The following is a 57,671-nucleotide window of genomic DNA, read 5'->3' on the forward strand; positions in this document are numbered from 1 at the left end:
TTGGCACCCAGAGCGAGGACGGCAGCCGCTTCGTCGAGCGCATCCTCACGGCCGTGATGAGCCTCAGGAAGCAGGAGCGCAACGTGCTCGACGCTCTCACTGCGTCCCTTGAAGCCCATCTCCACGGCACTCCCGCACCATCGCTGCTGCCCGGGACCTGATTCACGCTCGCGGTCGCCAGACCCCGTGAACGCTTACGTCAAGAGTTCGTGCGTATCGAGCACGTTGACCGCCGTCGCTGATTCGGTGTGCCCTGGGCTCTGCCTACTCGTGCTCCTTTGGACTCAAGCAACCCGACGCGCCTTGAAGTGCTTCAGGCAGCTCTGCTTGTTCCGGCAACACGACCTTTTGAATGTTCCACGAGGAACGCAGAGCAGACATGCCCTGCTCGGCCTTGCGCCAATTGGAGAGGGCACAGTCCCGCTCGCGCTCCGAAAAGGAGAACATCTGCGGGTTGGCGGTGAGCTGACTCTGGAATAGCCGCAACCAGCATTCAACCCAGAACGAACCGTAGATGGTGGCATTCTGCTCCCCCCGTGGCGTTTGATGGCCGAGGGGCGCGCCGCCAGAGTAGGCGTCCAAGACATGGCCTAACTCGTGCGCAGCGATGAAGATGTAGCGGGTGAGTGCATCCATTTCCGGAAGCGCGAATTGATACAGCTTCCGAGGCGCGCATGATCCCCTGAAGAAGATGACCTCCGCCTGACCGCTGTCCTCTTCCACGGGGCGGACCACAGCATTGACTTGAAATGCCCCGGCGTATCGTTCGACGTCCACATACTCCCAGGTGCGAACAGCATTGAAGACCTTCCAGAGAGAGCCCCTCAGTTCTCCCTCTTCGAGGAAAGACTCCCAGGGCTTGTTGCTGTCGTCATAGAACGAGGGGCGAGCTGGCTTGCGCCGCACTTCTTCAAGACTCAGTTTCGTTCCCCAGATACCTGCCTTCTCCACCGCTTCGTGGAATAGCGGGGTCTTGAAGATATCTTTGCAGAGAGCGAGATTATCCTCGACTTGAAATACCAATCCTAGCGGCACGGCGATCTCAAGCTGACCCGCGGCATCTCGCTTGAAGCAGAAATCGTCCTTATCGTTGCTCCCGATACCCTCGCAGGATTCGACCTTCGGTAGAGGCAGGCTGGCCGGCATACTGTCCGCCGACGCGGTGCAACCTGCGAGAAGCAGGACGCCCAGCATTCTCCAACGGGATACGCGGCTCATGAGCATGTGCCCTTCCTGCATCTAACGGTCGAGAGTAGAACTTAAACCTTCCCTCCTCCAGCCGGAGTCGATGCACCAGCTCCGCTGCGCGACTCAAGGAACTCTCGTCTGAAGACGAGCAATCCGAACCAGCCGAGACTCAAGATGAGCGTCAGGTATTGAAGCCGCTCTGACCAGACCCGGCTCGGCGAGTAGGGGTCATGGATATCCGCCTCGAGCTGGTTACGGACGGCAACCATCCACAAATGACCAAAGAAGATGGAAACCACTGCAGAAACCAACACAGCTGCCGCACAGGCGAACTCTGCATTGGTCCATTCCCCGCGGCGCTCTTTCAGGTAGTAGGCCACGACGCCGATGATGGCCAGGGCAGAAGCGGAAAAAAGCTTGGAGACCTCCAGCTCTATTGCGATGGCCTGCTTGAGCACGTCATTGAGCTGTCCTCCAAGACGTCGCCCCTCCGCAGTGTCCGCCAGAAAGAAGAGTTCAAAGAGAATGAACACCCCAGCCAGGAGCAGGGGCGTACCGCTCAGCACCCACATGCGCAGGGAGGCCTTCCTCATCGGGTAGTCCTCGGTTCTGGCAGCTTCACCAGCATACACTTGAGTTCGGGTGGGTCAGATGGCTCGCCTGCGAGCACTAGCGCATGACGACTGCCGTTGACGAGGACATGGCGCTCACTATCGCCCGAGGCACACTTGAAATTGATTTGAAGCACGCAGTCCAAATAGCCATCCCTTTTGAAGATAGCGCTGCGCTGGTCGTCGCACTCGAAGTGCAAGGTTGCCGGAAAAGGAACCTTGCCCCGGACGGTCTTACCCGAGCCGGGATTGGCAATAACCAACTCGGACTCCTGGGGTTCAGAGGTGAAGGTGAACATCGCCTTCTTTTCAGGCACACCCATTCCCCCTGCTTCCCGGCAGCGCTTCTCTGACTTGCGGAGGGTAAACGTGAAAGCCTCAACGCTGGCGCTACTGTCATCCCTCCTCGAACTCAACTCCGCGCTAATCGCCTTGGCGCCCGCTGACGCACTGCTCCAGCATCCAAACATAGTGACTGTGCCAGGCTTGAAGCCGTCGTCTTGCCGCGTAAGCGTGGTGAGCGCGCTGAGTCCATGGATTGAAGTTATCGACAAGGTCGGTCGTTCGTCAGTAGGCGCCTCGAACAAGGCGGGAAGGACGCCGACGACCTTTCTCGATGCACTAACCTCAAAGACTTGTCCCTTCGCCAAGCCATCTGGGTCCTCAACGACCACGCGCCAATATGGGGCTGGCGCCGCTTCAACGAGGGTTCCCATGAGCAGGCATGCCCCAACAAGGAAAAGCCTCAATCCGGAGTCCTTATTCATTCGTAGATGGGTGGCGCGATAGCATTCGCTGTCCGTTTCCATCTGCCTCCTTTCAACGTACGCGCGGTTTCTCTGCATACGGCTTAACGAGGATTTTGCCGTACAACATACACGGCTTCGGATAACAAATCGTCCCATGTAAACGGCGCACCCCTTTCTACCCAGAACCACTTCGATGTATGGGCCGCTCCCAGGCTGTCCGCCAAGGACCGCTCTGCCCTCCGGGAGGCCCGGCGTCAGGCGCTGGCCGTGCTGCGCTCGGAGGTGGCCGTGCCGCTGGACGCACGCCTCACTGCGGAGGTGGGCCTGCCTTCACCGGAGGTGGGCCTGGCGCTGCTGGACTCGCTGGAGCAGGAACTCTGGGCCTGATGTCCCACGCGTCCGGGGGCGCGTGTCCAAGGGGGGCGGGCTTGGGGCCCGCGCTCAACTTCGAGGGGATCATGAACGTCAACCGTCTGCGGGTTCTCTTCTCCCATGCCCTGCGGGCCTCCCTGGCCACGCCGCTGCTGATCACGGGATGCGATGGGAGGCCCACCGTCACCGTGGAGCCAACCCCGAAGCCAGAGCCCGTCGACCTGAGCCAGCACTCGGACGTCGCCTGCGTGAACAGCTTCCCCGCGCTCACGGGCCTGACGGTGGACCCTCCTCCGGACGTGCTCCAGATGCGCACCATCAAGCGCCGGTATCCGCCCTCATCGCCTCCGGAAGCCGACCTCCAGACGTCGGAGGGCGTGCCCTGCGCGACGGCCACGAACCCCCAGGCGTGCCTGGACCAGCTCGATGCGCTGGCGGTCACTCGCGGCTTCCCGAGGATTTGTGGCTACAGCATCGAGTGCTACGAGAGCCTCCTCGTCACGACCCGCGGCGACGAGGTGACGACGTACACGACCGCGGACTCCGTCCGGGCCCTGCTGGGCCGCATCGACACCCCGGAAGAGGCCGCGCTCCTGGTCTATGCCTCGGGTTATGCGCTGTGCGGTTACCCGGCCTACGAGCGCGGGAAGATCCGGGCCCTTCCGGACGGGACCTTCAGCGTCGTCAGCATCCAGGACTACGACTGTGAAACGAACGTGTACGAGACCCGGCACGACCTGAAGGTCACGCCGTCCGGTGTGGTGACGGAGGAAGGCACCTTTCCCCTCAAGGAGGGCACGCCCGACTGCGTCGTCGGCCGGAGGCCCGTGGGGCTCCAGGATGCACGGGCGGGTGGCTGCGAGGACGCACGGGGCGGCTACTTCGCGAACGCCGCCCGGCTGGAGGCCGCCGCCATCCACGCGTTCCTGCGCCTGCGCGACGAGTTGGCCCTGCACGGCGCGAGCAGTGAGTTGCAGGACGCGGCGCTCGCCAGCGCGGCAGACGAGGTGCGGCACACTGAAGTCACCCTGCGGCTGGCCCACCGCTTCGGCGCCACGCCTGTGCCTCCCGCGGTCACGGCCCTGCCGCTGCGCCCGCTGGACGAAGTGCTCCTCGACAACGCCGTGGAGGGCTGCGTGCGGGAGACCTATGGCGCGCTGGTGGCGCACCACCAGGCGCTGCACGCGCGCGACCCGGAGATCCGCGAGGCCATGGTGCGCATCGCGGAGGACGAGACGCGCCACGCGGGCCTGTCCTGGGACATCGACGCCTGGGCCATGCCCCGCCTGTCCGCCGAGGAGCAGACCCGGCTTCGTGAGGCGCGGCGGCAGGCCGTCACGGTGCTGCGCGCGGAGGTGGCCATCCCGCTCGACGCGCGCCTCACCGCCGATGCGGGCCTACCCTCCGTGGCGGAAGGTCTCGCGATGCTCGACTCGCTGGAGCAGGAACTCTGGGCCTGAGTCGCTACAGCACTTCCTCGCGAAGGTCGGGGAACACCTTCCCCACCTTGCCGAGCAGGTAGTCCCCATACGTGCCCCGGAAGGCGTGCACGCTCTGCCAGTCCCAGCGCTCCGCGTGGTCGTCCGCGCCCGCGTCCTTCAACGCAGGCGAGTCGATGGCGTGGATCTCCGCCGTCCAGTCCGGGTCGAAGAAGAACGGCAGCGACAGCCGGTCGCGGCCCGCGCGATTGAGCACCCGGTGCGGCGTGGAGCGGTACACGCCGCGCGTCATCCGGTCGAGCATGTCGCCGATGTTGCACACGAACGCGTTCTCCACCGGCGGCGCGTCCGCCCAGCGCGTGTGCCCGTCCTGCCGTGTCTTCACCTGGAGGCCGCCCGCGTCGTCCTGCTTGAGGATGGTGAGCACACCGTAGTCGGTGTGCTCGCCCACGCCCCACACTGGCAGCCCTTGCGCGTCCACCTCCGGGCCCGGCGGATAGTTGAAGATGCGGAACAGCACCGTCGGATCCGCCATGTACCGCCGGGCGAAGAAGTCCGCCTCCAGTTCCAGGCTGAGCGCGATGCCGGACATCAGCGCGTGCCCCAGCGACGTCAGCGCCGACATGTATTCGAGCACCGCGCCGCCCAGCCCCTCCGGCTCCCGGGGGAACAGGTTCGGTCCGTGCAGCGGGGTGCCTGCGCGCACGCGAGGATCCTCCGGCGGAAGCTCCGTGCCGAAGTACAGCCCCTCCTTGCGGTCCGGCCGGCCCGACGTGAGTTCCCCGCCCACCGGGAAGAAGCCTCGCCACGCCCTCCCACCGAGCGCCATGCGCACCCGCTGTTTCTCCTCCTCCGACCGCGCGAAGAAATCCCGCGCCAGCGCTTCCAGCCGGGACTGGAGCCCCAAGTCCACACCGTGGCCCACGACATAGAAGAAGCCGGTGTGGCGGCATGCCGCGCCCATGCGGGAAGCGACCTCCCTGCGGGCCTGGGGACTCGACGAAGCGTCGACGAGGGCTCGGACGTCGATGAGGGGCACGGTGTCCATGGCGTAACTCTAAGGAGATGACCAGGAGTTCGTCGCCAAATCCTGCGCGGAAGCACGGCTCGGGCGGATGCGTCCAAGGTCCATCGACACAGGCACTCTCTCTACGGGAGGGCGTACAACGCTTCAAGGTCGCCCAAGGGTGCGAAGGGCTCTCACCGCTCACGAAGCAGGGCGGCCCAGGGCATGGGCTATGAAGCGCCAGAGGCGCGCAGCCCACCGGCCCAGGAGCCCTTGGGTCTCGTGAAGAGGCTCGTCCTCCACAGGCACCGCCACTTGGATTTGTCCGAGAGAATCGGTGGGTAGAGTTCCTGGCTGGAGGCCCCCCTCCGGAGACGAAACGCCCCAATCCGTCCGACAGTCGGACAGGATTCCCAAGGCAGCGTCCGTCCCATCCCCTCCGGTGCACTCCCCACCGGGTTCGCACATAGCGGGCCCAGGGTCAGTTGGAAGTAGCAGCGCCCCGCTGTCGGCCTCCATGGAAAGGGCCTCACCATGAGGACAGGGTGTACCGCCGAGCAACTCGGTGTCGCCGGTGGCGGGCGCGAGGCCACCGGGACCATGCACCCCAACGCAGGGGTGTACCTCCATCGCCTCGTCCTGGTGAGGAACCGACGTGGGGTCTCGGAGGTCATGCTCCTCAACAAAGGGGCGTGCCTCCATCGTATCGTCCTGGTGCGGAACTGACGTGGAGTCTCCGCGACCACGTTCCTCGACGAAGGGACGTTCCTCCATCGCATCGTCCCGGTGAGGAACCGACGTGGGGCCACCGCGGCCACGTTCCTCAACGAAGGGACGTTCCTCCATCGCATCGTCCTGGTGAAGGACGGACGTGGGGTCTCCGAGGACACGTTCCTCAACAAAGGAACGTGTCTCCAGAGCCTCGTCCTGGCGATGGACTCTCGTGGGATTGCCGAGGCCACGCTCTTCAACGCAGGGGCGTGCCTCCATGACCTCGTCCTGCTCGGTGGCTGACGTGGAGTCGCCGAGGAGGCCCTCCCGGGAGCCCTGGGCTTCGGGGCACTCCTCCTGCTCCTGGGGGACGGGGGCGAAGTCGTCCAGCACGCGCTCATCGCACGCCTTCAGCAGCGCCGGCAGCTCGTGCTGGAGTCGCCGCACGTCGCGAGTGTCCAGGGCCCCCATCGCGCAGGTGGTCCACTGGCGCAGCGGCTCGCCGCCCATGAGGGACAGCAGCCGGGATGCATTGCCTCGCAAGGCCCACTGCAGCGACTGGATGAGGAGCAGGTGCCCTGGGCGCTCCGCAATCCGGGCCGCCAGCCTCAGCAGCTCGAATTCCAACTGCGCGCAGCGGACCCCCGGGTGCCAGCGCGCCGCGTCCCATAGCCTGAAGCAGGCATCCTCCAACGGGCGCAGGTCCGCCCCGGAGGCCCTCGCGCAGCAGTCGGCCAGCAACTCCACCAGCACCTGCCGTTTGAGGCTGAAGAAGCCTTCCAGCAGCCGCCGGCACTCCGGGCCGCCCTCGTCATGCAGCGCCAGGCCCAGGTTCTCCAGCGTCAGCGACTCATCCAGCGCCACCGCTCGTGCCCTGCGCGCGGAGCGCTGCACCACCAGCCCTCGCGCCGCCAGCCGCCGCAGTGCCTCGCGCACCGTGCCCCGACTCACCCCGTAGATGCGCGCCAGCATCCTTTCCGAGCCCAACTGCCCGCTTCTCGGCAGCTTCCCCAGCGAAATATCGCGCTCGATCTGCTCCTCCACGTACGCCACGAGTCCCACCCGCACCATCCCCGTCCCCCTCCTGCCCAAGCCTCCGCCACCAAACCACAGGGGTCTGACATGGACGCGAAAGCGGGCGCGGCCCTGGGCCGGATGCGACGCGAACTGGTCCGACTGTCGGACCAGTTGGGCGACGGCGCTCCCGACAGGGCGCCTCTGTCCGTGGACTCGCCTTGGCATCCGATCCGGCACCCATGCGCGGTCCACCGTCGCGCTCCGCGCTACACCCGCTCTCGCGGAGGCCATCGGGTCGCAGGACTTTTTCACGAACTTCTGTCGACCCGCCTGGCGCGCCGGTGTCGGGAAGGCGGCAGGGACAGGCACTCACGCCTGTCCGCGCCGGGGCCACTTCCCGCTACCCTCCTGGCCCATGACCTCCGCTCGCGTCCCTGGCTCCCCGTTGCGGGTGGGCCTCCTCGGCTATGGCCTGTCCGGCTCGCGCTTCCATGGACCCCTCATCGCCGCGGAGCCCGCGTTCACCCTGGTTGCCGTGGCATCGAGCCGCGCGGAGGCCGTTGCGCGCGACTGGCCGGGCGTCCGCGTGGGCACCGTGGAGTCCCTGCTGGCGGATCCGGACCTGGATGTACTTGTCGTGTGCACGCCCAATGACTCGCACGCATCGCTCGCGGCACAGGCGCTGCGCGCGGGCAAGCACGTGGTGGTGGAGAAGCCCTTCGCGCTGGACGCGGATGAAGCCATGCGGCTGGACGCGCTCGCGAAGGAGCGCGGGTTGTGCCTCACCGTGTTCCACAACCGCCGCTGGGACGGCGACTTCCTCACCGTGCGCCAACTGCTGGAACAGGGGCGGCTGGGGACGCTCTACAGCGTGGAGAGCCACTTCGACCGCTTCCGGCCCCAGGTGAAGGCGCGCTGGAAGGAGCAGGACGTGCCCGGCGGCGGCACGCTGTGGGACCTGGGTTCGCACCTCGTCGACCAGGCCGTGCAGCTCTTCGGTCTGCCGGAGTCGGTGGCCGCGGACCTGGGCCGGCAGCGGCCGGGCGCGCAGGGCACGGACTGGTTCCACCTGGTGCTGCGCTACGGCACGCTGCGCGTGGTGCTGCACTCCGGCTCCGTGGTGCACGCGCCGTGGCCCCGCTTCGTGTTGCAGGGCGACCGGGATGCGTACCTGAAGCACGAGCTGGATCCGCAGGAAGGACAGCTTGAAGCGGGCCTGCGTCCCGGCCACCCGGACTTCGGCCGCGAGCCCTCGGAGCGCCACGGCCGGTTGCTGGCCTCGGGAGAAACCGTCGCCACCGTGCCCGGCGACTACGGCCAGTTCTACCGGCAGCTCGGCGCCGCCATCCTCCACGGCGCGCCCGTGCCCGTCACGGCCCAGAGCGCGATCGAAACCGTGCGCGTCATCCAGGCCGCGCTCCAGAGCGACCTGGAGGGCCGCCGCATCCCCCTGCTCCCGCGCGACTGACGTCAGAGCGTCTTTTCCAGCACCAGGAACGTGGGCGCCGTGTAGCCCGCGTGCGTGCCGTGTGAATGGAAGCCGTAGCCCTGGCGCGCGTACCACGCATGGTGCGACGTGAGCGCGAGCCGCACCGACAGCCTCACTCGCGTCTGGCCCAGTTCGCGCGCACGGGACTCCACCGCCTCCATGAGGCGCAACGACACGCCCTGGCCCCGGTGTGACGGCAGCACCGCGAGCCGGTCCAGATACAGGTGGTCCGCCTTCGGGTGGAAGAACACACAGCCGAAGAGGACTCCCTCCACCTCCGCGATGAAGGCGCCGCCGTCTGATAGCTCGCGCCGCACCACGGACTCCGTCTTGTCGTGCGCGCTGGAGGGCGGATCCAGACGGCCCCGGTATTCCTCGAACGCGTCGCGCAACACCTGGGTGATCCGCGCGGCGTCGGCGGGCACGGCTTCGCGAATCAGGAGGGACTCAGGCATTCCCGAAGTCTAGTGGAAACGTCAGGCGCGGGCGTTTCACCACCACGGTGAAACACCGCTGAGACATGCCACCAGACACCGTGCGTGGAGCGGAATTCCCGCGCGGTTCACAACAGCGCACGACCGCACTCCCGAGCGGGCTGACAGCCAGGCCCCCGCGAGCAAATCGCTGCGGCCGTGTCGGAGGGGCTGTCTACTATCCCGCGCGCTCGCGAGCCCGGGACCCCGTCACATCGTCTTCCCGAGCGTTCGCGAGGTCCCCTCCCAAGGAGTCGCAGGTTCATGGCTTCCACCCCTGAGCAGAAGCGCGCGCGGCTGGCGGAACTGCTGCGCGAGAAGCGCCGCCCCACTTCGCGTGTTCCTGCGTCGTTCGGTCAGGAGCGCATGTGGTTCCAGGAGCGGCTGACTCCAGGGCAGGCCGGTTTGAACCTGCTCTATTCGGTACGGCTGGAGGGGCGGCTCGACGTGCCCTCGTTGGCGAGCAGCCTGGATGAAGTGGTGCGCCGCCACGCGGTGCTGCGCACCACCTTCGTGGAACAGGATGGACGGCCGTGGCAGCGCATCGCGCCCGAGCTGCACATGCCCCTGCCCGTGGTGCCAGTAGCGAATGCCGAGGAGGCCTGGAGCCGGCTGCATGAGGAAGCCCGCGCGCCGTTCGACCTGGAGCAGGGACCGCTGCTGCGCGCCGTGCTGTTCGCTGTCTCTCCCACCGAACATCTGTTGCTGCTCGCGCTGCACCACACCGTGTCCGACGGCTGGTCCATGGGCCTGCTGGTGCACGAGCTGGGTGTCCTCTACGCGGCCCTGGCTTCAGGGGAAGCGCCCGTGCTGCCCTCGCTGGCTTTGCAGTACGCGGACTTCTCCGTGTGGCAGCGTGAGGCGTTGCGGGGTGAGGCGCTGGAGGCGGCGCTCGACGTGTGGCGCTCGCGGCTGGATGCGCGGGCCGTCCTGTCGCTGCCCACGGACCGGCCCCGCACCGGGCAGGCGGACAGCCGGGGCGCGACCATGTCCGCGATGCTGCCGGGCCCGCTGGTCCAGCGGCTCACGGCCCTGGCGGGACAGGAGGGCACCACGCTCTTCACCGTGCTGCTCGCGGGCTTCAAGCTGCTGCTCCTGCGCTACTCCGGACAGGCTGACCTCACGGTCGGCACGCCCGTCGCCGGACGCTCGCGCGCGGAGCTGGAGCCGCTGGTCGGGTTGTTCGTCAACACGCTCGCACTGCGGACATCGCTCGCGGGGGATCCTTCGTTCCGCGCACTCATCGGCCGCGTGCAGGCGACGTCGGTGGAGGCCTTCGCGCACCAGGACGTGCCCTTCGAGAAGCTGGTGGAGGTCCTCCAGCCTCCGCGCCACCTGGACGTTCCGCCGTTCTTCCAGGTGATGTTCGTCCTGCAGAACACGCCGCTTCCGGCCGTGCGTCTGCCGGGGCTGACGCTGGACGCGCAGTTCGTGGACAGCGGGTTCGCGCAGTTCGACCTCACCCTCTTCGCCTTCGAACAGGCGGACGGACTGCGCCTCACCGCCGAGTACCGCACTGCCCTCTTCGACGAGGCCTCGATGGTGCGGCTGATGGGGCACCTGCGGGTCCTGCTGGAGGACGCCGTCTCCCGCCCTGGGGCGCGCCTGTCGGAGCTGTGCCTGCTGGATGCGGCGGAGCGGCAGCGCGTGCTCCATGCGTGGAACGGGCCTCGGGAGGTGTTTCCTCGCGGGGTGCTGCTGCATCAGTGGGTGGAAGCGCAGGTGGCCCGCACGCCGGAGGCCGTGGCCGTCACATTTGGAGAGACGGCGCTCACGTATGCGCAGCTGGAGGCGCGGGCCAATCAGCTCGCGTGGCACCTGCGTTCGATGGGCGTGGGGCCGGAGATCCGCGTCGGGTTGATGCTGGAGCGGTCGCTGGAGCTGGTGGTGGCGCTGCTCGCGACGTTGAAGGCGGGCGGGGCCTACGTTCCCCTGGATCCGTCCCTGCCCGAGCAACGGCTCGCGTGGATGTTCGAGGATGCGCGGCCCGCCGTGGTGCTCATCCAGGAACGGCTGGCGGCGCGGCTGCCGGCCGGAGTCGGCGTGCCCGTGCTCCGCTTGGATTCCCAGTGGGCGGAAGTGGCGCGGCAGCCATCCGTGACGCCGCCCCCCGTGGGCTCCGAGGACGCACTGGCCTACGTCATCTTCACCTCTGGCAGCACGGGACGGCCGAAGGGGGCGATGAACGCGCACGCGGGCATCGTCAACCGGCTCCTGTGGATGCAGGGGGCGCTGCCGCTGTCTCCAGACGATGCGGTGTTGCAGAAGACGCCGTTCAGCTTCGACGTATCCGTGTGGGAGTTCTTCCTGCCGCTGATGACGGGCGCTCGGCTGGTGGTGGCGCGGCCTGGAGGACACCAGGAGCCGGACTACCTGGCGGACCTCATCGCGCGGGAGCGCATCACCGTCACGCACTTCGTGCCGTCCATGCTCCAGGCGTTCCTGGAAGCGTCCGGCCTGGAGCGGTGCGCGTCGTTGCGCCAGGTGGTGTGCAGCGGTGAAGCGCTGCCGCTGGAGCTGGCTGAACGGTGCCTGACGCGGCTGCCGGGCGCCCGGCTGCACAACCTCTACGGACCCACCGAAGCCGCGGTGGATGTCACCGCGTACGAGTGCGTGCGCGCAGCGCTCGGGCGAGCCGTGCCCATCGGGTTTCCGGTGGCGAATACGTGGATCCGGCTGTTGGACGCGTCACTGCGGCCGGTGCCCCAGGGCGTGCCCGGGGAGCTGTTCATCGGCGGCGTGCAGGTGGGACGCGGCTATCTGGGCCGGACGGACCTGACCTCGGAGCGCTTCATTCCGGATGCGTACAGCGACACGCCCGGGGCCCGGCTGTACCGCACGGGGGACCTCGCCCGGTGGCTGCCCGACGGCGCCATCGAATACCTGGGCCGCACCGACTTCCAGGTGAAGGTGCGCGGGCTGCGCATCGAATTGGGGGAGATTGAAGCCGCGCTGGAGCAGCATCCCACCGTGCGGCAGGCCGTCGTCGTGGCGCTCGCGGGCGTCACGGCGAGCGACACGCGGCTGGTGGCGTATCTCGTCGGCGGTGCGGATGTGCCAGGCGCGGAGGCCCTTCGCGCGTTCCTCGCGGAGAAGCTTCCCGAGTACATGGTGCCCGGAGCCTTCGTCCCGCTGGAGTCCCTGCCGCTGACCCCCAGCGGCAAGGTCGACCGCAAGGCACTGCCGACGTCCGACGTCGCCTCGGTGGTGGCTCCGGAGTACGTCGCGCCGCGCACGCCCACGGAGGAGCGGCTGGCCGCGCTCTGGGCGGAGTTGCTGCGCGTGGAGCGCGTGGGCGTGCATGACGACTTCTTCGCGCGGGGTGGCCATTCGCTGCTCGCCACGCAGCTTCTTTCGCGCATCCGCGCGGCGTTGCAGATCGAACTGCCGCTGCGCTCGGTCTTCAAGGCGCCCACGATCGCGGCCCTGGCTTCGGCGCTGGATGAGGCGCGGGGCCGGACCGAGGGGTCCCAGGCGCCGTCCCCGCAGCCCGTGTCCCGGGAGGGGGAGCTGGCGCTGTCCTTCGCGCAGCAGCGGCTGTGGTTCCTGGAGCAACTCCAGCCCGGTGGCGTTGCGTACAACCTGCCAGGGACCGTCCTGCTCGAAGGCGAGCTCCACGTTCCCTCGCTGCGGCAGGCGCTGGATGCGCTGGTCCAGCGGCATGAGGTGTTGCGCACCACGTTCGCCTCCGGAGCACGCGGCCCCGTCCAGCGCATCGATGCCCACGGTGCGTGCCCGTTCGAATTCGTGGACCTGAACGAACTGCCCCCGAGTGCACGCGAGACCCGGCTGCGGGACGTCATCTCCGAACAGGCGCAGCGGCCCTTCAACCTGAGCCGGGGACCGATCTTCCGCGCGGTGCTCGTGGGGCTGGAAGAGACGCGGCATGTGCTGCTCGTCCTCACGCACCACATCGCTTCCGACGGCTGGTCCACGGGGGTGCTCGTGCGCGAACTGGTCGCGCTCTACCGGGCCTTCGCTTCCGGCCAGGCGCCTTCGCTTCCTCCGCTCTCCCTCCAGTACGCCGACTTCGCCGCGTGGCAGCGGCAGTGGCTTCAGGGGGAGGTGCTTTCCACGCAGCTTGCGTGGTGGAGGGAGCAGCTCGCGGGTGCGCCTCCGCTCCTGTTGCTTCCCACGGACCGGCCGCGTCCGGCGGTGCAGACGTTCTCGGGCTCACAGCTCGCGGTGCGGCTGCATCGGAAGCTGACGGAGGGCGTGCATGCCGTGGCGAGGCAGACGGGGTCTACGCCCTTCATGGTCCTGCTGGCCGCGTACCAATTCCTGTTGTCGCGGTATGCCGGGCAGGACGACGTCAGCGTCGGCGCTCCGGTCGCGGGCCGCACCCGTTCGGAGACGGAGGGGCTCATCGGCTTCTTCGTCAACACGCTGGTGCTGCGTGCGCGCATCGACCCGCGCGCTTCGTTCCGGACGCTGCTGGCCCAGGTCCGCGCCACCACGCTCGGCGCCTTCGAACACCAGGACGTTCCCTTCGAGAAGCTGGTGGAGGAACTCCAGCCCGCTCGCGACCCGAGCCACACGCCCTTCTTCCAGGTCACCCTCACCCTCCAGAACGCGCCCACCGCGGAGTGGCGGCTGCCGGACCTCACGCTGCGCGAGCTGCCGCCTCCGTTCACACCGTCGAAGTACGACTTCAGCCTCATCCTGGAAGAGTCGGCGGATGGCATCACCGGAAGCCTCCACTACAACACCGACCTCTTCGACGCGGCCTTCCTCCAGGGATTGATGCAGGGCTACGCCACGCTGCTGGAAGTGCTTCCCGGGCAGATGGAAGTCCCGATGGAGCGCCTGTCGCTGATGCCCTCGGAGACACGGCGTCAGGTGCTGACGGAGTGGAGCGGGGTCTCCGCCGTTCCGGACTTCTCCGCTCAGTCCATCCCAGCCCGCTTCGCGGAACAGGTCGCTCGGACTCCGGACGCAGTGGCGCTGGTGTCCGAAGCCGGAAGCCTGACCTACTCGCGACTCGATGCGCGCGCGAACCAGCTCGCGCATCACCTGCGCGCCTCTGGCATCGCCGAGGGCAGCCGCGTCGCCGTGCTGTTGCCCCGCTCGCCGGACCTCATCGTCTCGCTGCTGGCGGTGCTCAAGGCCGGGGCCGCCTATGTGCCCATCGACCTGAAGGCGCCTCCCGAGCGCTGGTCGCTCCAGCTGGAGCAGTCCGGGGCGGCGATGGTCGTCACGCTGGAGGCGCTCGCGGATGAACTGCCTTCGCTGCTGACGCCGCTGGTGATGCTGGATGCGGAGGCGTCCCAGCTGGCTACGCGGCCGGAGACCGCGCTGCCGGACACGTGCTTGGCGGGCGACCGGCTGGCGTATGTCCTCTTCACCTCCGGATCCACCGGAACTCCCAAGGGCGTCTGTGTTCCGCATCGCGCCGTGCTGCGGCTGGTGGTGGATACAGGCTTCATGCGCTTCGGTCCGGACGAGGTCGTCCTCCAGCTCGCACCGGCCGCGTTCGATGCGTCCACCCTCGAAATCTGGGGAGCGCTGCTGCATGGGGCCCGGCTCGTGCTGGCGCCTCCGGGGGAGCTGTCCCTCGCGCGCATCGCGGAGGTGCTGACCGGGCACCAGGTCACCACGCTGTGGCTCACGGCCGCCCTCTTCGAACAGATGGCCGTGCACCATCCGGAGGCCCTCGCCTCCGTGTCGCAGGTGCTGGCGGGAGGCGACGTGCTCCCGGCGTCCCGCGTGCGGGAACACCTGGCGCGGCTGCCTCCGGGCGCGGCGTTGATCAACGGCTACGGGCCCACCGAGAACACCACCTTCTCCGCCACCCACGCCATGCACGCGGGCGACGCGGTGGGAGCCGCCGTTTCCATCGGGCGTCCGCTGCCCCACTCCACCGCCTACGTGCTGGATCCGGCGATGCGGCCGGTACCTCCAGGCATGCCTGGGGAGCTGTACGCCGGTGGCGAGGGACTGGCATGGGGCTACCTCCACCAGCCTGCCCTCACCGCCGAGCGCTTCGTCCCCCATCCGTTCAGCACGACGCCGGGTGCACGGCTCTACCGTACCGGAGACAGGACGCGCTGGCGCGCGGATGGCACGTTGGACTTCCTGGGGCGCACCGACTTCCAGGTGAAGCTGCGCGGCTTCCGCATCGAACCGGGCGAGGTCGAGGCCGCCCTGCGCGGTCTGCCAGGCGTGCACGAAGCCGTGGCCGTGATGCGAGAGGATACCGCCGGAGACAAGCGGCTGGTGGCCTACGTCGTCGGTGAGTCCCTGGACGGCTCGGCACTGCGCTCCGCCCTCCAGCAGCGGCTTCCCGACTACATGATCCCCAGCGCCTTCGTGGTGCTGGACGCCCTGCCCCTCAACACCAACGGCAAGCTGGACCGCTCCGCCCTTCCTGCTCCCGAGGTCCCCGTGGCTTCGGCGGACACGTACGTCGCGCCCCGTGACGCGGTGGAAGAACAGCTCGCGGCCCTGTTCGCCGAGGTGCTGCACGTCACTCGCGTGGGCATCCACGATGACTTCTTCGACCTGGGCGGGCACTCCCTGCTGGCCACGCAGGTGGTCTCGCGCCTGCGTTCAACGTTGGGCGTGGAGTTGCCCCTGGGCGACCTCTTCGCCGCCCCCACCGTGGAGAGGCTCGCGGGCCGGGTGTCGGCCCTGCGCTCGCGGGGAGAATCCGGTCCGAGGACTCCGCCACTCGTGGCCTCGCCGCGCTCCGGTCCCGTACCGCTGTCCTACGCGCAGCAGCGGTTGTGGTTCCTGGATCAACTCCAGCCCGGCAGCGCCTTCTACAACGTGCCCGGCATCCTCGTGCTCGACGGGGAGCTGGATGCCTCCGCGCTGGAACGGTCCCTCCAGGCCCTGGTGCGACGTCATGAAGTCCTGCGCACCACGTTCGGGTCCGAAGGGGACACGCCGGTCCAACGGCCCCAGTCCGAAGGAACGCTCACGCTGACCGTCGTCTCGCTGGAGGCCACTCCCGACGACCGCCGTGAAGCCGAAGCGCACCGTCACGCCGCCTCCGAGGCCGTCCGGCCCTTCAACCTGGGCACGGGGCCCCTGATGCGTGCCGTGCTGTTGCGCCTGGATTCACGGCGGCACTGGTTGCTCCTCACGCTGCACCACATCGTCTCCGACGGTTGGTCCATCGGGGTCTTCGCTCGCGAACTCGGCGCGCTGTACCGGGCCTTCGCTTCCGGGCAGCCTCCGGCGTTGCCTCCCCTCCCCCTCCAGTACTCGGACTTCGCGGTGTGGCAGCGCTCCTGGCTCCAGGGGGACGTGCTCCAGGCGGAGCTGGACTGGTGGCGGGGGCAGCTCGATGGCGCGCCCACCGCGCTGGAGTTGCCCACCGACCGCCCGCGCCCCTCCGCGCAGTCGTTCCGGGGCGCTTCGCTTCCCGTGACGCTGACTCCACGCGTGTCCGACGCGGTGAAGGCGCTGTCGGCCCGGGAAGGCGCCACGCCGTTCATGGTGCTGCTCGCGGGCTTCCAGCTGCTGCTGTCGCGCTACTCGGGCCAGGACGATGTGCTGGTGGGCTCCGCCATCGCCAATCGCAACCGCGCGGAGACGGAGGGGCTCATCGGCTTCTTCGTCAACACGCTGGTGCTCCGTGCACGCATCGACCCTCGGGCCTCCTTCCGGACGCTGCTGGCCCAGGTGAAGGCGACGACGCTCGCGGCGTACGCGCATCAGGACCTTCCCTTCGAGAAGCTGGTGGAAGGCACGCAGGGCGCTCGCGACCTGAGCCGCTCTCCGCTGTTCCAGGTGGCGTTCACGTTCCAGAACGCCCCCATGGATGCGCTGGACCTTCCTGGCCTTCACCTGGCGCTGCGTGGCGGGGAGATCATCACCGCGAAGTTCGACCTGGACTTCAGCCTCCAGGAACGGGACGGCGCGTTCAGCGGCGACGTCAACTTCAGCACCGACCTCTTCGACACTGAAACCGTCACCCGGATGATGGCGCACTTCGAGGCGCTGCTCGGCGCGCTCACGACACGCCCGGATGCGCCGGTGCGGGAGCATTCACTGCTCGGCGAAATGGAACGCCAGCGCGTGCTCGTGGACTGGAACGCCACGCACCGTCCGCTCGCGCCCCACACCGTCCCGGAGTTGTTCGCGGCCCAGGCCCTCCGCGCTCCCGACGCGGTGGCCGTTCAGCACCAGGGCCAGGTGCTCACCTACGCGGCGCTGGCCGCACGGGCCCGGCGACTGGCTCGTCGCCTGCGAACCTCCGGGCTCCAGCCTGAAGCCCGGGTCGCGCTGTGCGTGGAGCGGGGCCTGGAGCTGGTGGTGGGGATGCTCGGCATCCTGGAAGCGGGCGGGTGTTACGTGCCCATGGATCCCGCCTATCCGCGCTCCCGTCTCGCGTTCATGTTCGAGGACTCGGGCATCTCCGCGGTGGTGGCGCAGCGGCACCTGATGGGCGCCCTCCCTGAGCATTCCCTGCCCACGGTGTGCCTGGAACCGGACGCGGATGGGCCCGGCCAGGCCCCGGGGCTCGCTTCCGAAGACGTCACCGTGAGGCCGGAGCAACTGGCCTACGTGCTCTACACGTCGGGTTCCACCGGTACTCCCAAGGGCGTGGGCATCCCGCACCAGTCCATCGTGCACCTGGTGCGGGACACGAACTCCGTCCAGCTGGGCCCGGACGATTGCATGGTGCAGGCCGGCACGCCTTCGTTCGACCTGGCCACCTTCGAGGTCTGGGGCGCGCTGCTCAACGGCGCGCGGCTCGTCATCCTGCCGCGTGAAGTGACGCTGGCCCCGGCGGAGCTGGCGCGCGCGTTGCGCGACGTGGGCGCCACCACGGCCCTGTTCGCCACGGCGCTGTTCCACACGGTCGCCCGCGAAGTGCCGGACGCGTTCGCCACGATGCGGACGGTCCTCTATGCCGGTGAGGCCGCGAACGCGGATGCGGCTCGCGCGGTGCTGCGCGCCGGGCCTCCGGGCCGGCTGGTGAACCTGTATGGCCCCACGGAGACCACCGTGGGCGTCACCACGCACGACATCGTGGACCTGCCGGAGCATGTGACGTCGGTGCCCATCGGCCGGCCGATGACGCGCGTCCAGACGTACGTGCTGGATGCGCACGGTCAGCCCGCGCCCGTGGGGGTCCCGGGCGAGCTGTACCTGGGCGGTGATGGACTGGCCCGAGGCTATCTGGGCCGTCCCGCGCTGACGGCGGAGCGCTTCGTGCCTTCGCCGTTCGGTGATGTGCCCGGTGCGCGGCTGTACCGCACGGGCGACCGCGTGCGCTGGCTGGTGGACGGCACGCTGGACTTCCTGGGCCGCATGGACACGCAGGTGAAGCTGCGCGGCTTCCGCATCGAGCTGAGCGAAGTGGAGGCCACCCTCCGCCAGCACCCGTCCGTGAAGGCCGCGGTGGCCGGGGTGATCGAGGATCGCCTCGTGGCGTGGTACGTGCCGGGCGCTCCGGTGGAGGCGGCGGTGCTGCGCGCCTTCGTCTCTGAACGGCTGCCCTCGCCGCTGGTGCCCTCCGCGTTCGTGTCGCTGGACGCATTGCCGCTCACACCCGTGGGCAAGGTGGACCGCAAGGCCCTGCCTGCTCCGGATTCACGTGCTGTCGCCAGCGGGCCTGTGGCTCCGGAGCGGATGACCCTCTTCCAGCAGCGCATCGCCACGCTGTTCCAGGAGCTGCTCCGCCTGGAGCCGGTCGGACTTCACGATGACTTCTTCGTCATCGGGGGCCATTCGCTGCTGGCCACGCAGCTCGTCTCGCGGCTGCGTTCGACCTTCGGCGTGGAGCTGCCGCTGCGCGCCCTCTTCGACGCGCCCACCGTCGCCCGGCTCACGGAGCGTGTGGAGGCCCAGCTCCTCTCGCGCGTCGAGGGACCGCGCACTCCAGCGCTCGTCGCCACGTCGAGGGACCGGGACCTGCCCGTGTCCTTCGCGCAGCAGCGGCTGTGGGTGGTGGAGCAACTGCGTCCGGGCGGCAGTCAGTACAACATCGCCACCGCGCTGCGGCTGGACGGCGCGCTGGACGTGGAGGCGCTGCGATGCGCGCTGGAGCTCGTCGTCTCCCGCCACGAAGCCCTGCGCACCACCTTCGCGATGAAGGACGGACAGCCCGTTCAGCAGGTGCACGCGGCGGAGGCGTGGGTGCTCCCGATCACGGACCTGACCACCGTGCCCCAGGAGTCCCGCGAAGACGAGGCCAGGCGGCGCTCCGTGGAGGAAGCAGCGCTTCCCTTCGACCTGGTTCGGGGCCCGCTCCTGCGCACGCGGCTGCTGCGCCTGGAGGCAAGGGAGCACCTGTTGCTCCTGTGCATGCACCACATCGTCTCCGATGGTTGGTCGATGGGCGTGCTGGTCCGCGAAGTGGCCGAGGGCTACGAGGCCTTCTCCTCCGGCCGGATGCCCGTGTTGCCGACACTGCCGGTGCAGCCCGCGGACTTCGCCGTGTGGCAGCGCTCCTGGCTCCAGGGGGACGTGCTGACGAGGGAGGTGGCGTGGTGGAAGCAGCACCTCGCCGGGGCGCCCCAGGTGCTGGAGCTGCCCACGGACAAGGCGCGTCCAGCGCTCCAGTCCACGAAGGGGGCACTGCTCCCCGTGCACCTTCCGTCAGGCGTAGTGGACCGGCTGGTGATGCTGGGCCGTTCGGAAGGCGCGACGCCGTACATGGCGTTGCTCGCGGTGTGGCAGGTGCTGCTGTCGCGGTACTCGCGGCAGGAGGAGCTGCTGGTGGGTTCGCCCATCGCGGGCCGGGACCGCGCGGAGCTGGAGGGGCTGGTCGGCTTCTTCGTGAACACGCTGGTGCTTCGCGGGCGGGTGCGTCCGGGGGACTCGTTCCGGACGCTGCTCGCCCAGGTGCGGGCCACGGCGCTCGCCGCCTTCGAGCACCAGGACCTGCCCTTCGAGAAGCTGGTGGAGGAGCTCCAGGTGGCTCGCGACCTGAGCCGCAATCCGCTGGTGCAGACGGTGTTCGCGCTCCAGAACGCGCCCACCGGCGAGTTGAAGGCGCCGGGACTCACGCTGCGGCCCGTGCCGGTGGACAACGCCACGGCGCGCTTCGACCTGGGCCTGTTGCTGCATGAGGCGCCGGACGGTCTGCGCGGCGTCCTCGAATACAGCACGGACCTCTTCGAGCGCCCCACGGTGGAGCGGCTGGCCGGACATCTGCGGACGTTGCTGGAGGCCGCCGTCGCCGCGCCGGACGCGCCCCTGGCCCGGCTGGAATGGCTCACGCCCGAGGAGCGCCAGCAGGTGCTCACGGACTGGAACGCCACCGGCGTGGACTACCCGCGTGAGTCGAACCTCGTGGAACGCTTCGCGCTCCAGGCCGCTCGGCGTCCGGAGGCCATCGCGCTGGAGTTCGGTGATGCGCGGCTGACGTACTCAAAGCTCGATGCCCGGGCGAATGCGCTGGCCTGGGTGCTGCGCTCGCAGGGCGTGGGGCCGGATGCGCTGGTGGCGGTGTGCCTGGAGCGCTCCGCGGAGCTTGTCGTCACGCTCCTGGCCATCCTCAAGGCGGGTGGGGCCTACGTTCCGCTGGATGCCGCGTATCCGGCGCGGCGCCTGGCCCTCATGTTGGAGGACGCGCCGCCCCGGTTGCTCGTCACCACCCGCGCGCTGCGGGCCTCGCTGCCGGTCGCGGAAGGCGTGCCGTGCGTCTTCGTGGAAGAGACGCGCCTGGAGGGTCAGCCCTCCACCGCGCCGGACGTGGCGCTCTCCTCGCGGAACCTCGCGTACGTGGACTTCACCTCCGGCAGCACCGGCCGTCCCAAGGGCGTCGCCGTGGAGCACCGGGGCGTGCTGCGGCTGCTGCACGGTGCCACCTGGGCCCGCTTCACTCCGGACGAGTCATTCCTGCTGATGGCTCCGCTGTCGTTCGACGCGTCGACGCTGGAGCTGTGGGGACCGCTGCTGTCCGGAGGCAGGCTCGTGGTCTTCCCGCCCCAGCCACCCACCGACCTGGAGCTGCTGGGACAGGTCATCCGCCGCCACGGCGTCACATCGCTCTACCTGTCCGCGGGCTTGTTCGCGCAGGTGGTGGACGTGAAGCTGGAGGTGCTGCGCGGACTGCGGCAGCTCTTCGTGGGCGGAGATGTCCTGTCCCCCACGCACACGCGCCGCGTGGTGGAGACGCTGGGCCTTCCGGTGGTCAACGGCTACGGACCCACCGAGGCCACCGTCTTCACCTGCTGCCTCCGCATGGACCGGCCCGAGGACGTCCCGGGCGAGGCGATCCCCATCGGGCCTCCCCTGCCGAACACGCGGACGTTCGTGGTGGACGGCTCGCTGCGGCCGGTACCCGTGGGCGTGCCGGGTGAGCTGCTCATCGGAGGGGACGGGCTCGCGCGGGGCTACCTCTCCCGCGCGGACCTCACCGCCGAGCGCTTCATCCCCCACCCCTTCGCGACCACGCCCGGAGAGCGCGTGTACCGCACGGGAGACCGCGTGCGCTGGCGCGCGGACGGGAGCCTGGAGTTCCTGGGCCGCATCGACAGCCAGGTGAAGGTGCGCGGCTACCGCATCGAACTGTCCGAGGTCGAAGCCGCCCTCCGTGACTGGCCCGCCGTCACCGATGCCGCCGTGCTCGTGCGCGAGGACGTGCCCGGTGACAAGCGGCTTGTCGCCTACGTGGTGGCCGGTGTGCTGGAGGTCCCCGCGCTGCGCGAACACCTGCGGCAACGGCTGCCCGAGTACATGGTCCCGGCCGCGTTCGTCCCGCTGCCCGTCCTGCCCCTCACCGCCACGGGCAAGTTGGATCGCCAGTCGCTGCCCGCGCCGGATGTCGCGGCCAGTGCTCGAATGGGCCGGTTCGTGGAGCCCGCGGATCCGCTGGAAGAAGAGCTCGCCACCACCTGGGCCCGGGAGCTGGGAGCCCGGAGCGTGGGCGTCCACGACCACTTCTTCGAGGACCTGGGGGGCACGTCCCTCACCGTGGTCCGCGTCGCCAGCCGGCTGCACGAGGCGCTCCAGCGCGACGTCCCCGTGGTCTGGTTGTTCGAACATCCGACGGTCCACGGACTGGCCCGGCGGCTGGAGCGGGAGGGGCTGAGCTCACGGCCTGCCCCCGAGCCCGCGCCGAACCCCATGGCGCACGCGATCCCTGGCGCTACGTCACTGACGGAGCCCTTCATGCCCCTGCAATCCGCGCCCGCGTCCGCCGCGATGCCCATGGGCTCCGGCTCCGCTTCAATCCCCGCGTCGGTGCCTTCCATGTCTGCTTCGGCTCCTGAGCCTGCGCCTTCGAGGATCGCGACGGACGGGACGGCCGCGCTGCCGTCGAACGCCATCGCCATCATCGGCATGTCCGGGCGCTTCCCCGGTGCGGCGTCGGTGGAGGAGTTCTGGCGCAACCTGCGCGAAGGCGTGGAGTCCATCTCCCGCTTCACGCCCGAGGAGCTGGAACAGATGCCCGGCCTGCCGCCGGGCGTGGAGCTGTCACAGCACCCGGGGTTCGTGCCGGCCCACGGCGTGCTCACGGACATCGATCAGTTCGACCCCGCCTTCTTCGACATGTCGCTGCGCGAGGCGCAGTGGACCGACCCGCAGCAGCGGATGTTCCTCCAGTGCGCGTGGGCGGCGTTGGAGGACGCGGGCATCGACCCCGCTCGCTTCCCGGGCGTCATCTCGCTCTTCGCGGGGGCGAACGAATCCGGCTACGCGAACGAGGTGCAGCGGCATCTGCCGTTGGACTCGGCCGCGTTCTTCGAGCTGTTTGGCACCGCGACCTACCAGAGCCTGCCGACGAAGGTGTCCTACAAGCTGGGGCTCACCGGCGAGAGCATGCTCGTGTACACGGCGTGCTCCACGGGGCTCGTGGCGGTGCACGTCGCGTGTCAGAACCTGTTGTCCGGGCTGTCGGACGTGGCGCTCGCGGGCGCGACGCGGCTGTCGGTGCCGCAGCGCACCGGCTACGTGCACCAGGAAGGGATGATCTACTCCCCGGACGGCCACTGCCGCGCTTTCGATGCGAAGGGCCAGGGCACTGTCTCCGGCAGCGGCGTGGCCGCGGTGGTGCTCAAGCGGCTGGAGGACGCGGTCCGCGACGGCGACCCCATCCACGCCGTCATCCGAGCCACCGCCGTCAACAACGACGGGCGCGATAAGTCCGGCTTCACCGCGCCCAGCGTGCAGGGACAGGCAGCCGTCATCACCCAGGCGCTGCGCCGTTCGGGCGTGGCGGCACGGGACATCGGCTACGTGGAGGCGCACGGGACGGCGACGCCGCTGGGCGACCCCATCGAGGTCGCCGCGCTCCAGCGCGCCTATGGCCTGGGCCCTGAGCACCGGGGCACCATCCCGCTGGCTTCGCTCAAGACGAACGTGGGCCACCTGGACACGGTGGCGGGACTCGCGGGGCTCATCAAGGCCGCGCTGTCGCTGCGCGAGGAGGAGATTCCTCCCAGCCTCCACTTCGAAGCGCCGAACCCGCGCATCGACTTCTACGCCGGGCCGTTCTTCGTCAATACGCGCTTGCGGCCCTGGCCTCGGGGGAAGACGCCTCGGCGCGCGGCGGTGAGTTCCTTTGGCGTGGGCGGGACGAATGCGCACGCCGTGCTGGAGGAAGCGCCGGTCGTCCGGAGTGGCCCGACGTCGCGCTCGCACCAGCTCTTCGTCCTGTCGGCGCGCTCGCCGGAGTCGCTGGAGGAGGGAGCGCTGGCGCTGGCGTCGCATGTGCTGGCGGACCGGTCTCCGGAGGCGCTGGAGGCGGCGTCCTTGAAGTTGGCGGATCAGGTGTTGTCCGCGCGTTCGCCAGAAGCACTGGAGGCGGCGGCGAAGCAGCTGGCGCTGCGCGTGCTGTCGGCGCGTTCGCCCGAGTCCCTGGAGGCGTTGTCGGCCCGGTTCTCCGTGGAGGTCTCGGGGGATGGGAGTGGGTTCGCGGACGCGGCATACACGCAGGCCGTTGGACGGCGTGGGTTCGAGTACCGGCGCACGGTGGTCGCGAAGGATGCGGCGGACCTGGCGAAGCAGCTTCGCAAACCGGCCACGCCCGCGCGGTTGAAGGACGTGGAGGGGGCGCGCCGGAAGCGGGTGGCCTTCGTCTTCTCCGGACAGGGCTCACAGCAGGTGGGCATGGGGCGTGAGCTGTACGCATCCGTGCCGGCGTTCCGCGCGCAGGTGGATGCGTGCCTTGCGCTGCTGGATGCGCCCCTGCGTTCGCGGGTGGAGGCACTGCTGCGCCCGGGACCGGGCCAGGAGGCGGAGGCTTCCGCCACGCTCTCCGACACGCGCGTCGCGCTGCCCGCGCTGTTCACGGTGCAGGTGGCGCTGGCCCGGCTGTGGCAGGCGTGGGGCATCGTTCCGCATGCCGTCCTGGGTCACAGCTTCGGCGAGTACGCCGCGGCCTGTGTCGCGGGCGTGCTCTCACTGGCTGATGCCCTGCGGCTGGCCGTGGCTCGGGGGGAGCTGATGCACCGGCTGCCTCCAGGCGCGATGCTCGGCGTGGCGTTGCCGGCGGCGGAGGTCCAGCCCCTGCTCTCCGGCCGCCTGACGATCGCGGCACTCAATGCGCCGGACCGGTGTGTCGTCTCCGGGCCCGTGGAGGAGGTGGAGCGCTTCCAGGCGGTGTTGCAGCAGCGCAAGGCGGGCGCGGTGCGGATGCCGTCGGGCCATGCGTTCCACTCGGCGGACGTGGAGCCGCTGATGGGGGAGCTGGCACGAGTGGTGGGTTCGCTCCATCGGAGTGAGCCCTCCGTGCGGTACGTCTCCAGCCTCACGGGGGCGCTGGCGCGTCCGGGCGAGCTGGGCACTCCGGACTACTGGGCCACGCAGATGCGGCGGCCCGTGCGCTTCACCGACGCGGTGGGGGCCCTGCTGGAGGAGGGTTGCAGCGTGCTGCTGGAGGTGGGGCCCGGCCAGGACCTCACCCCGCTGATGCGCGCGTGCCTGGGCGAGGACAAAGAGCGCGTGAAGGCACTCGCGTCGCTGCGCCGGGGCGGTGCGACGACAGAACAGTCGGGACTGCTCCAGTGCGTGGGTGAGCTGTGGATGCAGGGCCTGGAGGTGGACTGGCCCGCGTTCTACGCCCACGAGCAGCGCCGCCGCGTGCACCTGCCGACGTATTCGTTCCAGCGCAAGCGCTGCTGGGTGGAGCCTCGCGTTCAGGGCAGTGCTCCCGTGGAGACGGGGGCCACCGGGCCGGGCGTTGCGCAGACGTCCGCACCACGCCACATCGCCGAGAGTGGAGCCCAAGCGGTGGTCCCCTCCTCCGCGTCCAAGGTCCTTCCTGCCACGGTGACAACGATACCGCTGCCGGTTGGCGGCCTCTCCAGGGAAGCGGCTCCGGCATCGCGTGCGCCTCCGGTGGCTGCAACGGCTGAAAGGCCCGCGCCATCTTCCGCTTCGTCCGTGAGCAAGGGCGCGTTGACGGCGCCCCCCGTGGAGCGCCCTGCCCTTCCTGTCGTCGGTGGCCGTGAGGACGCGCCTCGCGGTGACGTGGAGGTCCGGATCGCCACGCTGTGGCGTGAGCGCCTGGGCGTGGACTTCGTCGGCCGCGACGACAACTTCCTGGAGCTGGGCGGCAACTCGCTCATGGCCGCGCAGCTGCTCAACCAGCTCCGCGACGCCTTCCACGTCCAGGTGCCGCTGGCCGCGCTCTTCGAAGCGCCCACCGTCGCGGGCCTTGCTTCCCGCATCGAACCACTGCTCCAGGATGCTCCGGCGCAGGAGCCCACGCGCGAGCTGCCCCTCGTGCCCCGCTCCCGGACGGAACCGCTGCCCCTGTCCTTCGTCCAGGAGCGCGTCTGGCGTCTGGAGCAGTACCTCCCCGGACTGTCCGCCTACACGATCCCCTTCGTCCTGCGCCTGGAAGGCCCCGCCGACGCCGCCATCCTGGAGCGCGCCATCCAGGAGGTCGTCCAGCGCCACGAGGCCCTGCGCACCACCTACGACGCCGTGGACGGCCGGCCCGTGCAGCGCTTCCATTCCTTCGTGCGCATCCCGCTTCCCATCCTGGCGGTGGAAGGCACGCCCGAGGAACGCGAGGAGGCCGCCCTCCGCATCGCCCGCGAGGACGCCGCGCGTCCCTTCGATCTGGTGCGGGGCCCCGTGCTGCGCACCACGCTCGTGCGCCTGCGCGCGGACCTGCACCTGCTGGTCTGCGCCATCCACCACATCGTCTGCGACACGCTCTCCACGTCGCTCTTCCTCCAGGAAGTGGGACAGCTCTACGCCGCCTTCCTCCAGGGCCGGCCGTCCCCGCTGGCGCCCCTGCCCGTGCAGTACGCGGACTTCGGCGCGTGGCAGCGGCAGTCGCTCGCGGAAGCCCGCTTCCCCGAACAGGAACAGGGGTGGCATCAGCGGCTGGCCGGCATGCCCCGGCAGCTCGGCATCCCCACGGACCGGCCCCGGCCCTCGAACTGCCCGCTCACCTCCGAGCGCATGGTGCTCGACTTCCCGCCAGCGCTCGCCGAAGCGCTCGTCGCCTTCGGGCGCAACGAGGGCTTCACGTCGTACATGACGGTGCTCGCCGCGTGGAACGCGCTCCTGCATCGCTACACCGGGCAGGCGGACCTCATCGTCGGCACGCCCATCGGCAACCGCACGCGGCCGGAGCTGCTGCCGCTCATCGGCTATGTGGCGCACTCGGCCGCGTTCCGCACCCACGTTGGGGACGACCCCAGCTTCCGCGAGCTCCTGCACCGCGTGCGGCGTGAAGTCACCGACGTGCAATCGCGGCCGGACGTTCCGTTCGAGCTGCTCGTCGAACAGCTCGTCCCCGGACGGGACATCGGCCGGGAGCGAATGACGGACACGGTGTTCGTCTACCACTCGAACCTGGAGATGGGCGGCGACGCGCTGGCGGCCGTCGGCGCGCGGGGCACCTTCATCGAAGTGCCGGGCACGCCCGTGCAGTGGGGCGCCACGCTGTCGGACCTGACGCTCATCCTCACCGAGGAACCCGGCCGCGTGCACGGCGCGCTGGAGTACGCGACGGAGCTGTTCGACGCCTCCACCGCGCGGCGGATGCTGGAGCATCTCCAGGTGTTGCTCGGCGCGGCGCTGGCCCGGCCCGAGGAGCCCCTCTCCCGCCTGCCGCTGGCCACCGAAGCCGACCGCCGCGATTGGCCCGCGCCTCCGCCCGTCACGCAGGCCCCGGTCCTGCCCGCACGGCTGAGAGAACACCTGCTGCGGCAGCCGGACGCCGTCGCCGTGGAGCAGGCAGGGCGGACCTGGACCTGGCGGGAGCTGGCCACGCGTGCGCGGCGGCTCGCCCTGCGGTTGCGGGAACAGGGGCTCCGGCCGGGAGAACCCGTGGCGCTCTGCCTCCGGGCATCGCCGGAGAAGCTGGCCGCGCTGTGGGGGGTGCTGGAGGGGGGTGGCGCACCGGTGGCGCTCGGGCCCACGGAGCTGGACTCGCTGGCCGTCTATGCCGTGGAAGGCAGCGTCGTGCCCCGGCTCGTCACCTGGCGGGGGCTCTTCACCTCCACGCGACTGGAAGCCTCGCGCGTCCTGCACGTCGAAGAGGTGATGGGGGACGCATCACCCGTGACGGTGGAGACGGCGCTTCCTCTTCCCACGCCGGAGTCCCTGGCGTGGCTGCTGCCCATGAGCGCGGGGCAGCCTGCGTGGGCGTTGAGTCACACGTCGCTCACGGGCTTCTACGCGGGCCTGGATGCGCGGCTGCATCCGGCGCCGGGCACGACCTGGCTCGCCGCCTCCGGACCCGCTCCCGAGAAGCCCGAACTGGAAGCCCTCTGGGCCCTGTCACGCGGGCTGCGCGTGCTGTTTCCTTCCGAGGCCACCGCGTCGCGCCGGGGCGCTGACGAAGGAGCGGCGCGTCCGCTTCAGCTCAGCCTGTCGTACTTCGCCAACGACGAGGACTCGCTCACCGGGCCCAAGTACGAACTGTTGATGGAGGGCGCGAAGTTCGCGGATGCGAATGGGTTCTCCGCCATCTGGACGCCCGAGCGGCACTTCCACTCCTTCGGCGGCATCTATCCGCAGCCCGCGGTGGTCTCCGCCGCGCTCGCGGCCGTCACGCGCAACCTGCGCCTGCGCTCCGGCAGCGTCGTGCTTCCCCTGCATGATCCGCTGCTCGTCGCGGAGCAGTGGGCCGTCGTGGACAACCTGTCGCAGGGCCGAGTGGACGTGTCTGTCGCCACGGGCTGGCACGTGCAGGACTTCATCTTCGCGCCCGGGAACTACGCCGACCGGCGCACCATCCTGCTGCGCCACCTGGAGACGCTGCGCGGCCTGTGGCGAGGCGAGCGGCTGCGGCGCCCGGGCGGCAACGGCGTCACCGTGGAGGTGGGCCTGCGCCCGAAGCCCGTGCAGAAGGAGTTGCCCGTGTGGCTCACCGCCACCGCGAATCCGGAGACGTTCCGGCTCGCGGGCGAGCTGGGCGCGGGCGTCCTCACGGGCCTCTTCGCCCACTCATTGGAGGAGCTGAAGCCGAAGGTGGCCCTCTACCGCGAAGCGTGGCGCCGCAACGGGCATCCGGGCCGGGGCCACATCACGTGCATGCTGCACACGTACCTGGGTGACGACGAAGCCGAGGTCCTCCGGCAGGTGCGCAAGCCGCTGCTGGCGTACTTCCGGAGTTCGGCGGACATCACGACGTCGCTGCTCGCCGCGCAGGGATACCAGGGGGAGATCGCCAAGGTGTCCCGCGAGGACATTGACGCGCTGCTGGAGCACACCTTCGAACACCACGCGAAGGGCACCGGCCTCATCGGCACGGTGGAGAGCGGAATCAAGCGGCTGCGCGAGGTGCGGGCCTCGGACGTGGACGAGGTGACGTGCCTCATCGACTTCGGGTTGGAGACGCCGGTCGTCCTTGAAGGGCTCCGGCGATTGGCCACGGTGCGGGAGGCCCTGGCCGCCGATGCGTCGTCACACGCGTGGCGCGTGCGCGGCGAGCAGGCGACGGATGCAGAGGAACTGTTGTCCCTGGCGCGGCAGTCGGGCGCGGTGCTGGTGAACACCACGGCGCGGCTGGCCCGAGCGTTGACAGACCTCGCGGGAGCGAGTGAGGCCCTGGCACCCGTAGGTGCATGGGTCCTGGAGAACGCGTCGCCGGAGCTGGCGTCGGCGCTCCAGCGCACGGCGGGCGGCGACGTGCTGCTCGCGGGCGAGGCACGTGAAGGAGGCCTGTTGCCGCGTGCACCGGAGGAGAAGCTGCCTCCGGGACTGGACGTCTGGGTGCTGGATGCGGCGGGGGAACCCGTGCCCGCGGGCGTCGTCGGAGAACTGGCGCTGTCGGGTGCGGGGTTGCCTGTCGCGCTCTGGAAGGCGGCGGGTGAGGCGCCGGTGCGACTGGTGCCGCATCCGCGGAGTGCGTCCGCGAGCCTCTACCGCACGGGCCGTCCCGTGCGCCTGCGCGCGGATGGCCGTGTCGAGGCCGTGAACCTTCCTGCCTTCAAGCTGCCCGCATCGCGCGCGCCGGCCACGACCGCGCAGGCCCGTGCTCCAGGCGGCCCAACACCCACCGCCGTCGTGGCCTCGGGTGCCATCCAGGCGATCCCGCGAGCACCGCGCGACCGGCCGCTGCCCCTGTCCTTCGCGCAGCAGCGCCTCTGGTACCTCCAGGAGCTGGAACCGGAGAGCACCGCCTACAACAACGCGATCATCTTCCGGCTCACGGGCACGCTGGAGGCCACCGCGCTCCAGACGGCGCTCCATTCGCTCGTGGAACGCCATGAGGTCCTGCGCACCACCTACGCCCTGAGCAATGACGGTGCCGTGCAGGTCATCCATGCGACCGGCACCCTTCCCCTGGAGACGGAGGACATTTCCGGCGACACGGTGGAAGCGCGCGAAGCCGCCATGCTTCGCCGCTGCCAGGCGTACACCGCGACGCCTTTCCACCTGGACACCGGGCCCGTCGCCCGCGCGATGCTCTTGCGGCTGGCTCCCGACACGCACGTCCTCCACCTGCTGCTGCACCACGTCGTCTCCGACGCCTGGTGCGCGCTGGTCCTCAGTCGCGAGCTGCCGGTCCTCTACGCCTGCGCCAGCGCCGGTGTTCCTTCCGTCCTGCCGCCGCTGCCGGTGCAGTACGCGGACTACGCCGTGTGGCAGCGCTCGTGGCTGACCGGACCGGTGTTGGAGGAACAGGCCCGCTGGTGGAAGGACCTGCTCCAGGGCACACCGCCGCTGGAGCTGCCCACCGACCGGCCCCGCCCCGCCGCGCAGTCCTACGCGGGCGCCGCCCACGCCTTCCACCTGCCTCGCGAGCTGTCCGAACCCCTCCTCGCGTTGGGCCGCCGTGAAGGCGCCACGTCCTTCATGGTCCTGATGGCGCTGTTCCAGGTGCTGCTGGCCCGCACCTCGGGACAGGGCGACTTCGCGGTGGGCACGCCCATCGCAGGCAGGTCCCGCCCCGAGGTGGAAGGCCTGCTGGGCTGCTTCGTCAACACGCTCGCCTTCCGCGCGAAGCTCGGCGGGGCTCCGGGCTTCCGGGAGCTCGTCACTCGCGTGAAGCAGCAGGCCCTGGGCGGATACGCACGCCAGGACATGCCGTTCGAACAACTGGTGGACGTGCTGCAGGTGCCTCGAGACCTGAGCCGCACGCCGGTGTTCCAGGCCGTCCTCAACGTCATCAACGTGCCCGAGGCCCAGACGCCGGGAGGCGCCGGGCTCCAGATTGGCGGCGTGGACGTGCCGGTGACGACGTCCAAGTTCGACCTGACGCTGGAGGTCTGGGAACAGCGCGACGGCCTGCGCTGCCGCCTGGAGTACGCCACCGCCCTCTTCGATGCAGCGACCCTGGTCCGCATGGCGGAGCACCTGACCGTGCTGGCGAAGGCCGTCGTCGCCGCGCCGGATGCTCCGGTCGCGACGCTGTCGCTGCTCACGCTGGCCGCACGCGAACAGGTGCTGCGCGGCTGGAACGACACGCAGGTGGACTTCCCGTCCGGCGCCACGCTCCACCGCCTCTTCGAGGCCCAGGCTGAACGCACACCGGAGGCCATCGCGCTCCAGTTCGAGGACCAGCGCCTCACGTACGCGCAGCTCGAAGCCCGGGCCAACCAGCTCGCGCACCACCTGCGGGCGCGCGGCGTAGGCCCGGAGACCCTGGTGGGCGTTTGCATGGAGCGCTCCCTGGAGATGGTCGTCGCCCTCCTGGGCGTCCTGAAGTCCGGCGCGGCCTACGTGCCGCTGGATCCGGCCACGCCCGCGGAGCGGCTCGCCGGGATGCTGGAGGACACCGCCGCGCCCGTGCTCCTCATCCAGGAGCACTTCCGCGCCGCGTTGCCTTCGCCCGCCGCGCACGTCATCACGCAGGCTGCGCAGGAGGCCGTCCGCGTCGCTCTGCCTTCGCCCGCCGCGCACTTCATCGCAGGGGATGCAAAAGGGGCCGCCCTCGCCGCCCTGCCCCTCAGCACCGAGCACGTCATCGCGCTGGACACCGAATGGGAGACCATCGCGCGCGAACCCACCGTCCAGCCTCCGCCGCTGGCCGGTGACGACTCGCTCGCCTACGTCATCTTCACCTCCGGCAGCACGGGCCGTCCCAAGGGCGCGATGAACGCGCACGCGGGTGTCGTCAACCGCCTGCGCTGGATGCAGGCGCGCTACGGCCTGACGCCTTCGGACACGGTGTTGCAGAAGACGCCGTTCAGCTTCGACGTGTCCGTGTGGGAGTTCTTCTGGCCCCTGATGACGGGCGCGCGGCTGGTGCTCGCGCGGCCCGGCGGACACCAGGAGCCGGACTACCTGGTGGCGCTGATGGCCCGCGAAGGCGTGACGACCGCGCACTTCGTGCCGTCCATGTTGCGCGCCTTCGTCGAAGAGCCCGGCATGGAGTCCCTGACGCGGCTTCGTCAGGTGATGTGCAGCGGCGAAGCCCTGCCCGCGGACCTGGTGCTCCGTGCACAGGCGCGCATGCCGCACGCCACGCTGCACAACCTCTACGGCCCCACCGAGGCCGCCGTGGACGTCACATCCTGGGAGTGTCCGCGCGACGCGACACTGCGAGTCGTCCCCATCGGCAGGCCCGTGGCCAACACGCGCATGTACATCCTGGATGTCCACGGCCAGCCGGTGCCCATGGGCATCCCGGGGGAGTTGTTCATCGGTGGCGTACAGGTGGGCCGGGGCTACTGGAGACGCCCTGCCCTCACGGCCGAGCGCTTCATCCCCGACGCCTTCAGCGACACGCCCGGTGCCCGTCTGTACCGCACGGGGGACATCGCCCGGTGGCGCGCGGACGGCACGCTGGAGTACCTGGGCCGCGCCGACTTCCAGGTGAAGCTGCGCGGCTTCCGCATCGAACTGGGGGACATCGAAGCCGCGATCCAATCGTGGCCCGGAGTGCGCGACACCGTGGCTGTCGTGCGCCAGGACGTCACCGGAGGACCGCGCCTTGTCGCCTACGTCAGCGTCGACGGCGGGACGCTCGACACGGCGGGGCTGCGCGCGCTCCTGCACTCGCGGCTGCCCGAATACATGGTGCCCTCCGCCATCGTCCGCCTGGAGGCGCTGCCGCTCACCTCCAGCGGCAAGGTGGACCGCAAGGCCCTGCCCGCGCCGGACGCGCCCACCACGAGACGCGCGGAGCCCATCGCCCCGCGCGACGACACCGAGCGCGCACTGGCGGAGATCTTCGCGCAGGTGCTCGGCATCGCGAGCGTCGGCGTGCGCGATAGCTTCTTCGAGCTGGGTGGCCACTCGCTGCTCGCGACCCAGGTGGCCGCGCGAGTGCGGGCGCGCCTGGGCCGCGAGGTGCCGCTGCGCACGTTGTTCGAGGCCCCTACCGTGGAGGCACTCGCCCGGCGCATCGCTCCGTCCGGAGCCGTGGCCCCGGCTCCGCTTCCCCAGGAGACAACCAATCCCACCGGCCTCACACCGTTGACCCGTGGGGTGCGGCCCGCCGTGCTGCCGCTGTCGTTCGCGCAGCAGCGGCTGTGGTTCATCCACCAACTGGGCGTCGCGGACGCGGCGTACCACCTGCCGTTCTCGCTGCACCTGGAAGGCACGCTCGACCTCGGCGCGCTCCAGCGGAGTTTCGACCGGCTGCTGCGCCGGCATGAAGTGCTGCGCACCACGTTCCGCGAGTACGAAGGAGCCCCGGAGCAGGTCATCCACGCGCCTGGTCCGCTGCCCGTGCGCCAGGTGGACCTCGGCGGCATTCCAGACCTGGATCAGCGCCGCGCCGAGGCATCGAGGCTCGCCACCGAGGAAGCACGCGCGCCGTTCGACCTGGAGCAGGGGCCCCTCCTCCGGGCCCTGATGCTGAAGCTGTCGCCCACGGAGCACGTGCTGGTGCTGAACCTGCACCACATCATCTCCGACGGCTGGTCCACCGGCGTCCTGGTGCACGAGATGGGCGCGCTCTACGCCGCGCTCTCGCGCGACCTCCCCTCCCCACTGCCCGAGTTGCCCGTGCAGTACGCCGACCACGCGCTGTGGCAGCGGGGCTGGCTGCAGGGCGCGGTGCTGGACGCGCAGCTTGATTACTGGCGGCGTCAGCTGGAAGGCGCGCCGTCGCACCTGGAGCTGCCCACGGATCATCCGCGTCCGGCCCGGCAGACCTTCCAGGGTGCGCTGATGCCGTTCGCCCTTCCGCTGACTTCGAGCGAAGCCCTGGAGGCCCTGGCGAAGCGCGAAGGCGCCACGCCGTACATGGTGCTGCTGGCCGCGTTCCAGGTGCTGCTCGGCCGCTACGCCGGCCAGGACGACGTGCTGGTGGGCTCGCCCATCGCGGGCCGCCGCCACGCCGAGTCCGAGGCACTCATCGGCTACTTCGCGAACACCGTCGTCCTGCGCACGCGGCTGCGTGACGACGACACGTTCCTCTCGCTGCTGACGCGCGTGCGGGACACGACCCTGGGCGCCTACGAGCACCAGGACCTCCCGTTCGAGAAGCTCGTCGAGGAATTGCACCCCGCGCGCGACGCATCCCGCACACCGTTCTTCCAGGTCACCTTCACGCTGCAGAACGCGCCGCTGCCGCCGCTGGCCCTGCCCGGCCTGACGTTCCAACCGATGAACGCAGACCCGGGCGCCATCCGCTTCGACCTGGAGTTGCTGCTGCACCGCGCTCCCGAGGGCTTCACGGGAGGCCTCAACTTCAACACGGCCCTGTTCACGCCCGGCACGGTGGCCGGGATGGTCAGCCAGCTGAAGGTGCTGCTCGACGCCGCGATGGACGCGCCAGGGACCCGGCTGACGCGCCTGCCACTGCTCACCCCAGAGGAGCGGCAACAGGTGCTGGTCACCTGGAACAACACCGCGACGGACTATCCGTGTGACGCCTCCGTGCCCGTGCTGTTCGCGGAGCAGGCCGCGCGCACGCCGGACGCCATCGCCGTGAGGATGCCCGCGGGTCCGGGAACTTCCCTGTCCGCGGACGCGGCGCGTGAGCTCACGTACGCCGAACTGGATCGGCGCTCGAACCAGCTCGCGCACCACCTGCGCCGGTTGGGCGTGCGGCCCGGAGACCGCGTGGGGTTGTGCGTGGAGCGTTCACCCGAGCTGATCACTGGCATGCTCGGCATCCTCAAGGCGGGGGCTGCCTACGTGCCAGTGGAGGCAAAGGCCCCGGCGGATCGCACAGCCTGGGTGCTTCAGGAGGCGGGCGTCAGCGTGCTCGTCACGCAGGAGGCGTTGGCGGACGAACTGCCCGCGGTGGCCGGGCTCCTGGTCCTGCTGGACGCGGAGTGGGACCGGATCACGAAGCAGCCGGACACGGCGCTGGACGTGCGAGTGCCCGCGGAGGCGCTGGCCTACGTGATGTTCACGTCGGGCAGCACGGGCCGCCCCAAGGGCGTCAGCGTGCCCCACCGGGGCATCGTGCGCCTGGTCCGGGGCAATGGCTTCATCGCCTTCGGTCCGGAGCAGGTGTTCCTCCAGGCCGCGCCGGTCGCGTTCGACGCGTCCACACTTGAGCTCTGGGGCGCGCTGCTGCACGGCGCGAAGCTGGTGCTGGCACCGCCGCGTGCGCTGTCGCTGGCGGAGCTGGGCACGCTGCTTGTCGTGGAGGGCGTGACCACGCTGTGGCTCACCGCCGCGCTCTTCGAACAGATGGTCCTGCACGAAGGCGCTTCGCTCGCGAGCGTGCGGCAGGTACTGGCCGGCGGCGACGTGCTGCCCGTGCCTCGCGTGCGGGAACATCTGGCGCGGATGGCGCCGGACGCCGTGCTCGTCAACGGCTACGGCCCCACGGAGAACACCACCTTCTCCACCACGCATACGCTGCGCGCCAGGGACACCGTGGAGCGGTCGGTGCCCATTGGCAAGCCGCTGGCGAACTCCACCGCGTGGGTGCTGGACGCGCACCTCCAGCCCCTGCCGCCGGGACTCCCCGGTGAGCTGTACGTGGGCGGCGACGGCCTTGCATGGGGCTACCTCCAGCGGCCGGACCTCACCTCCCAGCGGTTCATCCCCCACCCCCACTCCGCCACGCCGGGTGCGCGCCTGTACCGCACGGGCGACCGGGCCCGCTGGCGCGATGACGGCACCTTGGAGTTCCTGGGCCGCACCGACTTCCAGCTCAAGCTGCGTGGATTCCGCATCGAGCCCGGTGAGGTGGAGGCCGTGCTGCGCCAATCCCCGGACGTGCGCGAGGCCGTCGTGCTCGCGCGCGAGGACGTGCCCGGTGAGAAGCGGCTCGTGGCCTACGTGGTCCTCGACGAGGACAGCGCCGGTACGGACCGCGTGAAGGCGCACGCGCAGCGGCAGCTCCCCGACTACATGGTGCCGTCCGCATGGGTGGCGCTGCCGTCCCTGCCCCTGACACCGAACGGCAAGGTCGACCGCAAGGCCCTGCCCGCGCCCGAAGCGTCCCGCGCCTCCGAGGCGACGCGCGAAGCGCCACGGAACGCGCTGGAAGCCCAGCTCGCGGCCATCTGGGCGGAGGTCCTGCACCTGGACGCAGTGGGCATCCACGACGACTTCTTCGACCTGGGAGGCCATTCGCTCCTGGCCACGCAGGTGGTGTCGCGCATCCGCGCCGTGCTGGGCGTGGAGCTGCCCCTGGGCGAACTCTTCAACGCGCCCACCGTGGCCGCGCTCGCGCAACACCTGGGCACCAGCCCGAACCACGACTCACAGGTGCCGCCCCTCACCCGTGCATCAAGGCCCCCGCTGCTGCCGTTGTCGTTCGCGCAGCAGCGGCTGTGGTTCATCGATCAGCTCGAACCGGGCAGCGCCCTCTACAACATGCCCGTCGCCTTGCGGCTCCTCGGCGCGTTGGACGAGGCCGCGTTGAAGGGAAGCCTCGACGCGCTGATGGCGCGGCACGAAGCCCTGCGCACCACCTTCCGCACGGAAGCGGGCCAGCCCGTGCAGCACATCCACGTCCAGGCCACCGTGCCGCTGGAGCGCGTGGACCTGACCGCCCTGGAGGACACCGAAGTCCGGCTGCGCGAAGCGGAACACCTGGCGACGGCGGAGTCCCAGCGGCCGTTCGACCTGGAGCGCGGTCCTGTCATCCGCGCCCTGTTGTTGAAGCTCGCGGCGCAGGAACACGTGCTGGTACTCCACCTGCACCACATCGTCTCCGACGGCTGGTCGTTGGGCGTGATGGTGCGCGAGCTCACCGCCCTCTACGCGGCCCTGCGCGAGGGCCGGCCGCCCGCGCTCCAGGAGCTGCCCGTGCAGTACGCGGACTTCGCCCTCTGGCAGCGCGGTTGGCTCCAGGGTGAAGCGCTGGAGGCACAGCTCGGGTGGTGGACGCAGCAGCTCGCCGGAGCCCCCCGAGCCCTGGAGCTGCCCACCGACAAGCCCCGTCCCGCCGTCTCCACCCAGCGCGGAGACACGGTGCCGGTGCACCTGTCCCTGGCATTGTCCGAGCGCGTGGAGTCCCTGGCGAAGCAGGAAGGCGCCACACCCTTCATGGTGCTGCTCGCGGCCTTCCAGACCGTGCTGCACCGCTACTCCGGTCAAGACGACGTGCTCGTCGGCACGCCCATCGCGAACCGCCGCCACGCGGAGACCGAAGGGCTGATCGGCTTCTTCGTCAACACGCTGGTGCTGCGCGGAAGCTTCGGCGGCCGGACGACGTTCCGGGAGCTGCTGGCCCAGGTGCGCACCACCACGCTGGGCGCGTATGAGCACCAGGACATCCCGTTCGAGCGGCTGGTGGAGTCCCTGCAATCGAAGCGCGACCTGGGACGCATGCCGCTGTTCCAGGTGATGTTCGCGCTCCAGAACGCGCCGGTGCCGGAGCTGATGCTGCCCGGCCTCACCGCGCGGCCCGCGGCCCTCGCGGAGCGCACCGTGTCCCAGTTCGACCTCAGCCTGGACCTGGACCGCCGTGAGGACGGCTTCCGGGGAACGCTCGAGTACGCCACGGACCTCTTCGAGCGTCCCACCATGGCGCGGCTGTTCACCCACCTGCGAGTGCTGCTGGAGGCGGTGCTCGCGCAACCCGACGCACCGCTGTCCGGCCTGTCCCTCATTCCGCTGGAGGAACGCCAGCGGCTCCTGGGCGGCCTGGCCGGAGGCGTGTCGTCCTTCGACGGCGACGGCACGCTGCATGGCCGCTTCGAGGCGCAGGTGGCGCGCACCCCGGACGCCGACGCGGTGGTGTTCGGGGAGACGACGCTGTCCTTCCAGCAGCTCAACGCACGGGCCAACCAGCTCGCCTGGCATCTGAAATCGCTGGGCGTGGGCCCGGAGGTCCCGGTGGGCCTGTGCCTGGAGCGCTCGGCGGAGACCGTCATCGCGCTGCTCGCGGTGAACAAGGCCGGGGGCGCCTTCGTGCCCCTGGACCCGTCCGCGCCCGCCGCGCGCAAGTCGCTGCTCCTCAAAGATTGTGGCGCGTCCGTGCTGGTGACGACGCGGGCGCTGCAAGAAGCGTGGCGCCCGGACGTGCCCCACCTGGTGCGGCTGGACGCAGAACCTGTCCGACTGTCGGACCCGTTTTCGGACAACCCGCTGGCGCCGGTGGCTGCCGAACCTGTCCGACTGTCGGACAGGTTTTCGGACAACCCGCCGCCGGCGGCGGGCGCCGGGAACCTCGCCTACGTCATCTACACCTCCGGCTCCACCGGCACGCCCAAGGGCGTGATGGTGCGCCACCGGTCACTGCTGCACCTGCGTCACTCGCTCTCGCGGACCGTGTACGCGGGACAGCCGCCGGGGCTCCGCGTTGGCGTCAACGCGCCGCTGTTCTTCGACGCGTCCATGGATCAGATCATCTGGATCATGGACGGCCACTGCCTGTGCCCCGTTCCGGCGGACATCCGGCTGGAGCCGGAGCGGATGCTGGAGTGGCTGGAGCGGACGCGGGTGGACACGATGGACATCACGCCCGCGCAGCTGAAGCTCCTGCTGGACGCGGGGCTGCTGGAGCGCCCGCGCCTGCCATCGCTGCTGCTGGTGGGCGGCGAGGCGCTGGACGAGGTGCTCTGGCGGCGGCTCGCCGCGACCCGGCGCACGCGGGCCTTCAACACCTACGGCCCCACCGAGTGCACCGTGGATGTCACCCAGTGGGACCTCCAGGGGACGCCGCACGCACAGCCCGTCATCGGAAGGCCGCTGGACAACCTGCGCGCGTACGTGCTCGACGAGCGTCAGGAGCTGGTGCCCTTCGGCCTGCCGGGAGAGCTGTGCTTCGCCGGTGAGGGCGTCGCGCGGGGGTACCTGGGCCGTCCTCATCTGACGGCGGAGCGCTTCATGCCGGATCCGTTCGGAACGGAGCCCGGCGCACGCCTGTACCGCACGGGCGACAAGGCCCGTTGGCGCGAGGACGGTACGCTCGACTTCATGGGCCGCCTGGACTTCCAGGTGAAGCTGCGCGGCCACCGCATCGAGCTGGGCGAAATCGAGTCCACGCTGCGCGCACACCCGGGCATCCGGGACGCGGTGGCCCTGGTGCGCGAGGACCTTCCGGGTGACGCACGCCTCGTGGCCTACGTCACGCCGGAAGTGGACCTGGCCCCGCTGCGTGAGCACCTGCGCCGGCACCTGCCGGACTCCATGGTGCCGGCCGCCCTCCTCGCCCTGCCCGTCCTGCCCCTGACGCCGAACGGCAAGCTGGACCGCAAGGCGCTGCCCGCGCCGGACGCATCGCGGCTCCCCGCACGGATCTCCGAACCGCCAGCTACGCCCACCGAGGCGCGCCTCGCCGCCATCTGGGAGGAACTGCTGCGCGTGCCCGGCGTGGGCCGTCACGACAACTTCTTCGAGCTGGGCGGGCACTCGCTCCTGGCCACGCAGGTGGTGGCCCGCGTGCGCGCGCGCTTCGGCGTGGAGCTGCGCGTCCGGGCCCTCTTCGAAACGCCCACCGTGGCGGAGCTCGCACAGCGGCTGCCGGACGCCGCGCCCACGCTGCCGCCGTTGACGCGGACGGAGGGAGACGGACTCGCCCCCCTGTCCTTCGCGCAGCAGCGGCTGTGGTTCATTGATCAGCTGGAGCCGGGCAGCCCCCTCTACAACATGCCCTTCGCGCTGCGGCTGTCCGGAGCGCTGGACGCGTCCGCCCTCCAGCGGGCCTTCGACGCGCTGGTGCAGCGGCACGAAACCCTGCGCACGACGTTCGAGGCCCACGACGGAACGCCCCGCCAGCGCATCCACCCGGCCCCCACGGGAACGCTGCGCACGGAGGACCTGGAACCCCTGCCCGCGCAGGAGCGCGAGGCCGAGGTCTGGCGTCGGGTGGACGCGGATGCGCTGCGTCCCTTCGACCTGGGCACGGGTCCCCTGACTCGCTTCACCCTGCTGCGCCTGGACGCACAGGAGCACGTGCTCCTCCTGTGCACGCACCACACCATCTCCGACGGCTGGTCCTTCGGAGTGCTCGTGCGCGAGCTGGTGGCGCTCTACGAAGCGTTCCGCCAGGGACAACCGGCGCCGCTGCCGGAGCTGCCCGTGCAGTACGCGGACTTCTCCCGGTGGCAGGCCGCGTGGATGGACGGCCAGGTGCTGGAGGGACAGCTCGACTGGTGGCGACGGGAGCTTGAAGGGGCACCGCACGCGCTGGCGCTGCCCACCGACCGGCCCCGCCCGCCTCTCCGCTCGGCACAAGGGGCGCTGCTGCCCGTGCGGCTGACACCCGCCTTGAGTGACGCGGTGGAGGCGCTGGCGAAGCGCGAGGGCGCCACGCCCTTCATGGTGCTCATGGCCGCGTTCCAGCTGCTGCTGTCGCGGTACGCCGGACAGGACGACGTGCTGGTGGGCACGCCCATCGCGAACCGGCGTCACGCGGAGACCGAAGGCCTCATCGGCTTCTTCGTCAACACGCTGGTCCTCCGGGCCCGCTTCACCGCGGACACGTCATTCCGGAAGGTCCTCGCGCAGGCGCGGGCCACCACGCTCGGCGCGTACGAACACCAGGACCTCCCCTTCGAGCGGCTGGTGGAAGCGCTCCAGCCCGAGCGCGACCTGGGCCGCACGCCGCTCTTCCAGGCCCTCTTCGCGCTGCACAACACGCCAGAGCCGGAGGCCATCCTTCCCGGCCTGACGCTGAAGGCGGTGGAGGTCGCTCCCACGACGGCGAAGTTCGATCTGGACCTGGCCCTCACCCGGCTGTCGGACGGATTCCAGGGCGCGCTCACGTACAGCACGGACCTCTTCGACGCCGCCACGGTCCAACGGCTGATGGAGCGCTGGAGCACGCTGCTGGAAACGGTCCTCGCCGCGCCCGACGCGCTCCTGGACCGGAGGCCGCTGCTGACGGACGAGGAGCTGCGCCGGATGTACGTCCCGGAGACACCGGGGACCCGTCATGCCGAGTCCCTCGATGTCGCCCCGCGCGACGACCTGGAGCGCGAGTTGGTGGCGCTCTGGGAGGAGCTGCTGGACGTCCGGCCCATCGGTGTGACGCGGTCGTTCTTCGATCTGGGCGGGCACTCCCTGCTCGCCGTGAAGCTGATGGCGCGCATCCGGGAGCACTTCCACCGCGAGCTGCCCCTGGCCTCCCTCTTCCAGGCGCCCACGGTGGAGACCCTGGCCCGACTGCTCGGGCAGGCGCCCACGGTCTTCTCCCCGCTCGTGCCCATCCAGCGCGAGGGCACGCGGCGGCCTTTCTTCTGCGTCCACCCGGTGGGTGGCAACGTGCTCGCGTACGCCGCGCTGGCGAAGCAGCTGGGGCCGGAGCAGCCCTTCTATGGGCTCCAGTCGCAGGGGCTCGATGGAAGCCGGCCGCCGCTCGATTCGGTGGAGGCGATGGCGGCGCTCTACGTGGCCGCCGTGCGCACCGTGCAGCCCCACGGCCCCTACCGGCTGGGCGGCTGGTCCATGGGAGGCGTGGTCGCCTTCGAGATGGCCCGCCAGCTCCAGGCCCGGGGAGAGGCCGTGGAGCTCGTGGCCCTCATCGACCCCAGCCCGGCGACGGAGGGCCGGGTGCCGCTCGACGTGGACGACACGCGCCAGGTGGCCGCGCTGTTCGAACTGGATCAGGGCCAGCTCGCGTCACCGGAGGCGGAGGCCGCGCCAGGGCGCACGCTCCTGCGCGTCTTCACCCACAACCTGCGGGCGCTGAAGCACCACCGTGTCGGGAGGCTCACCGGCCGCGTCCTCCTGCTCCAGGCGGGCGCCGACCCGACGCACGGCGACGACGGCTGGAGCGCGCACGTCCACGGCGAGCTGACGCGCGAAGTGCTCCCCGGCACCCACTACACGTTGCTGCGCGCACCCCACGTCCAGCGGCTCGCGGAGCGGTTGACGGAGGCGCTCCAGCGCACGGCGGGGGGCACGTCCCGGTAGGCCCGCGACCCGCACCGGCGCCGTGCCACCCGCACGGCGCCGGGGGTGCGCCCACCGCGATGTGCGTGGCGGGCCCTGAGGGGGCATGACAGGCCGCCTCCTGGGAGGAGCCAGCGCGCGTGCCAGGACTGGCACGTTCGCGGCGCGGCCACTTCATCCCAGGGGCCCGGCGCGTACGTAACGCCCCGGAATCCCAACGGCGAGGCCCCGGCGAGCCGCGTGGCCCCGCCCTTGCCATGGGAAGGCTCCGCAACCTCCAAGGAGCCCATCCCCATGAACTTCCCGAAGCCATCCGCCGTCCCCCACCTTCCCCGCCGCGCGCGGACCCTGACCTGGAGCCTGCTGGTGCTCGCCGCCGCCGGCTGTGGCGCCAGCGACAGCGACGGGCCCGGCGCGCTGACGACACGCCCCCAGGCGCTCGCCACGCTGCCCACGACCTGTCTGGACATCCGGACCGCTCAGCCGAGCGCACCGGACAGCGACTACACGCTGTACCTGGCCGGTGACGCCAGCGCGAACTGGACGGCGTACTGCCACGACATGGCCGGCACCCCCAGGGAGTACCTCACGCTCGTGCGCACGGACGCCGGCTCCAACTTCTCGCAGTACACCGCTGGCGGCGCCTCCCCCGGCACCGATGTGCGCACCTCCTACACCCGGCTGCGCATCGACCCCATCACCCTGCGCGTGGACACGGCGGACCAGACCTTCGCCTCCTCCACGGGCGCGCTGACACACTCGCCGGACACCGTCACCGCGATGCCCTACGGCGTGGCCATGGCCTGCCGTGCATCGCAGGGCGTCGGCAACATCGACCTCCGGGGCACCCCGTTCACGGTGGAAGCGAGCGCGTTCGGCGTGGGCGGCGCGGACGCATCCGGCGCCGCCGTCTCCAGCGAGGAGGGCCAGGTCGTCACGCTGTCCGGCGGTGGCGCCTGCGGCTGGGTGGGGCCGCAGGGCAGCTACAACCCCTACAACCAGCACGGCGTCCCGCTCCAGCTCGGCTACCGCGGCGGGAACCGCCCCGCGTCGTGCCAGGACGTCCTGACGTTCAGTCCCGGCGCGCCGGACGGCGAGTACACGCTGTTCGTGAACAAGGATCCGCTGAAGCGCTGGACGGCCTGGTGCAAGGACATGGCCGGCACGCCCAAGGAGTACCTCCCCCTCGCGCACACGGAGGAGGGCACCAACTACTCGCAGTACACGGCGGGAGGGAACTCCCCCGGCACCCACGTGCGGACCCGGTACACGCGCGTCCGGCTGAACCCCGTCACCCTGGCCGTGGACACCGGCGACCAGAGCTTCGCGGCGTCCACCGGCCTCCTCATGCACGTCAACAAGGAGCGGGTGACCGCCATGACCTACGCGGCGGCCATGGGGTGCAGCACGACGGGGCTGGCGAACGTGGACCTGCGGGGCACGCCCTTCTCCGTGCCCACGGGCGCCATCGGCCGCGCCGGCCCCTCCAGCGGTTCATCGTGGTGGACGTTCGGCGCCAACAACCAGGTGGTGGAGATGCGCGGCTACGGCGGCTGCGGCTGGGTGGGCCCGCTGGGCAGCTACAACCCGTTCAATCAGAACGGCGCCCTGCTGCCCCTGGCGTACACCGTGCCGCAGCCGTAGCCCCGGCGTTCAGGGCGAAGGCACCAGCCCCGCGCCGGGCTTCACCAGCACGGCGCGGGAGTAGGCCATCTGGAAGCCCAGGCGCATGGCGTTGCGCTCCGTGGGGATGCCGGGCGAGGACATGATGGCCGCCAGGTCGCTGCCCTTCTCCAGCCCCCGCGCCAGCCGCGCGGCGATGAGCGCCTGCTGCACGCCGCGCCGCCGGTACGCGGGCAGCACCGACGTGCCGAACAGCGAGGTGAGCCCGTCGCTCACCTCGCAGCTCCCGGCCCCCGCCGCCACGCCGTCGATCCACGCCACGTAAGAGTCCGAGAGGGGATTGCGCGCCGCCTTCAATCCCATCTCCCGGAAGACCTCCGGCATCGGCTCGCCTTCCGGAACGAAGCCACTGCCGGCGACCTCCACGAACCTGTTCACCGCCGCGTCGTCGGACGGATCCACCCGCTCGACACGCAGCCCCGGGGGCGAGCCCTGCGTCAGCCGCGCCAGGTCCTCCCCCGCGTGGAGCGGCCGGTACAGCACCGTCTCGAACTCACGCAGCACGAAGCCCCGGTCCGCCAGTCCCTTCAACAGGGCCTGCGGCGTGAAGGGGCTCAGCTCCGCCTTGGGCTCCACGCCGCGCGACGCGAAGAAGTCCACCAGCGCGTCCAGCTCCGCGTCCGTGACGTCGCGCTCGAAGCCGTAGCCACACGACTTGTTGATGTAGGAACCCACGCCGCCGAACGCCATCCAGCCGTCCGCGAGCGGCGCGGAGGCCGTCGCCAGCGCCGCCGCGGAGGTGCCCTGCTTGTGTTCGAACCGCCGCGCGATCTCCACCAGGTTCACGTCATTCATCCGGCCCTATTACACCGGGGCGGGCCTCCGCGTCAGTGCGAGGGAACGCTCCCCAGCCCCTCACCCATGCCCCGCATGTCCCGCACCCCGGGCCCCAGCGGACGCACCTGGCCGGGCACGTAGGTGGAGGCCATGTCGAACACGGTTCGCAGGGCCTGGGCGCCCAGCCCCTCGCGCGCCGCGTTGTGGAGCAGCCCGGTGTCCTGGTGCGCGGCCCCGCAGAAGACGCCGCCCAGGCCGTGGGCGGCGGCGAACTCCGCCTTCGCCTTCACCGTGCGGGGCGTGTCCAGGGTGATGAGCTGCCGGGCCTCCTCGCTGTAGAGGTAGTCCGCGTCCGCCCAGCGGTCCGTGCACAGGTCGAAGCCGTTGCGGCCCACCGGCGGCCGGGCGGAGAAGTCCACCTGGTTGCGCAGGAGGTCGTACAGCTCCACCACGCCCGCCTCGAAGGTGCCCAGCGCGGCGCCCTCCAGGTTGTACTGGAGCGAGTCCCGGCTGGCGCCCGCCGCGGCCTGCCCTTCCGCCGCGTAGCCCAGGTGCAGGCACCCCGGATCCACCTTGCGCGACAGGAGGGACTCCACCGCCAGCTCGATGGAGTGCGGGGAGCCCGGGTAGCGCTTGAGGTTCGCGTGGTGGACGACGGCGCGCGACGTCCCCGGGCTGAAGAAGTCGAAGCCCTTCAGGTAGACGCGGTCCAGCCCCACATCCCGGAGCACCGGCACGTTCACGAGCCGCAGCTTCGCCAGGTCGCAGCTCGCCGCGACGGAGATCTCCTTGCGGCCCAGGCTGCGCGCCGCCCCATCCAGCGCCGCGCGCAGCTCCGCCACCAGCCGGACGTAGTTCGCGCTGTCGTCCTTGGAGGACTCGTCGCTCGCCAGCCACCCGCCGCCCAGGCAGTCCCAGTCCAGGTCCACGGAGGAGAACATGGGGAAGAGGGCGAACATCTCCACGATGCTGGAGACGAACTCCGCGCGCTCCCGGGGGCTGGCCGCCATCCCGGAGAAGTGGCCGGACATCAGCCACCCGCCCACGCAGAACGCCAGCTCCAGCGCGTGTCCCTGCGCCGCGGCCTGCTGCTGCAGGTTCCTCAAGCCGCCCAGCATCCCCAGGGCCCGCTCCTGGGAGAAGTACAGCGCATGGTAGTTGGTCAGGCTGGCGCCCACCTTCGCCATGGACACGCCCTGGAAGGGGAACGACGCCACGTCCTGCAGGTAGTCCACGATGGTGACGCGCCCCCGCCGGTCCAGCTGCGCTCCCCGCGCGTGCTTGCGGATCTGCGCGGCGCGAGGCCCTGCATCCCCCACGATGCCCAGCGAACCGAAGATGAGCCGGTCATACGCCGTGGGCGGCAGGCGTGAGACATCGAAGCCACGGCCGAAGAAGCGCGGCTCCTCCAGGCCCAGCGGCCGGCCATCCTCCAGGCCCAGGTCTGAAACATAGGCGGACAGCCGGGGCGCTCCCGGGGCCCGGGGATACGTGTTGTAGACAGGCCGGCCCACGCGGACCGGCGTATAGGAGAGGTTGTTCCCCAGGCCGTCGCCCCGGTAACCCACGGTCCGGTAGGCCCGCCGCGTCGAGACATCGTCCAACGCCAGCGCATCCGGGACGAACGTCTCCGGCCCATCCTGCTTCGGCTCCATCCGCCGCATCCCAGCCCATCCCCGCTTCGGATCCATCATGACCTGTCTTCCCTTTCACCGTTTGGAGAAACACCGCGACATCAAACACAGACAATAAATGCGACGCCCCGGGCGCCCGCGCCACGCCGTCCCGGGGGCAATGCCTTACAAGGCAGACAGCAGCGTCCGGAAGACGGGCTTGTCCTCCAGCTGTTGCTGGAACGCGGCCACCAGCTGGTGCGCCTGCGCGCCCGGCATCAGCGGGAGCGCCTGGTAGTAGAGGCAGCCCTGGAGGAAGAGCGACGGCGAGGACCGGGCCGCCTTCCGCCGGGGAAGTTCCAGCCCCTGGCCCACCGCGCCCAGCAGGGTGAGCATCTCCGTGGCGAGCGCGCCCAGGAGCAACAGCCGGTCATGCTGACCGGGCGGATGCGGCCCGCCGGAGTCCTGCGCCATCCGGGCGAGCACCGGAGGTGAAAGGAGCTCCGGGGCCGGGTCCTCCAGCCGCGCGGCCATGTCCACGACCGCCTTCGCCGAAGCGGTGCGCAGGCTGGTGGCGAGGCACCAGGGTGCCCGCGGCGCTCCCCGCCCCGCGCAGACGAGCGCCACCACGGGGACGCGCCAGGCAGTGAGCCGCACGTCCCGCACCCGCCCCGGGCGCATCGACGCGGGGGCCCACGCCGAGGCTGGACGGCAGACCCCGCCGTCGTGGAAGGCCTCCGTCTCCGGAGCCACCCGCACGACGTAGTCCAACCGCAGGGCGCCCAGCCGTTCCAGGAGGTGGGGCGTGCCGAAGCCCTCGTCCGCCACCAGCACGGCCCGGAGCGATGGGGGCACCAGCTCCCGCAGCCGCACGAGCACCGCGTCCTCCACCTCCGCGCGCACCCGCGGCAGCGCGGCGTCCTCCACCGTCCTCCACAGCAACGGCGTGGGCGGGCTGCGCTTCGCCAGCAGCGACGCGACCAGGGTCGCGTGCCCCTCCTTGGGGAAGCGCAACCAGCGCAGGACGAGGAGCGCCCGCGAGCGCTGGCCCAGGATATAGGGCACCCAGGAAGCGAAGAGGCTCCACGCGCCGGGAGGCGCCACGGGTCGGGTGGATGGGGGCAAGGAGCAGCGAGGGGACATGGATGGCTTCCTCCGGATCAGCGTCCGCGCGGCCAGCGCAATGACTGGCGGGACCGGAAGCTGAAGCCCGCGCCCGGGGGCAGCAACTGCATCCCAGGTCCAATTCCCGGGAAGACAAATGCGACACATCCCCAAACACACACCTGAACAGGACAATCTGGCATTTCGACACGACCTGGAAGTACAGGACCATGCCCCAGGGGGCCAAAAGCCTAGACAATCCTTGCACGCGCGGGCATGGATCCGCGCAACAACATATTTTGACGACAGTCGCGACGGCGCCGGTATCAATGATTCAGGGACGGGTTCCGGGGACGGGTGGGAGGGTGCCCCCTTGGACCTGGGTCCACGGGCTCCTCTCCGTACCCTCAGGCACATCATCCGCCCCAGGGGCAGTGAGTGCGTGCGTGGAACCACCCTGACCGGACCTCGTGGCCGGATAGCGGAGCACCTTTCCTGCCATCCCGGGCGCTGCCCCACCGTCCCCAGGTCCAGGGGCTGCCGCCCCGCCGGCCGGATGCCCGTCACACCCAAGGAACGGAACCTGGGCTGCGTGAGTCCCCGGGGGGCCGCTTACTGATTGTATCAAATGGGCAGACAGACACGGCCTGTGACTTCAGGCCACGCACCCGCGTACGGCACCGGCTTGAATGGCAACCGCCCTGCACCCAAGGCTCACGCGAACGGTGTTTCAGGTTTCGCGATAAAGCCAATCACCCGGGTCCTCTCCCCGGTGGCGGGGCGGCCGGTGCCGGCGAGGAGAGCAGTCCGTCCAGCATGCCGTAGGCGTAGAGCGCCGCGAAGGCATAGGCCCCCACGAGATAGGAGACATTGAAGGCCCTGGCCGTGGGCGCGTCCTGCTCCGAGTAGCGGCCGTCGGAGCCGCGCAGGGACAGGGCCACGCCCAGGGAGACGGCGGACACGGCGAAGGTCGTGCCCTGCCCCACCGCCAGCACGGTGCCCTTGGAGCGCTGGCCGTGCACGAGGTGGCCCACGCCAAACGGCACCAGGTACCAGCCCTGCGAAGCCGGACGGGATTCGACGAGAACGGGGATGGAGCTGGAGGGCGTGGGCAGGAGCTTGGGCGGCCGGCGTTGAGCTGAGCGCTGGATGATGCGCTCGTGGCGAAGGACGTTCACCCGTTCGACGAAGGCGATGAAGTCCGGCGGATACACCAGGGGGTCCAGCTTCGCGTCGGGGTTGAGCGCGAGCCCCTCCACCGCCTCCTGCTCCGCGCGGGGCAGGTCCTCCTGGGCGTGGAGCGTCGCGGAGAGCAGCAGGTGGGCCTCGGACTCCTCCTGGAGGTTGGAGAGCCGCAAGGGCTGAAGCAGGCCCTCCAGCGAGACCCGGGCCCGGGGGAGGTCGCCGGACTGATAGGCCTCGCGGGCAGGGCCCAGCGAGGAGGACGCCGCGAGCACCAGGGCCACGATGGCGGTCTTCATGGTGACGCCTCCAGCACGACCGTGGTGCGGGTTCCCGCCACCGCGTTGAGCGCTTGCCTCAGCACGTTGCCCCCGGGGTCCCGGGCGGACAGGAGGTGGCCTCCGTGCGTGAGCTTCACGGGGTTCGGCAGCGGGGCCACGCCCACCTCCAGGCCGTCGACAAAGACGCGAGACGCGGCGGGCGCGACGATGGTGACCTCCGCATCCCGCACGCGCAGGGAGACTTCACGGGAGACGGTTGCGCCGGCAGCCACTTCGATCAACTCCTCGACGGGTTCGCACAGGGGATTGTCGAAGCGGAGCCGGTGCGTTCCGGGAGGCAATCGCAGCTCGCGAAGCCGTGGGGTGTAGCCCCGGCTCTGGCCGTCCACGAACACCTCGGCCCAGGGGCGGGTCACCACCGTGAGGGTCGCGAAGTCCTGGGCATCAGGAACGCGCACAGGCAGCTCCGAGCCGGTGGGCCCCCGCTGCGAAGCGGTCTGGGATGAAGGTGCCAGCGGAGCGGAGGACCTCCGGGGCAGGTTGCCCCGCGTGTCAGGGCGGGCCGCCCGGGCTGGAGTCTCCGCCGCCTTCGTCACAGGTCGTGCATCCGGCGGAGGAACAACGGGGGCATCCGCCAACGCGGTCGAACTGGAGGCTGAAGAATGAGCCACGGGGACAACCGTCGGGGGATCGGAATCCGCGTCACGCTCACGCGAACTCCATCCCCACGTCACCAGGCCCCCCAGCACTCCCGCAAGGATCACACCCGCGACAGGCCCCTTCCTCCGTCCCGACCACGCGCGCCGGAGCAGGCCTTTCTTCATGGGGCGTGAGCGCAGGAGCGCCAGCACTTCGGGGGCCCCGGGTTGGAGCGCCAGCGCGGCGTTGAGACACCGGGCCGCCTGGGCCCCCTGCCCCGCCGTGAGCAGCGCACGGCCTTCGCCCAACAACCGCTGGAATCCGTCCTCGCGCCAGCGGGCCCCGGAGGCCTCTGGTGCCAGGAAGAAAGCGCGCGACGCTTCAGGGGGAGCACCGACCCACGACCGCAGCACCGCATCCAGTTCCCGCGCCAGCGCGGCGCCATCCGCGGGCCGGTCGCGAGCATCCCGGGCAAGGCACCGAGCGACCAGCGCGCCCAGTGACGCGGGAGTGCCCGGTGCGACGTCCAGCAGGGATGGCGCATCGCGTGTCATCACCGAGACCGCCAGCCGGGCACTGCCCTCCCCAGCGTGCGGCGTCGTGCCCGTGCACAGCTCGAACAACACGACGCCCACGGCGTAGACATCCGACGCCGGAGACCACGCACCGGTGTCGATGCGCTCGGGCGCCATGTACGCCAGCGATCCGATGACGGCCCCCGTGCTCGTCAGCCGGGTCCGGTCCGCCAGCGCGGCGATGCCGAAGTCCGCGAGCTTCAGCGGGCCGCCGCGCGCCACGAGCACGTTCTCCGGTTTGACATCCCGGTGCACCACGCCGCGCGCATGCGCCGCTTCCAGCGCGCGAGCCAGCTCCCAGCCCAGGAGCGCGACGGCTTCCGGCGGCATGGGGGCCAGGCGCCGCGCCAGCTCGCGAAGGTTCTCACCCTGCACCCACTCACAGACGAGGAATGGGCCGCGCACGGCGTCCTCGCCAAAGTCATGCACCGCCAGCACATTGGGGTGCTGGAGCGACGCCACCACCTCCGCCTCCTGGCGGAAGCGTTCGGTGAAACGGGCCTCCATGCCCGGATGCAGCACCTTCACCGCCACGCGACGGGACAGCCGGAGGTCGAGGGCCAGGAAGACCGTCGCCATCCCGCCCCGCCCCAACTCCTGCTCCAACTGGTAGCGGCCGGCCAGCAGTTCGCCCGTCATCGAGCGGGCACTCTAGGAAGCGCGATCCTGGCGAGCAAACGCCGGGGCTGCGTCACGGCTGGCACACGCGGAGGGTGGAACCAGGAAGCAGCACGCACGCACCGGGCTTCGCGTCAGGACACTCCGCATCCGACCGGCAGGGTTGGTGGCACTTCTTCCCACTCCCGGAGTCAGCACAGAAGCCGCAGCGGGTGCAGTCCATGGAGGTAGTGCAGTAGCTGCCCAGGGTGGCGGGAGTCATTCCCTCGCAGGTCTCCACGCACGTGGATTCCGGTCCACACAGGTAGCCCACGGGACATCCCTGGCCACAGCCCTGCACACAGCGCCCCCCCGTACAGCGCGCGTTCCCGGAACAAGAGGTGGCCGCGGAGCAGGGCTCGGTGAGGCGGGGGCCGTCCTCGCAGTCCTTGAAGAAGAGATTGCAGCGCTGTCCCGCCGGACACTCCCGGTCTGCGTCACACGGGCTCGAACAGGAACTTTCGCTACAGCCCGCGTCCGGCGCCTCGCGGACCTGGATGTCGAGCGGACAGCCCGGGCCCACGACCAGGACCAGGAGCACGAGGAGGAACGAAAGCGAGAAGCGCATGGGGGTGGATGCAGGAGTACTTCAACGCGCTGGGCGAACGCACGCAGTGGCGATCGCTCGGAGCCGCTACTCCTCCTCCTGAAGCCAGAACCATTCTTCGTTGGACCGGAGCGCTCCGCCCAGAAACTCCGAGAAGGAACCCGCGATCTGCCGGTTGTAGGCAGGGTCCGGAAACGCTTCGCGGTAGCCATCCCGGATGACGTACCGTTCACCGGCCTCCTGGCTCACGTCGACAAAGATGTAGTTGGTATCCCGGACCTCGTAGACCGCGTACCAGGACGCGGGGCCCGCCCTGTCCGTGTCTTCCTTGAGCAGGACGACGCGAGCGCGGCGAATCTTCGCCAGTGGGTAGAAGAAGAAGGCGGGATCGACGCGGTCGGACAGCTTCGCGCCGTCGCAATGCAGGTAGAAGGCACGGAGGTCCGGGTCCAGGCGCCATCCCACCCGCTGCTCGAAGGCATCGATTTCCGATGGAGTCGCGGGCGGATTGGGGAAGTGGAGCCGCGACACCTGTTCCAGCATTGCCGACATGGTTTCGGAGCTACTCGCCATAGGGGTGATCCACTCCGACACGCGTCCATGGAGGCTGATTCGCGTAGCACTGGTTGTAGGGCCCTAGCAGATCTTCGTGGAGGTCCTGGGGAAACGGCAGGAGGTTGGTGGAAGCTGCATCGCCACATCCCATGCTCAGTCCTCTTCCCCCAGGTAGCGGAACACGGAGCGCAGACCGATGCCCAGGGCCCGGGCCGCCTCCTTCTTGCTTCCGCCGCTCCGGGCAATGGCCTCACGCACGTAGCGCGACACGAAGGCATCGCGCGCCTCATCCAGGGGCACCAGCGGCGCCGGGTCCGCGGCCAGGTCCAGGTCCTCGACGCCGATGAGCTCCCCTGACGCCAGGATGGCCGCGCGCCGCACCCGCGAGACGAGCTCGCGGACGTTCCCCGGAAAGGGATGACCGCGCAGGGCCTCCGCCGCCTTCTGCGTGAACCCCCGCGCGCGAGCCCCCTCCTGCTTCAGGACGTGGTGCGCGATGAGCAGCACGTCCTCGCCGCGCTCGCGCAGCGCGGGCACCTCCACGCGCACCTCATCCAAGCGGAAGAGGAGGTCCTCGCGGAAGGCTCCCCGGGCGACCAAGGCCTTCAGGGGCTGGTGCGTGGCGGCGACCACGCGCATGTCCACCTTCCGCGGCCGGTGCTCTCCCAACCGGGTCACCTCGCGCTCCTGCACGACGCGCAGCAGGCGCGACTGGAGCGACAGCGCCATGTCTCCAATCTCATCCAGGAAGAGCGTGCCTCCATCCGCCGCCTCCACCAGGCCCGCGCGGTCGGAGGTCGCGCCGGAGAACGCCCCGCGCACATGGCCAAACAGCTCGCGTTCGATGAGCGACTCCGGCAGCGCCGCGCAGTTGATGGCTACCAGCCGTCCCCGCCGGCCGCTCCGCCGGTGAAGAGCGCGGGCCACCTCCTCCTTGCCCGTGCCCGTCTCCCCCTGGATGAGCACGTGTAGCGTCGTAGGCCCCAGACGCTCCACCTGCCGGTACAGGTTCCGCATGGCCGGGGACTCACCAATGAGCCCTTCGAACGTGGCCGCGGCGATGCGCTGCGTGAGGCTGTCCACCTGGGCCCGCAGCTCGGTCAGCTCCCGCGACGTGGCCAGCAGCAGCGCCGCGAGCGACGACAGCGCCATCGCCTCCTCCAACTCGCGAGGAGAGAACGGAGGACTGCCCAGTCGCCGTCCCAGGTACACGGCGCACAGCGGAGCGGAGCCCGCGCGAAGCGGCAGCACGAGCGCGGAGGTCAGCCGCAGGGCCAGGACACTGGGAGCCCCCGCGAGCGCCGCCTCCGCCGCGACATCCGGCACCAGCACCGGAGCCCCCGAACCCACGACCTGATCCACCAGGCTGTCCACCACCACCGAAGCCGGAACGGAGCCGGTGGCCCCCAGCACCTGCCGCCGGTCGCCCTCCACCGACACCAGGAAGCCGACGTCCGCGGAGGTGACGTCCGCGATTCCCCGCAGCACGGCCTCCAGCAACTCCGACGCAGGACGCTGCACGAGCAGCCGCGAAGCAAAGTCCGTCAGCACGCCCAGCAGCCGGGAGGGCGCCGCGGAAGGCTCCGCCCCAACCGGGGCCTCGGAAGCCGTCAGCGTGAGCGAGGCCTTACCCAGGCTGAAGGCCGCCCCCGGCTCCAGCGGTGACAGCTCCACCCGCTTGCCGCGCACCCGGACGTCGCAGTCCGGAGCAGCGGCGGACACCGTCCACCCGCGCGCGTCCCGGAACAGCAGGGCGTGGCTGCCCCTCACTCCGGGCGCGGAGAGGACGACGTCGCACGCGGGCTCGGAGCCCACGGACACCACCGGCTTCTCCAGCGCGAAGGAACGTCCGTCCGGCAGGGTCAGGAAGAAGCGCATGCGGCGGACGAGTCTAGGACGGACCCGAGCAAGACGTCCGACGGCCTCCGCCTCACTCCTTCGTGAGGTCGTAGACCTCCTGGATGTTGTGGAGCGTCTGGACGAAGTCCAGCTTCAGGTCCTGGAGGATGCCGTTGCGCAGGTCGAACACCCATGAGTGCACGATGGGGAAGCCGCGCGCCAGGTAGGACTTCTGCACGGCGGCCGTCTTGATGATGTTGATGCTCTGCTCCAGGACGTTGAGCTCCACCAGCCGCTCGTAACGCTGGGTTTCATCCGAGATGCCGTCCAGCTCCTGCTTGTGGAAGCGGTACACGTCGCGGATGTTGCGCAGCCAGGGGTTGAGGATGCCCAGGTCCTTGGGCTGCATCGCCGCGCGCACCCCGCCGCAGCCGTAGTGGCCGCAGACGATGATGTGCTTCACGTCGAGCTGACGGACGGCGTAGTTGATGACCGCCATCACGTTGAGGTCGACGTTGTTCACCAGGTTGGCGACGTTGCGGTGCACGAACACATCACCGGGCGCCAGGCCCATGATCTGGTTGGCGGGCACGCGGCTGTCCGAACACCCGATGTAGAGGAAGTCCGGCTGCTGCGACACCGACAGCTTGGCGAAGTAGTCCGGATCCGCGCGGAGCTGCTCCTCCGCCCAGCGCTGGTTGTTCTCGAAGATCTTGTCGTAGGGCGTCACGTCCGTGACGCTCGCATGAGCAGGGCCCATCGTCGAGCAGTGACTTTCCCAAGTGTCAGGCGCGGCCACGGAGCATCCAGTCCCAGTACAGGCGCGGCAGCCCGTACTTCTTGAGCAGCCACAGGTCGCGGCGCTCCACGAGGGTATTGATGAACGGAAGGCTCGGCGCGGGCCGGCCCTCGTAGTCGAACTCGGCGAGCAGCATCCGCCCGTAGCCCGTCACCAGCGGACAGGACGCATAGCCGTCGTACCGGCCAGTGGGCTCCCGCCCCTCCATCACGGCCACCAGGTTCTCGACGAGCACCGGCGCCTCCGCCCGGACGGCCGCCCCGGTGCGCGACGTGGGCAGGTCGCTCGCGTCTCCAATCGCGAAGACGTTCGGATGGTCCGGGTGCTGAAGCGTGTGCTTGTGCGCCTTGACCCAGCCCGCGTTCGGGCCGTCCGCGTGGGCCAGCGCGCTGCGCTTGATGAAGTCCGGCGCGCTCTGCGGAGGCGTGACGTGCAGCAGGTCATACCCCAGCGTCACCCGCTCCCGGCGTCCATCGCGCGTCACCGCGAAGACGGCCTCGCGGGTGCCCGCGCGCACCTCCACCAGGTCGTGGCCAAAGTGCGTCTCGATGCCGTAGCGGTCCACGACGCCCTCCAGCACCCGCGCGAAGGGCTGCACCGCGAAGAGGGTCCGCGCCCCCGAGCCGAAGACGACGCGCGACTTTCCGGCGAGTCCGTTGCGGCGCAGGTGATCCGCCACCAGGTACATGATCTTCTGCGGCGCCCCCGCGCACTTCACGGGCGTGGCCGGGTGCGTGAAGAGGGCCGTGCCGCCCTGGAACGCCCGGACCATCTCCCACGTCTTCGGCGCGAGCTGGAAGTCGTAGTTGCTGGAAACAAAGGGCGTCTGGAGTGCCTCGCGCAGGCCGCGCACCCGGTCCCAGTCCAACTGGATCCCGGGAGCGACCACCAGGAAGTCATAGGCCAGGCGCACCCCACCTCGCGTGAGCACCTGCTGACGGACGGGATCCACCTCCTCCGCCCGGTCCTGGATCCACCGCGTCCCCTCCGGGATGTAGTCCGCCTGCGGCCGCACGGAGCTCGCGATGTCCGCGGCGCCAGCGCCCACCAGCGTCCACAGCGGCTGGTAGTAGTGATGCGCCGAGGGCTCGAGGATGGCGACGCCCCGCACACCCTTGCGCCTCAGCCGCGCCGCGACCGTGAGGCCCGCGGTGCCGCCGCCGATGATCAGCACCCGGTGGTGCTCGGAGGCAGGCAGATGTTTGAGGGGGATGGGCGCCTCGCGGGGCGCGTCCTGGGGAGCGGACATGTGCGGCCTCCGTGAAGCACCGGCGCCGGGCGTTGAAGCAAGCCACCAGCCTGCGCGCCGAGGAAGCCGCGTGCCAACTGCCCCGCGAGGCGAACGCGCGTCACCGGGTTCACATCTCGCGAGTCCCCAGCGGGCTCACGCGCGCACGGCCTCCGATGGATCCTCGGCCTTCACACGCCGCGACGCGGACACGCGCCGGGCCACGGCCATGCCCGCGAGCATGGCCGGCACGAACACCCACGCGGCCGCGGCGCCGCTCGTGAGCGAGGTGAGCGCGGGCCCGGGGCAGTAGCCAGCGAGGCCCCACCCCACGCCGAAGAGGGCCGCGCCGCCCACGAGCCCCGCCTCCACCCGCTGGCGGGGGAAGGACGGGAACGTCGCGGCGAACAGGGGCTGCTCGCGCCGGAGGATGAGGCGCCGCAGCGGCGCGTGCACGGCGATGGCGCCGCCCATCACCAGCGCGAGCCGGAAATCCCAATCGCCCGCGACATCGAGGAAGGCCAGGACCTTCGCCGGGTCCGTCATGCCGCCCAGCCCCAGGCCGATGGCGAAGAGCAGTCCGCTGAGGAGCGCGCAGAGAGAAGAACGCATGGGTCAGAGCACGTGACGGACGAGGAAGACGGTGAGGACGCCGGTGGCCATGAACGTGAGCGTGGCCACGATGGAACGCACGGAGCCCCGGCTGATGCCGCAGACGCCGTGGCCGCTGGTGCAGCCACTGCCCAGCTGCGAGCCGAAGCCCACCAGCAGCCCGGCGCCCCCCAGCAGCGACGCGCGCCCCACGTCCAATGCCACGGGGGCCGGGAACCCGCCCGGATGCAGCCACGCCAGCAACAGGCCCCCCGTGAGCAGGCCGCCAAGGAAGAGGATCCGCCAGGCGACATCCCCCCGGACGGGGCCGAGCAGCGCCCCCACGACGCCGCTGATGCCCGCCACCCGGCCATGGGCGAGCAGCAGGAGGGAGGCACTCAGCCCGATGAGGGCTCCACCCAGGAGCGGAAGGACAAATGGAGAAGACATACCTTTCTCGAAGCCTGATTTCTGGCGGAGGATTCAGGGCCGTAGCGCGAGCCCCCGCTGAACCCGCTTCCCCCCATCATGGCGCGCCTGGACCGAGACCTCGACATGCTCTTCCGCCAGCTCTTCGACTCCGAGTCCTCGACCTACACCTATCTCGTGGGTGACGAGGCCACGCGCCAGGCCGTGCTCATTGATCCGGTGCTGGAGCAGGTGGACCGCGACCTGCGGCTCGTGGGCGAACTGGGGCTCGTCCTCTCCTACGTCTTCGACACCCACGTGCACGCGGATCACGTCACCGCGTCCGGCATGCTGCGGGAGCGCACGCGGTGCCAGGTGGTGGCAGGCGCGGGCGGGGCCGAGTGCGTCGACCTCCAGGTGCGGCACGGCGACACGGTGCACGTCGGACAGTGTGTCTTCCAGGTGCTCGCCACGCCGGGCCACACGGACGACAGCGTGAGCTATCTCCTGGGGGATCGCGTGTTCACCGGGGATGCGCTGATGGTGCGCGGCAACGGCCGCACCGACTTCCAGAACGGGAGCGCGGGCCAGCTCTACGACTCCATCACCCGCGTCCTCTTCCCGCTCCCGGACGCGACGCTCGTCTTTCCCGCGCACGACTACCACGGTCACACGTCGACGAGCATCGGCGAGGAGAAGCGGCACAACCCGCGGCTCGCGGGCAAAAGCCGCGAGGAGTTCATCGACGTGATGAACCACCTCGAGCTGCCCCGCCCCAGGAAGATGGACCTCGCCGTCCCGGCCAACCGCGCCTGTGGACGGACGGGGCCCAAGGCGCCCGGGGCCTGACGTCAGGCCGGCTTCGCCAGCGCCGCGTCAATGGCCTGCACGAGGCGCGGATCCTCCGCCGTCACGTCCGGAGCGAAGCGGCCCGCGACGCGGCCATCCCGGCCGATGAGGAACTTCTCGAAGTTCCATTGCACCTCCGGCTGCGGGTTGGGCTCGATGCCGTAGCCCTTGAGGTTCGCGCGCATGGGCCCTTCACCCGTGGCCTCCGGGATGGCGCCCGTGAGCGCGTGGTAGAGCGGGTGCTTGTCCTGCCCCACCACGGAGATCTTCGAGTACAGCGGGAAGGTCACGTCGTACTTCAAGGTGCAGAACTGCTGGATCTCCGCCTCGGAGCCCGGCTCCTGCCCCATGAAGTTGTTCGCGGGGAAGCCCAGCACCTCCAGGCCCTGTCCCTGCTTGCTCGCGTAGAGCTTCTGCAGGCCTTCGTACTGGGGCGTCAGGCCGCACTTGGAGGCGACGTTCACCACCAGCAGGACCTTGCCCCGGTACTGACCGAGCGTCCGGGGAGCACCGTCGATGCCTTTGAGGGGGATGTCGTAGAGGTTCTGGCTCATGGTGAGGCTCGGTCTCCGTTCGAGGGGGCGGCCACTCTAGCGCAGGCTCGCGAAGGGGCGCCCCGTAAGCCGGCCCGGCAAAGTGCCAGCCCCGGTGTGGTGATTTGCGGCGGTCGCGGGGTGGCCGGATGCGCGGGCCCCTGGAGGGAACGGCTGGCCCGGCCCTTGCGTTGTGTGGACTCCCTCCCGCCCCATGCACCGGCTCCTCGCTCCCCTCC

24 protein-coding genes (1 of these 24 running past the window's edge) are annotated in these 57,671 nt (G+C 70.3%); 6 read left to right on the plus strand and 18 right to left on the minus strand.

Annotated elements, in window-relative coordinates; all coding sequences use genetic code 11:
• Nucleotides 1-264: 264 nt before the first annotated feature.
• The 3 genes from D7X32_RS12660 to D7X32_RS44950 are packed head-to-tail and all read right to left on the minus strand — an operon-like array spanning nucleotide 265 to nucleotide 2,608.
• Nucleotides 265-1,224, minus strand: a complete 960-nt coding sequence (locus D7X32_RS12660) for a hypothetical protein (protein WP_147450125.1) — start codon at nucleotides 1,222-1,224, stop codon at nucleotides 265-267.
• Nucleotides 1,225-1,259: 35 nt separating this feature from the next.
• On the minus strand, nucleotides 1,260-1,781 hold the full coding sequence (locus tag D7X32_RS12665; protein ID WP_120602790.1) for a hypothetical protein: 522 nt from the start codon (nucleotides 1,779-1,781) through the stop codon (nucleotides 1,260-1,262).
• Nucleotides 1,778-2,608, minus strand: a complete 831-nt coding sequence (locus tag D7X32_RS44950; protein WP_147450126.1) for a hypothetical protein — start codon at nucleotides 2,606-2,608, stop codon at nucleotides 1,778-1,780. The genes D7X32_RS12665 and D7X32_RS44950 overlap by 4 nt, the downstream gene beginning before the upstream one ends.
• 398 nt (nucleotides 2,609-3,006) lie before the next feature.
• On the opposite strand from D7X32_RS44950, the gene D7X32_RS12670 reads away from it, so the two are divergent.
• A complete protein-coding gene (locus tag D7X32_RS12670; RefSeq protein WP_120602811.1) occupies nucleotides 3,007-4,380 on the plus strand; it encodes a ferritin-like domain-containing protein in 1,374 nt (457 codons plus the stop codon).
• A 4-nt stretch (nucleotides 4,381-4,384) separates the two neighbouring features.
• On the opposite strand, the gene D7X32_RS12675 is transcribed toward D7X32_RS12670, so the two are convergent.
• The gene (locus D7X32_RS12675) at nucleotides 4,385-5,407 is read right to left on the minus strand and encodes an isopenicillin N synthase family dioxygenase (RefSeq protein ID WP_120602791.1); all 1,023 of its coding nucleotides are present in this window, start codon (nucleotides 5,405-5,407) and stop codon (nucleotides 4,385-4,387) included.
• A 159-nt stretch (nucleotides 5,408-5,566) separates the two neighbouring features.
• Nucleotides 5,567-7,147 carry a FadR/GntR family transcriptional regulator gene (locus tag D7X32_RS47760; RefSeq protein WP_120602792.1) on the minus strand — a complete coding sequence of 527 codons (1,581 nt, stop codon included), beginning with the start codon at nucleotides 7,145-7,147 and terminating at the stop codon, nucleotides 5,567-5,569.
• 397 nt (nucleotides 7,148-7,544) lie between these two features.
• Between D7X32_RS47760 and D7X32_RS12685 the strand changes: the two genes are divergently transcribed.
• Complete coding sequence (locus D7X32_RS12685; RefSeq protein WP_244238980.1) at nucleotides 7,545-8,561, plus strand: oxidoreductase; 1,017 nt, start codon at nucleotides 7,545-7,547, stop codon at nucleotides 8,559-8,561.
• Nucleotides 8,562-8,563: 2 nt separating this feature from the next.
• On the opposite strand, the gene D7X32_RS12690 is transcribed toward D7X32_RS12685, so the two are convergent.
• Nucleotides 8,564-9,037: a GNAT family N-acetyltransferase gene (locus D7X32_RS12690; RefSeq protein ID WP_120602794.1), complete on the minus strand. Its 474-nt coding sequence runs from the start codon at nucleotides 9,035-9,037 to the stop codon at nucleotides 8,564-8,566.
• Nucleotides 9,038-9,319: 282 nt separating this feature from the next.
• On the opposite strand from D7X32_RS12690, the gene D7X32_RS12695 reads away from it, so the two are divergent.
• Both D7X32_RS12695 and D7X32_RS12700 read left to right on the plus strand, forming a co-directional pair.
• On the plus strand, nucleotides 9,320-41,593 hold the full coding sequence (locus D7X32_RS12695) for a non-ribosomal peptide synthase/polyketide synthase (RefSeq protein ID WP_120602795.1): 32,274 nt from the start codon (nucleotides 9,320-9,322) through the stop codon (nucleotides 41,591-41,593).
• 273 nt (nucleotides 41,594-41,866) lie between these two features.
• Nucleotides 41,867-43,216, plus strand: coding sequence for a GON domain-containing protein (locus D7X32_RS12700; RefSeq protein WP_120602796.1), 1,350 nt, complete (start codon nucleotides 41,867-41,869; stop codon nucleotides 43,214-43,216).
• A 9-nt stretch (nucleotides 43,217-43,225) separates the two neighbouring features.
• Here the strand turns inward: D7X32_RS12700 and D7X32_RS12705 are convergent, their stop codons facing one another.
• The 11 genes from D7X32_RS12705 to D7X32_RS12760 all read right to left on the minus strand — a co-directional run bounded on the left by D7X32_RS12705 (nucleotide 43,226) and on the right by D7X32_RS12760 (nucleotide 56,092).
• Nucleotides 43,226-44,050 carry a GNAT family N-acetyltransferase gene (locus D7X32_RS12705; RefSeq protein ID WP_120602797.1) on the minus strand — a complete coding sequence of 275 codons (825 nt, stop codon included), beginning with the start codon at nucleotides 44,048-44,050 and terminating at the stop codon, nucleotides 43,226-43,228.
• 32 nt (nucleotides 44,051-44,082) lie between these two features.
• Complete coding sequence (locus tag D7X32_RS12710) at nucleotides 44,083-45,687, minus strand: glycosyl hydrolase family 18 protein (RefSeq protein WP_158625667.1); 1,605 nt, start codon at nucleotides 45,685-45,687, stop codon at nucleotides 44,083-44,085.
• Nucleotides 45,688-45,831: 144 nt separating this feature from the next.
• Nucleotides 45,832-46,788, minus strand: coding sequence for a hypothetical protein (locus D7X32_RS12715; protein ID WP_147450127.1), 957 nt, complete (start codon nucleotides 46,786-46,788; stop codon nucleotides 45,832-45,834).
• A gap of 713 nt (nucleotides 46,789-47,501) precedes the next feature.
• Nucleotides 47,502-48,230, minus strand: coding sequence for a hypothetical protein (locus tag D7X32_RS12720; protein WP_120602800.1), 729 nt, complete (start codon nucleotides 48,228-48,230; stop codon nucleotides 47,502-47,504).
• Nucleotides 48,227-50,065 (minus strand): serine/threonine-protein kinase, encoded by a 1,839-nt coding sequence (locus tag D7X32_RS12725; protein ID WP_120602801.1) that lies wholly within the window; start codon nucleotides 50,063-50,065, stop codon nucleotides 48,227-48,229. Before D7X32_RS12725 ends, D7X32_RS12720 begins: the two co-directional genes overlap by 4 nt.
• A gap of 652 nt (nucleotides 50,066-50,717) precedes the next feature.
• Nucleotides 50,718-51,182: an SMI1/KNR4 family protein gene (locus D7X32_RS12735; protein WP_120602803.1), complete on the minus strand. Its 465-nt coding sequence runs from the start codon at nucleotides 51,180-51,182 to the stop codon at nucleotides 50,718-50,720.
• Nucleotides 51,183-51,338: 156 nt separating this feature from the next.
• A complete protein-coding gene (locus D7X32_RS12740; protein WP_120602804.1) occupies nucleotides 51,339-53,063 on the minus strand; it encodes a sigma 54-interacting transcriptional regulator in 1,725 nt (574 codons plus the stop codon).
• 52 nt (nucleotides 53,064-53,115) lie between these two features.
• Nucleotides 53,116-53,784, minus strand: coding sequence for a carbonic anhydrase (locus D7X32_RS12745; protein ID WP_120602805.1), 669 nt, complete (start codon nucleotides 53,782-53,784; stop codon nucleotides 53,116-53,118).
• Between the two features lie 25 nt (nucleotides 53,785-53,809).
• Nucleotides 53,810-55,072 carry an NAD(P)/FAD-dependent oxidoreductase gene (locus D7X32_RS12750; RefSeq protein WP_147450128.1) on the minus strand — a complete coding sequence of 421 codons (1,263 nt, stop codon included), beginning with the start codon at nucleotides 55,070-55,072 and terminating at the stop codon, nucleotides 53,810-53,812.
• A 135-nt stretch (nucleotides 55,073-55,207) separates the two neighbouring features.
• Nucleotides 55,208-55,663, minus strand: a complete 456-nt coding sequence (locus tag D7X32_RS12755) for a DUF6691 family protein (protein ID WP_120602806.1) — start codon at nucleotides 55,661-55,663, stop codon at nucleotides 55,208-55,210.
• 3 nt (nucleotides 55,664-55,666) lie between these two features.
• Nucleotides 55,667-56,092: a YeeE/YedE family protein gene (locus D7X32_RS12760; protein WP_120602807.1), complete on the minus strand. Its 426-nt coding sequence runs from the start codon at nucleotides 56,090-56,092 to the stop codon at nucleotides 55,667-55,669.
• 105 nt (nucleotides 56,093-56,197) lie between these two features.
• Between D7X32_RS12760 and D7X32_RS12765 the strand changes: the two genes are divergently transcribed.
• A complete protein-coding gene (locus tag D7X32_RS12765) occupies nucleotides 56,198-56,899 on the plus strand; it encodes an MBL fold metallo-hydrolase (RefSeq protein ID WP_120602813.1) in 702 nt (233 codons plus the stop codon).
• A 2-nt stretch (nucleotides 56,900-56,901) separates the two neighbouring features.
• Here D7X32_RS12765 and D7X32_RS12770 read toward each other — a convergent pair whose 3' ends face one another.
• Complete coding sequence (locus D7X32_RS12770) at nucleotides 56,902-57,453, minus strand: glutathione peroxidase (RefSeq protein WP_120602808.1); 552 nt, start codon at nucleotides 57,451-57,453, stop codon at nucleotides 56,902-56,904.
• Between the two features lie 193 nt (nucleotides 57,454-57,646).
• Between D7X32_RS12770 and D7X32_RS12775 the strand changes: the two genes are divergently transcribed.
• On the plus strand, nucleotides 57,647-57,671 hold the 5' portion of the coding sequence (locus D7X32_RS12775; protein ID WP_120602809.1) for a two-component system sensor histidine kinase NtrB. It continues 2,102 nt past the right edge of the window; the window shows 25 of its 2,127 coding nt (coding positions 1-25); the start codon lies at nucleotides 57,647-57,649; the stop codon falls past the right edge of the window.

Source organism: Corallococcus carmarthensis (assembly GCF_003611695.1).
GTDB lineage: Bacteria > Myxococcota > Myxococcia > Myxococcales > Myxococcaceae > Corallococcus > Corallococcus carmarthensis.

Coding starts and splice junctions, on each gene's coding strand:
- D7X32_RS12770 (WP_120602808.1), bottom strand. CDS start 57,453: ATGAGCCAGAACCTCTACGACATCCCCCTCAAAGGCATCGACGGTGCT.
- D7X32_RS12665 (WP_120602790.1), bottom strand. CDS start 1,781: ATGAGGAAGGCCTCCCTGCGCATGTGGGTGCTGAGCGGTACGCCCCTG.
- D7X32_RS12700 (WP_120602796.1), top strand. CDS start 41,867: ATGAACTTCCCGAAGCCATCCGCCGTCCCCCACCTTCCCCGCCGCGCG.
- D7X32_RS12750 (WP_147450128.1), bottom strand. CDS start 55,072: ATGTCCGCTCCCCAGGACGCGCCCCGCGAGGCGCCCATCCCCCTCAAA.
- D7X32_RS12755 (WP_120602806.1), bottom strand. CDS start 55,663: ATGCGTTCTTCTCTCTGCGCGCTCCTCAGCGGACTGCTCTTCGCCATC.
- D7X32_RS12675 (WP_120602791.1), bottom strand. CDS start 5,407: ATGGACACCGTGCCCCTCATCGACGTCCGAGCCCTCGTCGACGCTTCG.
- D7X32_RS12735 (WP_120602803.1), bottom strand. CDS start 51,182: ATGTCGGCAATGCTGGAACAGGTGTCGCGGCTCCACTTCCCCAATCCG.
- D7X32_RS12670 (WP_120602811.1), top strand. CDS start 3,007: ATGAACGTCAACCGTCTGCGGGTTCTCTTCTCCCATGCCCTGCGGGCC.
- D7X32_RS12720 (WP_120602800.1), bottom strand. CDS start 48,230: ATGAAGACCGCCATCGTGGCCCTGGTGCTCGCGGCGTCCTCCTCGCTG.
- D7X32_RS12710 (WP_158625667.1), bottom strand. CDS start 45,687: ATGGAGCCGAAGCAGGATGGGCCGGAGACGTTCGTCCCGGATGCGCTG.
- D7X32_RS12740 (WP_120602804.1), bottom strand. CDS start 53,063: ATGCGCTTCTTCCTGACCCTGCCGGACGGACGTTCCTTCGCGCTGGAG.
- D7X32_RS44950 (WP_147450126.1), bottom strand. CDS start 2,608: ATGGAAACGGACAGCGAATGCTATCGCGCCACCCATCTACGAATGAAT.
- D7X32_RS12765 (WP_120602813.1), top strand. CDS start 56,198: ATGCTCTTCCGCCAGCTCTTCGACTCCGAGTCCTCGACCTACACCTAT.
- D7X32_RS12725 (WP_120602801.1), bottom strand. CDS start 50,065: ATGACGGGCGAACTGCTGGCCGGCCGCTACCAGTTGGAGCAGGAGTTG.
- D7X32_RS12695 (WP_120602795.1), top strand. CDS start 9,320: ATGGCTTCCACCCCTGAGCAGAAGCGCGCGCGGCTGGCGGAACTGCTG.
- D7X32_RS12715 (WP_147450127.1), bottom strand. CDS start 46,788: ATGTCCCCTCGCTGCTCCTTGCCCCCATCCACCCGACCCGTGGCGCCT.
- D7X32_RS12760 (WP_120602807.1), bottom strand. CDS start 56,092: ATGTCTTCTCCATTTGTCCTTCCGCTCCTGGGTGGAGCCCTCATCGGG.
- D7X32_RS47760 (WP_120602792.1), bottom strand. CDS start 7,147: ATGGTGCGGGTGGGACTCGTGGCGTACGTGGAGGAGCAGATCGAGCGC.
- D7X32_RS12745 (WP_120602805.1), bottom strand. CDS start 53,784: ATGGGCCCTGCTCATGCGAGCGTCACGGACGTGACGCCCTACGACAAG.
- D7X32_RS12660 (WP_147450125.1), bottom strand. CDS start 1,224: ATGCTCATGAGCCGCGTATCCCGTTGGAGAATGCTGGGCGTCCTGCTT.
- D7X32_RS12690 (WP_120602794.1), bottom strand. CDS start 9,037: ATGCCTGAGTCCCTCCTGATTCGCGAAGCCGTGCCCGCCGACGCCGCG.
- D7X32_RS12705 (WP_120602797.1), bottom strand. CDS start 44,050: ATGAATGACGTGAACCTGGTGGAGATCGCGCGGCGGTTCGAACACAAG.